Below are 55,895 nucleotides of genomic sequence, written 5' to 3'. Positions count from 1 at the left end.
TCCGTGAGCGATTACGTATTGAAAAAAACTAAGCGCAAGTAGGAGGCGATTTCTATGATGTTTGGAAGATTTACAGAAAGAGCACAGAAAGTATTAGCTTTATCTCAAGAGGAAGCGATTCGTATTGGGCATAACAATATTGGAACAGAACATATTTTACTTGGGCTTGTACGCGAAGGTGAAGGAATTGCAGCAAAAGCGTTGATTGCTCTTGGATTAAGCCCGGAGAAAGTTCAAAAAGAGGTAGAAGCGTTAATTGGGCGCGGAACAGAAGCTTCTCAAACTGTACATTATACACCGCGTGCTAAAAAGGTTATTGAGTTGTCTATGGATGAAGCTCGCAAATTAGGCCATTCTTATGTTGGAACAGAACATATCTTACTTGGTTTAATCCGCGAAGGTGAAGGGGTAGCAGCACGTGTTTTAAATAACTTAGGTGTTAGCTTAAATAAGGCAAGACAACAAGTATTGCAACTTCTTGGAAGTAATGAAGCAAGTTCAGGTCATCAAGGTGGTTCTTCAACAAATGCAAATACACCAACACTTGATAGCTTAGCACGTGATTTAACAGTTGTTGCACGTGAAAATCGTTTAGATCCTGTTATTGGACGTGGTAAAGAAATTCAACGTGTAATTGAAGTTTTAAGTCGTAGAACAAAAAACAACCCTGTATTAATTGGGGAGCCTGGTGTAGGTAAAACGGCAATTGCAGAAGGATTAGCACAACAAATCGTAAATAATGAAGTTCCTGAAACTTTAAGAGATAAGCGTGTTATGACACTAGATATGGGTACAGTGGTAGCCGGAACGAAATACCGTGGTGAATTTGAAGACCGTTTGAAGAAAGTAATGGATGAAATCCGCCAAGCAGGAAATATCATTCTATTTATTGATGAACTTCATACATTAATTGGTGCAGGTGGCGCAGAAGGTGCTATTGACGCATCGAATATTTTAAAACCATCTTTAGCTCGTGGGGAATTACAATGTATTGGGGCGACAACGTTAGATGAATATCGCAAATATATTGAAAAAGACGCAGCTTTAGAGAGACGTTTCCAACCAATTCACGTTGATGAGCCAAGTTTAGATGAATCAACTCAAATTTTGAAAGGTTTACGCGATCGTTATGAGGCACATCACCGCGTATCTATTACGGATGATGCAATTGATGCAGCTGTAAAGCTTTCAGATCGTTATATTACAGATCGTTTCTTACCAGATAAAGCAATTGATTTAATTGATGAAGCTGCTTCAAAGGTTCGCTTACGCTCTTATACAACACCACCAAATCTAAAAGAGCTTGAAGTGAAGCTTGAGGAAATTAGAAAAGAGAAAGATGCAGCTGTACAAAGTCAAGAATTTGAAAAAGCTGCTTCGTTACGTGATATGGAACAACGCTTACGTGAGAAGTTAGAAGATACGAAGCGTCAATGGAAAGAGCAACAAGGAAAAGAAAACTCAGAAGTGACAGTAGAAGATATTGCAAATGTCGTTTCTACGTGGACTCGTATCCCGGTTTCTAAACTTGCACAAACAGAGACTGATAAATTATTAAACTTAGAATCGATTCTTCACGATCGTGTTATTGGTCAAGATGAAGCAGTAGTAGCTGTAGCGAAAGCTGTTCGTCGTGCTAGAGCAGGCTTGAAAGATCCGAAACGTCCGATTGGTTCATTTATTTTCTTAGGACCAACAGGTGTAGGTAAAACGGAGCTAGCAAGAGCGTTGGCAGAATCTATGTTCGGTGATGAGGATGCAATGATTCGCATCGATATGTCTGAGTACATGGAGAAGCATTCTACTTCTCGTTTAGTTGGATCTCCTCCAGGATATGTTGGATATGAAGAAGGTGGACAATTAACAGAAAAGGTTCGCCGTAAGCCATATTCAGTTGTCTTATTAGATGAAGTAGAGAAAGCTCATCCTGATGTGTTTAACATTTTACTACAAGTATTAGAAGATGGTCGCTTAACAGATTCTAAAGGGCGTACAGTTGATTTCCGTAATACAATTGTTATTATGACATCTAACGTTGGTGCAGAAGCGTTAAAACGTAATAAACATCTTGGATTTAACGTACAAGATGAGAGCCGCGATTATTCAGATATGAAAGGTAAAGTAATGGATGAGCTGAAAAAGGCATTCCGTCCAGAATTCTTAAACCGTATTGATGAAATTATCGTGTTCCATATGCTTGAGAAAAAACATATTCAAGAGATTGTAACACTTATGGTAAATCAGTTAGTAAATCGCTTAAAAGAGCAAGAAATTGAATTGCATTTAACAGAAGGAGCGATTTCGGCTATTGCTGATAAAGGGTTTGACCGAGAGTACGGTGCTCGTCCGCTTCGTAGAGCAATTCAGAAACATGTAGAAGATAGACTATCGGAAGAACTTTTAAAAGGTGCTATTGAGAAAGGACAAAAAGTTATCTTTGATGTTGAAGGAGAATCATTTGTCATTCATAGTGCTGAAAAGGTAAAATAAGTATAGACAAACTAAGAGGGCTACGAGATAGCCCTCTTTCTTGTACGACAAGGATAAATTGTTTATAGATGAAAGTGAAGTGAGATATAAAACGATATGGCTAAAAAGAAAACAAAATTCACATGTCAAGAGTGTGGGTATCAGTCGCCAAAATATATGGGGAAATGCCCTGGATGTGGTCAATGGAATACGCTTGTTGAAGAGATGGAACCGGTTGTATCATCAAGGCGCCTTAATTATGCCAATGCAATTCAAACAGAAGTAACAAAACCAAGACGTCTAACAGAAGTGGAAACAAAGTCTGAGGCGCGTATTGAAACAAAATTTCAAGAATTTAACCGTGTACTTGGTGGCGGGATTGTAGATGGATCCTTAGTACTGATTGGTGGAGACCCCGGGATTGGAAAATCAACGTTACTGTTACAAATATCATCGCAATTAGCAGATTCTTCATATGATGTCCTATATATATCGGGTGAAGAATCAGCAAAACAGATTAAACTGCGTGCGGATCGTTTACATGTAAATGGTAGTAATCTATTTGTTGTATCAGAGACGGATTTACAGCGAATTGCAACACATATTGAAGAGGTGAACCCAGCCTTTGTTGTTATTGATTCTATTCAAACAATACATCTACCTGAAGTAACATCAGCGCCGGGAAGTGTGGCACAAGTTCGTGAATGTACAGCGGAATTAATGAAACTTGCAAAAACGAAAGGAATCCCTATTTTTATCGTTGGACATGTGACAAAAGAGGGAGCGATTGCAGGACCTCGTATGTTAGAACATATGGTCGATGCAGTTCTTTACTTTGAAGGAGACCGTCATCATACATACCGCATTTTGCGAGCAGTAAAGAATCGTTTTGGTTCTACGAATGAAATGGGTATTTTTGAAATGAAAGAGCTTGGCCTTGCAGAAGTATTAAACCCTTCTGAAATTTTTCTTGAGGAAAGACCAGTTGGGGTTGCAGGATCAACAGTGGTTGCCTCAATGGAAGGAACAAGACCAGTTTTAGTAGAAATACAAGCATTAATCTCCCCTACTAGTTTTGGAAACCCTCGAAGAATGGCAACGGGAATTGATCATAACCGTGTATCGCTTATTATGGCAGTGCTAGAAAAAAGAACAGGCTTATTATTGCAAAATCAGGATGCATATTTAAAAGTAGCAGGTGGTTTGAAGTTAGATGAACCAGCAATTGATTTAGCTGTCGCTTTAAGTATAGCTTCAAGTTTTAGAGATAAATCTACGGCACCAACCGATGCAGTAATAGGAGAAGTAGGATTAACTGGAGAAATAAGAAGAGTATCAAGAATTGAACAACGTGTACAAGAAGCAGCTAAATTAGGATTTCAACGCGCTATTATTCCTAGAAAAAATTTGGGAGGATGGACAATTCCAGATGGGATTGAGGTAGTTGGTGTATCTAATTTAGGAGAAGCGCTTCGTTTGACATTAGGAGGCTAGGCTATGGAAGAAAACAAGCAACGTGTCAAAAGTATGATTAATATTTTACAACTTGTGGCCCCGGGAACACCACTGCGCGAAGGGATAGATAATGTACTTCGCGCACAAACAGGGGGATTAATTGTTCTTGGATATAATGAGCAGATTAAAAGTATTGTTGATGGAGGTTTTCATATTAATTGTGCATTTTCTCCGGCTAGTTTATACGAATTAGCAAAAATGGATGGGGCACTTATTTTAAATGAAACTGGAAGTAAAATTTTGATTGCGAACGCACAGTTAGTTCCAGAGTCATCTATCGACTCTATTGAGACAGGTATGCGCCACCGAACAGCGGAGCGTGTAGCAAAGCAGACTGGTAGCCTTGTTGTGGCTATTTCACAAAGACGTAACGTAATTACACTATACCAAGGGAATTTACGTTATACACTAAAAGATATAGGTGTTATTTTAACAAAGGCAAACCAGGCTATTCAGACGTTAGAAAAATATAAGGCTGTATGGAATGATGGGATTACGAATTTGGGCATTCTAGAATTTGAAGAGGTTGTTACAATGTCCGAGGTGGTTCATGTTTTACATAGTGTTGAAATGGTACTACGTATTAAAAATGAAATATTGAGCTATATTCATGAATTGGGAACAGAAGGTAGGTTAATTCGTTTACAACTTACGGAACTACTAGCCGACTTAGAAGCAGAGGCAGCGCTATTAATTAAAGATTACTATCAAGAAAAAACACAAGACCATCATCAAATTTTGAAAAAGTTACAAGAGCTTGCGAATACACAACTTCTAGAGGATAGTGATTTAGTTAAATTGCTCGGATATCCGGGACAAACGAGCTTAGAAGAAAGTGTGACGCCGAGAGGATACCGAATCACAAGCAAAATTTCGCGTGTTCCACCACTTATCATTGAAAATTTAATTAATCGATTTAAAACCTTGCAGGGTGTTTGTCGTGCAACTATTAATGAATTAGATGATGTGGAAGGAATTGGAGAAGTCAGGGCGAAGAAAATACGAGAAGGCCTAAAAAGAATTCAAGAGCATCTCTATATGAGTAGACACAATTAAGAATATTACATTGATTCCATAATATAACGACACTAGAACATTTTTGGTATATGATATGATATATTGGTAAATAAAACTATTTATAAAAAAACACGTCCGCTTTTGCATTCGGCGTTTTGATTAGCGAAACAATGGTTAATAATGAGTAGGAGGTGGTTGGATGTTAAAACGGATTGTACAGCTCTTCTTTTTAGTAATCGGGGGAGCGTTAGGGATTTACTTAATCCCAAAAGTTATTAATGTATTAGACATCGGTGCCGTTCCTTTATTGGAAGGATCGTATGTTCGTGCAATTATTGGTGCAATTATTTTATTTTTAACAACATTTTGGCTTGTAGATTATATTGTTCAACTTATTAAGCATATTGAAGAGGCTCTTGTAAAGGCGCCTGTAGCAGATGTTTTATTTGGTACATTAGGGTTAATCTCTGGGCTTATTGTTGCGTATTTAATTTTAATACCAATTCGTGAATTTACAATTCCAGTTATTAGTACAGTGTTGCAAGTGTTCTTTACTCTTTTACTAGGATATTTAGGATTCCAAGTAGGGTTTAAAAAGAGGAATGAATTGCTAGGATTATTTACATTACCACAACGTGGGAAGAAGAAAAATAATAATAGTGAGAATGAAGAACCAGAAAATGAGGTAGAAGAATCTTTAGCGCATTGGAAAATTCTTGATACAAGTGTAATTATCGATGGACGTATTGCTGATATTTGCCAAACAAAGTTTTTAGAAGGAACAATTGTCATTCCACAATTCGTGTTAGAAGAACTTCAACATATTGCCGATTCTTCTGATGCTTTAAAACGTAATCGTGGTCGTAGAGGATTAGATATTTTAAATCGTATTCAAAAAGAGATGCCGATTCCGGTAGAAATTTATGAAGGCGATTTCGATGATATTCAAGAAGTGGATAGCAAACTTGTAAAGTTAGCGAAAATCACTGGTGGAACGGTAGTAACGAATGACTTCAACTTAAACAAGGTCTCTGAATTACAAGGGGTAACGGTGTTAAACATTAACGATTTAGCTAATGCAATTAAACCTGTTGTACTCCCAGGTGAAGAACTAAGTGTTTATGTTGTAAAAGATGGAAAAGAACAAAATCAAGGTGTGGCATATTTAGATGATGGCACAATGATTGTAGTAGAAGATGGTAGAGAATATGTAGGCTCACAACTCGATGTACTCGTTACGAGTGTGTTACAAACATCGGCGGGGCGTATGATTTTTGCCAAACGTAAATTATTAGAAAAAGCATTATAAGTAGAGGATTATTAATATGTATACATTAATTATTCCAGCAGCGGGTCAAGGAAAGCGGATGGGTGCTGGCAAAAATAAGTTGTTCTTACTTATTAATGAAGTACCGATTATTGTGCATACGTTACGTGCTTTTGAAAAGGATAGAGCATGTAAAAATATTATTATGGCAATTAATGAAGAAGAGCGTCCGTATTTTGAAGAGTTAATGCAGAAGTATCCGGTTAAAAAGCCAGTGCAATTTATTCAAGGTGGAGCTGAAAGACAAGATAGTGTATATAACGCGATTCAGCATACGAGTGATGTTGAGTATGTTCTTGTACATGACGGTGCGCGCCCGTTCGTAACGAATAAAGTGATTCAAGATGTATTAACTGCAGCAGAAAAATATGGAGCTTCCATTTGTGCGGTGCCAGTGAAAGATACTGTTAAGAAAGTAGAGCAGGGTGTTGTTGTAGAAACAGTAGAAAGATCTCAGCTTAAAGCTGTACAAACACCTCAAGGGTTCTCTGTTTCTCTTTTGTTAGAAGCTCATAGAAGTGCGAAACAGAGTTGTTTTCTTGGTACAGATGATGCAAGTCTGGTAGAACGTATCGGGAAGCAAGTAGGTGTAGTAGAGGGGAGTTACTATAATATTAAGGTGACGACTCCAGAGGATTTACTAATTGCTGAAAGTTTTCTTCACGTTCAAAAGAAATGATAGCAATGATTATAGCGAAGAAAAGCTCGGCAACAGCCGGGCTTTTCTTTATAAGGATAGCGATATAATATAGAATCATAAAGCTCAGTAGTTTAGCTCGAGGAGGATGTAAAAAATGTTTCGAATTGGACAAGGTTTTGATGTACATGAATTCGCAGAGGGTAGACCGTTAATTATTGGTGGGGTTACAATTCCTCATGAGAAAGGATTAATCGGTCACTCCGATGCAGATGTATTGTTACATACAATCGCGGACGCATGTTTAGGTGCAATTGCAGCAGGAGATATAGGAAAACATTTCCCTGATACAGACCCTGCCTTTAAAGATGCTGATTCAGCTGTATTGTTGCAAAAGGTTTGGGAATTTGTGCGTGAACAAGGTTATGAATTAGGGAATTTAGATTGTACAATTATTGCTCAAAAGCCAAAAATGGCACCACATATTGAAAGTATGCGTAAACGCATTAGTGAACTATTAGAAACGTCTATTGATAATATCAATGTAAAGGCAACAACAACAGAAAAATTAGGATTTACAGGTAGAGAAGAAGGAATTGCTTCTCAAGCAGTTGTTTTATTACAGAAAAAATAATGGTTTTTAATTCGTAAGATGGATAATCACATTTTTTTGGTGTACAATTATAGAATGTGTTGACATTAAGAATGGAAGGTGTACCAATTATGGAAAAGCAAGTGAGAGTGCGCTATGCGCCAAGTCCAACAGGACACTTACATATCGGAAATGCGCGTACGGCATTATTTAATTATTTATTTGCTCGTCATCAAGATGGTAAGTTTATTATTCGTATTGAAGATACTGATGTAAAACGTAATGTTGCTGGTGGAGAAGAAAGCCAATTAAAATACTTGAAATGGCTCGGTATGGACTGGGATGAAGGTGTTGATGTTGGTGGTGAATTTGGACCATATCGTCAAACAGAGCGTTTAGATATTTATAAAAAGTTATATGAAGATTTATTAGAGCGTGGTTTAGCTTACAAATGTTATATGACAGAAGAAGAACTAGAAGCAGAACGCGAAGGGCAAATTGCTCGTGGTGAAACACCTCGTTACGCAGGTAACCACCGTGATTTAACTGAAGCGCAAGTGAAAGAATTTGAAGCTGAGGGACGTATTCCAAGTATTCGTTTCCGTGTACCAGCTGACCGTGATTACACATTTAAAGATATTGTAAAAGATGAAGTTGCATTCCATTCAAATGATTTCGGTGATTTCGTTATCGTGAAAAAAGATGGGATTCCAACTTATAACTTTGCAGTAGCAGTAGATGATCACTTAATGGAAATTACACACGTGCTTCGTGGTGATGACCATATTTCAAACACGCCAAAACAAATGATGATTTATGAAGCTTTCGGTTGGGATATTCCACAATTCGGTCATATGACTTTAATTGTAAATGAAAGCCGTAAAAAATTAAGTAAGCGTGATGAATCTATTATTCAATTTATTGAGCAATATAAAGAGCTTGGATATCTTCCAGAAGCAATCTTTAACTTTATTGCATTACTAGGTTGGTCGCCAGTAGGAGAAGAAGAAATCTTCTCTCAAGAAGAGTTTATCAAAATGTTCGATGCAGCTCGTTTATCAAAATCACCTGCATTATTTGATTCTCAAAAACTAAAATGGATGAACAACCAATATATGAAAAAGCAAGATTTAGATACGGTGGTAGAATTAAGCTTACCGCATTTAGTGAAGGCTGGACGTATAGGTGAAACTTTAAGTGAACAAGAACAAGCTTGGATTCGTGATGTAATTGCGTTATATCATGAACAAATGAGCTTTGGAGCTGAAATTGTAGAGCTTTCTGAAATGTTCTTCAAAGATCATGTTGATTATGAAGAAGAAGGACAAGAAGTATTAAAAGGTGAACAAGTACCAGAAGTACTTCGTGCATTTGCTGGTCAAGTAGAAGCACTAGAAGCTATGGAACCGGCAGCAATTAAGGCGGCTATTAAAGCAGTTCAAAAGGAAACAGGTCATAAAGGTAAAAACCTATTTATGCCAATCCGTGTTGCAACTACTGGTCAAACACACGGCCCAGAGCTTCCTAATGCTATTGCACTTCTTGGAAAAGAAAAAGTTTTAAATCGTCTTCAAAAAGTAATTGGTTAACATTTTCTAGGTTTAGAAATATAATAAGTATACTTAAAACCTAATAAGGAAAAGCGACGAGAAGGAGAAGTAGAAAATCAGGCTTTTTACAGAGAGAACCACCTTAGGCTGGAAGTGGTTTATAAGCGGGTTTTTGAAATGCCCCTTCGAGTCTTCTGCTGAACAGCAAATGGTTTTGCGAAACGTCTTAGGACATAAAGTAAGCAGAAGCGGTGTACACCGTTATCAGAGATGAGTTTGAGGCTTTTTTAGCCTAAACAGAGTGGAACCGCGCTTATAAGGCGTCTCTGTCAATATGACAGAGGCGTCTTTTTTTATACCGTAAAATTGGGTATGAGTATAAGTTTTATCCACGTGTATAAAGATTTAGGGGGATAAGTAGGGAGTTAGTTCACTTGAAAAAGCAGCCCATAAAGGGGAGGGAACGTCGATGTTTAAGAGGCTTCGGGAAGATATTGAAGTCGTTTTTGAACAGGATCCAGCGGCAAGAAGTTATTTCGAAGTCATTTTGACTTACTCTGGATTACATGCAGTTTGGGCCCATCGAATTGCACATGCTTTTTATAAAAAGAATTTCTTCTTTATTGCACGTTGGATCTCACAAGTTAGTCGTTTCTTTACTGGCATTGAGATTCATCCAGGAGCAACAATTGGTCGTCGTTTTTTCATTGACCATGGAATGGGGGTTGTAATTGGAGAAACGTGCGAAATTGGTGACAATGTAACGATCTATCAAGGAGTTACATTAGGTGGTACGGGTAAAGAAAAGGGAAAGAGGCACCCTACAATTCAGGATAATGTATTAATTGCAACAGGTGCTAAAGTACTAGGTTCTATTACAGTTGGAGAGAATTCTAAAATTGGAGCAGGTTCTGTCGTATTAAAAGAAGTCCCTGCACATTCTACAGTTGTAGGTATACCTGGCCGAGTCGTTATTCAAAATGGAGTAAAGATCGGTCAAGAATTAAATCATTCCGACCTTCCAGACCCAATTTTTGATAAATTAAAGGTCATGGAAGTAGAACTTGATAAATTGAAAAAACAACTTGAAGTAAAGGTAGAAAGGAAGGATAAAAATGACTATTCACATTTATAATACGTTAACGCGTCAAAAGGAAGAATTTACTCCATTAGAAGAAAATAAGGTAAAGATGTATGTATGCGGACCTACAGTGTATAACTATATTCACATCGGGAATGCAAGACCACCTATGGTATTTGATACAGTGCGCCGTTATTTAGAATATAAAGGGTACGATGTGCAGTATGTATCTAACTTTACCGACGTAGATGATAAATTAATTAAAGCAGCAAATGAGTTAGGTGAAGATGTGCCGACAATTGCGGACCGTTTCGTGGAAGCGTACTTTGAAGATGTAACGGCATTAGGTTGCAAACATGCAACAGTTCATCCGCGTGTAACAGAAAATATGGATATTATTATTGAGTTTATTCAAGAACTTGTGAATAAAGGATATGCATATGAATCAGAAGGGGATGTGTACTTTAGAACGAAGGAATTCGAAGGGTACGGTAAGTTATCGCATCAACCGATCGCGGACTTACGTCACGGTGCGCGTATTGAAGTAGGAGAAAAGAAACAAGACCCTCTTGATTTTGCTCTATGGAAAGCTGCGAAAGAAGGAGAAATCTTCTGGGAAAGCCCTTGGGGTCAAGGTCGTCCAGGCTGGCATATCGAATGCTCGGCAATGGCGCGTAAATACTTAGGGGACACAATTGATATTCACGCTGGTGGTCAAGACTTGGCATTTCCTCATCATGAGAATGAAATCGCGCAGTCTGAGGCGTTAACAGGAAAAACTTTTGCACGTTATTGGATGCACAATGGATATATTAATATTAATAATGAGAAAATGTCTAAGTCACTTGGGAACTTCATTTTAGTTCACGATATCATTAAGCAATATGATCCGCAGTTAATTAGATTCTTTATGTTATCAGTACATTATCGTCACCCAATTAATTTCAGTGAAGAGTTATTACAAAGCACAAATAACGGACTGGAAAGAATTAAAACAGCTTACGGTAATTTAAAACACCGTATGGAAAGTAGTACGGATTTAACAGATCATAATGAGAAATGGTTAGCTGATCTGGAAAAATTCCAAACTGCATTTGAAGAAGCGATGAATGATGACTTCAATACTGCTAATGCAATCACTGAGTTATATAATGTAGCAAATCATGCAAATCAATATTTACTGGAAGAACATACGTCTACAGTGGTAATTCAAGCGTACGTAAAACAACTTGAAACATTATTTGATATTTTAGGGTTAGAATTAGCGCAAGAAGAGTTACTAGATGAAGAAATTGAGGCACTTATTCAAAAACGTATTGAAGCTCGTAAAAATCGTGATTTTGCATTATCAGATCAAATTCGCGATGATTTAAAAGATCGTAATATTATTTTAGAAGATACCGCTCAAGGTACAAGATGGAAAAGAGGATAAGAATGATTGATGCAAAGCAATTAAACAGCTTAGCGTTAGCATATATGGGTGATGCGGTATATGAACAATATATCCGCTATCACCTACTTCAAAAAGGGAAGGTTCGTCCTAATCAGTTGCATCGATTAGGGACAAGCTTTGTTTCGGCAAAAGCACAGGCGAAAGTTGTTTATCATTTATTAGAGACAGCATTTTTAACTGAGGAAGAAGAAGCAGTACTAAGAAGAGGGCGTAATGCAAATTCAGGTACTGTTCCGAAAAATACAGATGTACAAACATATCGACATAGTACAGCCTTTGAAGCGTTAATTGGCTATCATCACTTATTAAATAATCGTGAAAGATTAGACGAAATTGTATATAAGGCAATTGCTGTTCTAGAAGAAAAGGAAGGGGGCATATCATCATGAGTAGTGAATATATTATCGGACGTAACCCTGTAATTGAAGCGTTACGATCAGGGAGAGATATTAATAAAATTTGGATCGCAGAAGGTGCTGCCAAAGGACAAGTACAAATTGTACTAGCACTAGCGAAAGAAAATAAGATTATTTTACAACATGCACCAAAAAAGAAGTTAGATCAATTAGTTGAGGGCAACCATCAAGGTGTAATTGCTCAAGTGGCCGCATATCAATATGCTGAGTTAGAAGATTTATTCAAAGTAGCAGAGAAGCGTAATGAAGATCCGTTCTTCTTAATTCTAGATGAAATTGAAGACCCGCATAACCTAGGTTCTATTATGCGTACTGCGGACGCAACAGGAGCTCATGGAATTATAATTCCGAAAAGAAGAGCTGTGGGACTTACTGCATCAGTTGCGAAAGCGTCTACTGGGGCAATTGAATATATTCCTGTTGCACGCGTAACGAATTTATCTCGTACAATCGATGAATTAAAAGAACGTGGACTTTGGATTGCTGGTACAGATGCAAAAGGGAAAACGGATTACCGTAATTTAGATGGTAAAATGCCAATTGGATTAGTAATTGGAAGTGAAGGAAAAGGTATGAGTCGTATTATTGGTGAAAAATGTGATTTCTTAATTACTTTACCGATGGTTGGTAAAGTTACATCCTTAAATGCTTCAGTGGCCGCAAGTTTGTTAATGTATGAGGTATATCGTAAACGTAACGAAATTGGTAAATAGAAAATGAACGATATTTTAATCGTTGACGGTTACAACATTATTGGAGCTTGGGGAGACTTGAAGAAACTACGGGATGTAGATTTGCAGTCATCAAGAGATGCATTGATTGATAAGATGGCGGATTACCAAGGTTACACAGGGACAAAGGTAATGATAGTTTTTGATGCTTATACAGTCCACGGTATTGAAAAAAAGATGAAACAATCGCGTGTGGAAGTTATATTCACGAGGAAGAATCAAACGGCAGATGAAAAGATAGAGCAACTTGCAATTGAACTTAGAAATATAAATACACAAATATATGTTGCGACTTCTGATTATACGGAACAATGGGTTATATTTGCTCAAGGTGCGCTCCGGAAATCTGCGCGGGAATTAGAGTTGGAAGTACAAGCGATGGAGCAACAAGTAAGAAGACGTACACAAGACACAAAAGAAAAGCAACCCGCCATGCGAAAGATATTTAGTAAAGATATTACAGAAAAGTTAGAAAAATTAAGAAGAGGAGAGCGTTGAAGCATTGACGCTCTTTGTCTTTTTACTGTATAATATTTCTAAATAAATAGCGGTCGGAGGGATCAAGGTGGAAGCAGGCTTCGTAAGTGTAGGCGACGTTACATTTCGTGATTTAGAAGATGAGGCAATCGTTGAGTTAGTTCGAAAAGGTAATACTGACGCTCTAGAATATTTGATTCACAAATATAAGAACTTTGTTCGCGCGAAATCGAGATCTTATTTCTTAGTGGGTGCCGATCGAGAAGATATTGTTCAAGAAGGTATGATTGGATTGTTTAAAGCGATTCGTGATTATAAGGAGGACAAGCTGTCTTCATTCAAAGCATTTGCTGAACTGTGTATCACTCGACAAATTATTACCGCTATTAAAACAGCAACCAGGCAAAAGCATATTCCGTTAAATTCATATGTGTCTTTAGATAAACCGATTTATGACGAGGAATCTGATCGGACATTATTAGATGTTATTTCGGAAGCGAAGGTAACTGATCCTGAAGAAATGATTATAAGTCAGGAAGAATATACAGACATAGAATCTAAAATATCTGAATTATTAAGCGATTTAGAAAGAAAAGTGCTTTCTTTATATCTAGACGGCCGTTCTTATCAAGAGATTTCGGAACAGTTAAATAGACATGTGAAATCTATTGATAACGCTTTACAGAGAGTAAAGCGGAAATTGGAACGATATATGGAAATGAGAGAGAGTACCACTTTAAATTCATAACAAGTACTACAGGTGTAAAAAATCACCTGTTTTCTTTTTGTAGGGAGTACAAAAGGCATGACATTGACATTGTCTTTTATTGTATGATACATTTTTAGGGACATAATGTTACAAGGTTGGTGTAACTAATGAGGAAAAAAGTTGTACTCTCATGTGAAGAGTGTAAAAATCGAAACTACTCTACGATGAAAGATACGAGCTCAGTAGAGCGACTTGAAATAAAGAAATTTTGTAAAACATGCAATCAGCATACAGTTCACAAGGAAACAAAATAAATAATTGAAATAATACACTGGAGGTCCCGTAGATGCGTTTAACGAACTTTTTCGGCGATGTAGGTCGCGAAATGAAAAAAGTAAGTTGGCCTAAAAAAGATGAATTACTCCGTTCAACAGCGACTGTTATCGCTACAGTTGTCTTCTTTGCGATTTTCTTCGCAGTTGTTGATATGGGCATTTCTTCTTTAATTCGGTTAATTCTTGGTTAATTCTTGAATAAGAAGCACTTATCCATGATATAATGTTATTTATAAGAACTGTGTAAAAGCCCGGTGAACGGGTTTTTTCATTTGCGCAAAAAAATGTACGTCAGGGAGGGAAGGACGCTCGTCCTAAATGAATGGAAAAAAGTTGGTATGTTGTCCATACTTATTCTGGATATGAAAATAAAGTAAAAGCAAACCTAGAGAAACGTGTAGAATCAATGGGTATGCAAGATAAAATTTTCCGTGTTGTTGTCCCGGAAGAAGTAGAAGTAGAAATGAAAAACGGTAAAGAAAAATTAATGAAAAGAAAAGTGTTCCCAGGTTATGTATTAGTAGAATTAATCATGACTGATGACTCTTGGTATGTTGTACGTAACACACCAGGTGTAACTGGGTTCGTTGGTTCTTCTGGTTCTGGATCTAAACCATCACCTCTATTAGAAGAGGAAGTTGTTACCATTATGAAACATATGGGAATGGACAACGAAGTGGTTGATTTCGACTTTGAACTTCATGAGACAGTACGTGTAAATGAGGGACCATTCGCAGATTATACAGGTGCTATCGAAGAAATTGATGTGGAGAAGAAGAAGGTTAGCGTGCTTGTGGACATGTTTGGTCGCGAGACTCCAGTTGAACTTGACTTCCATCAAATTGAAAAATTATAAAATGAAACTTGAAATGAATTGTAAAAAGTGATAATATCTTTTAAGTCAGTACGTCTTCGTTATCGGAGACGTTTTTTGAAAGATTTTATCCTTAGAGATAAAATATGACGTGGGAGGGCAAATCACTGTCCAATTGACCACATCACGGACTTAAGGAGGTGTGTCTCGTGGCTAAAAAGGTAATTAAAATGGTAAAGCTTCAAATTCCTGCAGGTAAAGCTAACCCAGCTCCACCAGTTGGTCCAGCATTAGGACAAGCAGGTGTTAACATCATGGGCTTCTGTAAAGAGTTTAACGCTCGTACAGCAGATCAAGCTGGTCTTATCATCCCTGTTGAAATTACGGTATTTGAGGACCGTTCATTCACTTTCATTACTAAAACTCCTCCTGCTGCTGTTCTTCTTAAGAAAGTAGCTGGTATTGAGTCTGGTTCTGGTGAACCAAACCGTAATAAAGTGGCAACTGTTAAGCGTGATAAAGTACGCGAAATCGCTGAAACTAAAATGCCTGACCTAAACGCTGCTAGCGTAGAAGCTGCAATGCGTATGGTTGAAGGTACTGCACGCAGTATGGGCATCGTTATCGAAGACTAATTCGATTTGTTTTTTAAAAAAGGTTGCGGGTCTGGAATTCCAATTCGCAACCTTTATTATCGTAAATGATTATCGTTTTTAAATAAATGGGTGGCGCGCATCCTCAGGTTATACCTGAAAATAAGCGTAAACGTGGGAGGTTATTCCGCTAAAACCACATTCGAGGAGGAAATAAAAATGGCTAAAAGAGGTAAAAAGTACGTAGAAGCTGCAAAGCTTGTTGATCGTGCAGCTGCTTACTCTGCAACAGAAGCAGTAGAATTAGTAAAGAAAACAAACACAGCTAAATTTGATGCAACTGTAGAAGCTGCATTCCGTTTAGGTGTTGACCCTAAGAAAGCTGACCAACAAATCCGTGGTGCAGTTGTTCTTCCACACGGTACTGGTAAAGTACAACGTGTATTAGTATTCGCTAAAGGTGAAAAAGCTAAAGAAGCTGAAGCTGCTGGAGCTGACTTCGTAGGCGATGCTGATTACATCGGTAAAATCCAACAAGGTTGGTTCGATTTCGATGTAGTAGTAGCAACTCCTGACATGATGGGTGAAGTTGGTAAACTTGGTCGCGTATTAGGACCTAAAGGTTTAATGCCAAACCCTAAAACTGGAACAGTTACTTTCGATGTAACTAAAGCTGTTAACGAAATCAAAGCTGGTAAAGTTGAATACCGCGTTGATAAAGCTGGTAACATCCACGTTCCAATCGGTAAAGTATCTTTCGAAGATGCTAAATTAGTAGAAAACTTCAGAACAATCGCTGACACTTTACAAAAAGTTAAGCCAGCTGCTGCAAAAGGTACTTACATGAAGAACGTAACAGTTGCTTCTACAATGGGACCTGGCGTACGTGTAGACGTTTCTACATTAGCGTAAATTTTGGAAGTTGACTTCATAAAGAAGTTTTAATATAATCATTTATGTTGTGAATTTAATTAGTGTACCGTAGACAGTAGGTGTCAATAGACTTAATTCCCTACCTAGGTGTTAATATACGAAGCGGAATTTTTTTCTGTGACTATATGCCTCCATGTCTACAAGTTGGGCATGGAGGTTTTTAGTGCACTTTCGGTACATCTTCTATATAATCTACAGGAGGTGTAATAACATGAGCAAAGTAATCGAAACTAAACAACAAGTTGTAACTGAAATCGCGGACAAACTTCGCGCTAGTAAATCTACAATCGTTGTTGACTACCGTGGTTTAACAGTTTCTGAAGCAACAGAATTACGTAAGCAATTACGTGAAGCTGGCGTTGAGTTCAAAGTTTACAAAAACTCTCTAACTCGTCGTGCTGCAGAATCTGCTGAAATGGCTGAGTTAAATGAATTCTTAACAGGACCAAACGCAATCGCGTTCAGTAACGAGGATGTAGTTGCTCCTGCGAAAGTATTAAACGACTTCGCTAAAGATCATGAAGCTTTAGAAATTAAAGCGGGCGTAATCGAAGGTAAACTTGTAACACTTGATGAGGTTAAAGCTATCGCTACTCTTCCATCACGTGAAGGCTTACTTTCTATGCTTCTTAGCGTTCTTCAAGCTCCAATCCGTAACCTTGCACTTGCTACTAAAGCAGTTGCAGACCAAAAGGAAGAGCAAGGCGCTTAATTTTTTAAAAGATAATTACGTATTATCGATAAAACAATACAAACCTATTTAAGGGAGGATATTTACAATGACTAAAGAACAAATCATTGAAGCAGTTAAATCTATGACTGTATTAGAACTTAACGACTTAGTAAAAGCTATCGAGGAAGAATTCGGCGTAACTGCTGCTGCTCCTGTAGCTGTTGCTGGTGGCGCTGGAGAAGCTGCTGCTGAGAAAACTGAATTTGATGTGGAACTAACTAGCGCTGGTGCACAAAAAATCAAAGTTATCAAAGTTGTTCGTGAAATCACTGGTCTTGGCTTAAAAGAAGCTAAAGAATTAGTTGACAACACTCCAAAAGTAATCAAAGAAGCTGCTGCTAAAGAAGAAGCTGAAGAAATCAAAGCTAAACTTGAAGAAGTTGGCGCTGCTGTAGAAGTTAAGTAATTAACTTTTGATGCTTTAAAAAAAGCTCGCTCTCATGCGAGCTTTTTTTTTAACTGTAAAGAAAAGAGGTGGCCATATGGCAGACCATTATTTTTCTAACGACCCTTCTAGTAAAAGTGATCGTAAGCGATGGGAATTTGCGCTTCGTGGATCTCAATTTACTTTCTTATCTGACCGTGGGGTGTTCTCGAAAAACGAAGTGGACTTTGGTTCTCGTCTTTTAATTGAAGCGTTTCAAGTGCCAGATATTAAAGGTGATATATTAGACGTAGGTTGTGGATATGGACCAATTGGTTTATCGTTGGCGAAAGAGTTTCAAGACCGTAAAGTTCACATGGTGGATGTGAATGAAAGGGCACTTGAGCTTGCGAAAGAAAATGCCGCTAACAACAGAATTGGAAATGTGCACATTTTTCAAAGTAGCGTCTATGAAAATGTAGATGGTATGTATGCTGCTATTCTATCTAATCCTCCAATTCGTGCAGGTAAAGATATCGTGCATGAGATTTTAGAAAAAGCTGTAGAACATTTAGTTCCAGGCGGAGAGTTGTGGATTGTTATTCAAAAGAAACAAGGGGCACCATCTGCGCTGAAGAAACTAGAAGAAGTATTTTCTGAAGTCGAAGTTGTAGAAAAGAAAAAAGGATATTATATCATAAAATCAAAAAAACGTTGACGGTTATTTTTGGCTATGTTAACATTATACAATGCCAATATATGATTTTCTGCGTTGAGAAAGATGTATATTTTTGTTTCTCTTGGAAAAGATAGTAAAATCAGCAGATTATGAAACAGAATGATGGTTTTCTTATAGAAGCCATTTTTCTTTTTTGAACAGGTAGAAAGACTCAACGTATTTATCTTTAAGAGAAAAAAGACTACGCTAAATAGCAGTAGTTGTATTTATTTGTGATTTTGCACAAATTTTTTTGTGCATTTATAATACTCATGATTTGAGGGGTGAAGCAGTTGACAGGTCAACTAGTTCAATACGGACGCCACCGCCAACGAAGAAGTTATGCCCGTATTAGTGAAGTATTAGAGTTACCAAATCTTATCGAAATTCAAACCTCTTCTTATCAGTGGTTTCTTGATGAGGGTTTGCGAGAAATGTTCCAAGACATTTCTCCGATTGAAGACTTTACGGGAAATCTATCGCTTGAATTTATCGACTACAGCTTAGGTGAACCTAAATACTCTGTAGACGAATGCAAAGAGCGTGATGTGACGTATGCAGCACCACTTCGTGTAAAAGTGCGTCTAATCAACAAGGAAACTGGTGAAGTAAAAGAACAAGATGTGTTCATGGGAGATTTCCCACTCATGACAGAGACTGGAACATTCGTAATTAACGGTGCAGAACGTGTTATCGTTTCCCAGTTAGTTCGCTCTCCAAGCGTATACTATAGTGGCAAAGTGGATAAAAACGGAAAACGTGGTTTTACTGCTACTGTAATTCCAAACCGCGGAGCTTGGTTAGAGTATGAGACAGATGCTAAGGATGTTGTATATGTGCGTATTGACCGTACGCGTAAACTTCCTGTAACTGTTTTGTTACGCGCATTAGGGTTTGGCTCTGATCAAGAAATCACCGAGCTTTTAGGTGATAACGAATACTTAAGCAACACATTAGAAAAAGACAACACAGATAGCACAGAAAAAGCATTGCTTGAAATTTATGAGCGTCTACGTCCTGGTGAACCACCAACAGTAGAAAATGCTAAGAGCTTACTTGTGTCTCGTTTCTTTGATCCAAAGCGCTACGATTTAGCAAATGTAGGTCGCTACAAGATCAACAAAAAGTTACACATTAAAAACAGATTGTTTAATCAACGTTTAGCTGAAACATTAGTGGATCCAGAAACTGGTGAAATTTTAGCGGCAGAAGGAACAATCTTAGATCGTCGTACACTTGATCGCATTTTACCTTACTTAGAGAAAAACATTGGATTCAAAACAGCGAAACCAATGGGTGGAGTGGTAGAAGGCGATGTTGAGCTGCAATCTATTAAGATTTATGCTCCTGAGTCAGAAGGCGAGCGCGTAATTAATGTAATTGGTAATGCAAACATTACTCGTGATGTAAAACACATCACACCAGGTGATATCCTTGCTTCTATCAGTTACTTCTTCAACTTACTATACAAAGTAGGGGATACAGATGATATCGACCACTTAGGAAACCGTCGTCTGCGTTCTGTTGGAGAACTATTACAAAATCAATTCCGTATCGGTCTTTCTCGTATGGAACGTGTTGTTCGTGAGAGAATGTCGATTCAAGATACAAATGCAATTACACCACAGGCATTAATTAATATTCGTCCTGTTATTGCATCTATTAAAGAGTTCTTCGGAAGTTCTCAGTTATCTCAGTTCATGGACCAAACAAATCCATTAGCAGAGTTAACTCACAAACGAAGATTATCTGCATTAGGACCTGGTGGTTTAACGCGTGAGCGCGCAGGCTTTGAAGTACGTGACGTTCACTACTCTCACTATGGTCGTATGTGTCCGATTGAAACACCAGAGGGACCAAACATCGGTTTGATTAACTCATTATCTTCGTTCGCGAAAGTAAATGAGTTTGGTTTCATTGAAACACCATACCGTCGTGTTGACCCAGAAACTGGTCTTGTAACAGGGCATGTTGATTATTTAACAGCAGATGAAGAAGATAATTATGTTGTAGCCCAAGCGAATATGAAATTATCTGAAGAAGGAGAATTCCTTGATGAAGATATCGTAGCTCGTTTCCGTGGTGAAAACATTGTCACAAATAAAGAACGTATCGACTACATGGATGTATCACCAAAACAAGTAGTGTCGGCAGCGACAGCTTGTATTCCGTTCTTAGAAAACGATGACTCTAACCGCGCACTTATGGGAGCGAACATGCAACGTCAGGCGGTTCCGTTAATGAATCCGGAATCTCCGATTGTAGGTACAGGTATGGAGTACGTATCAGCAAAAGACTCAGGTGCTGCAGTAATCTGTAAACACCCTGGTGTTGTTGAACGCGTAGAAGCACGTGAAGTTTGGGTACGTCGCTATGTAGAAGTTGACGGTCAAACAGTAAAAGGCGACTTAGATCGCTACAAAATGCAAAAATTCATTCGTTCTAACCAAGGAACTTGCTACAACCAACGTCCAATCGTAAGTGTTGGAAATGAAGTTGTAAAAGGTGAAATCCTTGCGGATGGTCCTTCTATGGAATTAGGTGAACTAGCACTTGGACGTAACGTGCTTGTTGGCTTCATGACTTGGGACGGTTATAACTACGAGGATGCAATCATTATGAGTGAGCGCCTTGTAAAAGATGATGTGTACACTTCTATTCATATTGAAGAATATGAGTCAGAAGCTCGTGATACGAAGCTTGGACCAGAAGAAATTACACGTGACATTCCAAACGTTGGGGAAGATGCATTACGCAACCTTGACGAGCGCGGTATCATTCGCGTTGGTGCGGAAGTAAAAGATGGAGATTTACTTGTTGGTAAAGTAACACCTAAAGGTGTAACAGAATTAACAGCTGAAGAACGTCTATTACATGCTATCTTTGGAGAAAAAGCGCGTGAAGTACGTGATACATCACTACGTGTACCACACGGTGGTGGCGGTATTATCTTAGACGTAAAAGTATTCAACCGTGAAGATGGCGACGAATTGCCACCAGGCGTGAATCAACTTGTGCGTGCATATATCGTTCAAAAACGTAAAATTTCTGAAGGTGACAAAATGGCCGGACGTCACGGTAACAAAGGTGTTATCTCTCGTATTTTACCAGAAGAAGATATGCCTTACTTACCAGACGGTACGCCAATCGATATCATGTTAAACCCATTAGGGGTACCATCTCGTATGAATATCGGTCAGGTATTAGAGCTTCATCTTGGTATGGCAGCAAGATACCTTGGCATTCACATTGCAACACCAGTATTCGATGGTGCTCGTGAGGAAGATGTTTGGGGCACAATTGAAGAAGCTGGTATGGCAAATGACGCGAAAACAATCCTGTATGACGGACGTACTGGTGAACCATTCGATAACCGTGTATCTGTTGGTGTCATGTATATGATCAAACTTGCGCACATGGTTGACGATAAACTTCATGCTCGTTCTACTGGACCATACTCACTTGTAACGCAGCAGCCTCTTGGAGGTAAAGCTCAGTTCGGTGGACAGCGTTTCGGTGAGATGGAGGTTTGGGCACTTGAAGCTTATGGTGCTGCTTATACTCTTCAAGAAATCTTAACAGTGAAGTCTGATGATGTTGTTGGACGTGTTAAGACGTATGAAGCAATTGTTAAAGGCGAAAATGTTCCAGAACCAGGCGTTCCTGAATCATTCAAAGTATTGATTAAAGAGCTGCAAAGTTTAGGTATGGACGTTAAAATGATGTCTAGCGACGATACAGAAATTGAAATGCGTGATACGGAAGATGACGATGATCATCAATCAGCAGATAAATTGAATGTCGAAGTTGAGACAACTAAGGAATAATTGGGATAACCTGTAGACTAAAAGGGAGGTAGGCCCCTTGATAGATGTAAATAACTTTGAATATATGAAGATTGGACTTGCTTCACCTGACAAGATTCGTTCTTGGTCATACGGTGAAGTTAAGAAACCAGAAACAATTAACTATCGTACGTTAAAGCCTGAAAAAGATGGCTTGTTCTGTGAGCGTATTTTCGGACCACAAAAGGACTGGGAATGTCATTGCGGAAAATACAAACGTGTACGTTATAAAGGTGTAGTTTGTGATCGATGTGGTGTTGAAGTAACGCGTGCGAAAGTGCGTCGTGAACGTATGGGTCATATCGAATTAGCTGCTCCTGTATCTCATATTTGGTATTTCAAAGGTATCCCGAGCCGCATGGGACTTGTCTTAGACATGTCCCCTCGCGCGCTTGAAGAAGTAATTTATTTCGCTTCTTATGTTGTAACAGAAAGTGGAGATACACCACTTGATAAGAAGCAATTACTTTCTGAAAAAGAATACCGTGCATATCGTGATCGATATGGTAGCACATTCCAAGCTGCTATGGGTGCAGAAGCGATTAAAAAGCTATTACAAGACATCGATTTAGATAAAGAAGTAGACTTCTTAAAAGAAGAATTAAAAACAGCACAAGGACAACGCCGTACTCGTGCTATTAAACGTCTAGAAGTATTAGAAGCATTCCGTAACTCTGGAAATGAGCCATCTTGGATGATCTTAGATGTTCTACCAGTAATCCCACCAGAACTACGCCCAATGGTACAGTTAGATGGTGGACGTTTTGCTACTTCTGACTTAAACGACTTATACCGTCGTGTAATTAACCGTAACAACCGTTTAAAACGTCTATTGGACTTAGGTGCACCAAGCATTATCGTTCAAAACGAAAAACGTATGTTACAAGAAGCTGTAGACGCATTAATCGATAATGGTCGTCGTGGCCGTCCAGTTACTGGACCGGGTAACCGTCCATTAAAATCACTATCTCACATGCTTAAAGGTAAACAAGGACGTTTCCGTCAAAACTTATTAGGTAAACGTGTTGACTACTCTGGTCGTTCTGTAATCGTTGTAGGACCGAACTTAAAGATGTATCAATGTGGATTACCGAAAGAGATGGCGCTTGAACTGTTCAAACCTTTCGTAATGAAAGAGTTAGTTGAAAAAGGATTAGCACACAACATTAAGAGTGCGAAACGTAAAATCGAGCGTGTACAACCTGAAGTTTGGGACGTTTTAGAATCTGTGATTAAAGAACATCCAGTACTTCTAAACCGTGCACCAACACTTCACCGTCTTGGTATTCAGGCGTTTGAACCTACATTAGTAGAAGGTCGCGCAATCCGTCTTCACCCACTTGTATGTACTGCATACAACGCGGACTTTGACGGTGACCAAATGGCCGTTCACGTACCTTTATCATCAGAAGCACAAGCAGAAGCTCGTCTTCTTATGTTAGCGGCACAAAACATCTTGAACCCGAAAGACGGTAAACCAGTTGTTACTCCATCTCAGGATATGGTATTAGGTAACTACTACTTAACGCTTGAGCGTGAAGGCGCAATCGGTGAAGGTATGGTCTTCAAAGATGCGAACGAAGCATTACTTGCATACCAAAATGGATATGTACATCTTCATACACGTGTTGCAGTAGCTGCAAGCGCAGTAAACAACGCAACATTTACTGAAGAGCAAAAGAGTATGCTTCTATTAACAACAGTTGGTAAATTAATATTTAACGAAATCTTACCAGAGTCGTTCCCTTATATTAATGAACCAACAAATTCAAACCTTGAAAAAGAAACACCAGCGAAATATTTCGTTGAAAAAGGTGCGAACATTAAAGAGATTATTGCTAGTCGCGAAGAAGTGGCGCCATTCAGCAAGAAAATCCTTGGTAACATCATTGCGGAAGTGTTTAAACGTTTCAAAATTACAGAAACGTCTCGCATGCTTGACCGTATGAAAAACTTAGGATTCAAGTACTCTACAAAAGCTGGTATTACAGTTGGGGTATCTGACATTCTTGTATTAGGTGAAAAAGATGAAATTCTCCACGAAGCACAAGCAAAAGTAGATAATGTAATTAAACAATTCCGTCGCGGTTTAATCACGGAAGAAGAACGTTACGATCGCGTTATCTCTATTTGGAGTAATGCAAAAGATGTTATCCAAGGAAAACTGATGAAATCCTTGAATAAACGCAACCCAATCTTCATGATGAGTGATTCCGGTGCCCGTGGTAACGCATCGAACTTTACTCAGCTTGCTGGTATGCGTGGTCTGATGGCCAATCCATCTGGTCGTATCATCGAACTTCCAATCAAATCAAGTTTCCGTGAAGGTTTAACAGTACTTGAGTACTTCATCTCTACGCATGGTGCGCGTAAAGGTCTTGCCGATACAGCACTGAAAACTGCCGATTCTGGTTACTTAACACGTCGTCTTGTTGACGTTGCACAAGATGTAATCGTTCGTGAAGATGATTGTGGAACAGATCGCGGTTTATTAATTGGTGCGATTAAAGAGGGTAATGAAGTTATTGAGTCACTATATGATCGTCTTGTTGGACGTTTTGCAAGAAAAACTGTAAAACATCCTGAAACAGGTGAAGTATTAGTTGCTGAAAATCAATTAATTACTGAAGATATCGCTCATATCGTTGAAAATTCGGGTGTTGAAACTGTAAACATTCGTTCAGCGTTTACGTGTAACACTCGCCACGGTGTATGTAAGAAGTGTTACGGTCGTAACTTAGCAACTGGAACAGACGTAGAGGTAGGGGAAGCGGTAGGTATTATCGCAGCTCAATCTATCGGTGAGCCAGGTACACAGTTAACGATGCGTACGTTCCATACAGGTGGGGTTGCCGGAGATGATATCACTCAAGGTTTACCTCGTATCCAAGAGATCTTCGAAGCTCGTAATCCGAAAGGTCAGGCTGTTATCAGTGAAATCGACGGTGTTATCGCAGCGATCAACGATGTTAAAGATCGCCAAGAAGTGGTTGTACAGGGTGAAGTTGAAGCTCGTACGTATGCTATTCCTTACGGTGCTCGTCTGAAAGTAATTCCAGGACAGAAAATTAGCCACGGTAAAGAGTTAACAGAAGGTTCTATTGATCCGAAAGAATTACTAAAAGTAACGGACATTACGGCAGTTCAAGAATACTTATTACGTGAAGTTCAAAAAGTATACCGTATGCAAGGGGTAGAAATTGGTGACAAACACGTAGAAGTAATGGTACGCCAAATGTTACGTAAAGTACGTGTAAGTGATGCAGGTGAAACAGATGTATTACCAGGAACATTACTAGATATCCATCAGTTTACTGATGCGAATGCGAAGGTGTTACTACAAGGTAAACAACCAGCAACAGCTAGACCTGTTCTACTTGGTATTACAAAAGCTTCACTTGAAACAGATTCATTCTTATCTGCAGCATCGTTCCAAGAAACAACTCGTGTCTTAACTGATGCAGCGATTAAGGGTAAACGTGATGAGCTTCTAGGATTGAAAGAAAATGTTATTATCGGTAAACTTGTTCCTGCTGGAACAGGTATGAATCGTTATCGCAAAGTGGATCTTGTTAAAACAACACAAGATGACATGAATGTAGAAAACGATGAAGTTTATGTGGAACAGTAAAATTTTCCGTCGTAAATTTTGTATAAAAACAGTTAATCCTAGTTGACATTGTATGAGTCAAAATGTTACTATAAGCAAGGTTGCTCCTGAACGATGCTTTGGAGGATATTTATATGTCTTATCAAAAAGTGTCAAATGCTGAAAATGTGGTCGTTGGTCATAAACGCACATTGGAAGCAATCAAAAATGGTATAGTTAAAGAAGTTGTCATTGCAGAAGATGCTGATATGCGGTTAACCCATGTTATCATTCGTACTGCATTGCAACATAACATACCCATAATAAAAGTTGAATCAGTTCGTAAACTTGGAAAAGTTGCGGGGATTCAAGTGGGAGCTTCAGCAATAGGAATAATAAGTTAAAACTGTTTTTGTGAGGAGAGAGCATTTGCTCTCCCTTGCAAAAACTTTGTTTTCAACTAATAATGAACCACCTGGATATGTGGTCATACAAACATGCGAAGGGAGGATAATCAAATGCCTACTATTAACCAATTAGTGAGAAATGGTCGTACTGATAAAGTATGGAAATCTAAATCACCTGCGTTAAACAAAGGTTTTAACTCTTTAAAGAAAAAATCAACTGATATCTCTGCACCTCAAAAACGTGGTGTATGTACTCGTGTTGGTACAATGACTCCAAAGAAACCTAACTCAGCGTTACGTAAATATGCTCGTGTTCGTTTAACAAATGGTATTGAGGTAACAGCATACATCCCAGGTATCGGTCACAACTTACAAGAGCACAGCGTAGTATTAATTCGCGGTGGTCGTGTAAAAGACTTACCAGGGGTACGTTACCACATCGTTCGTGGTGCGCTTGATACAGCTGGTGTTGACAAGCGTATGCAAGGCCGTTCTAAATACGGTACTAAAAAGCCAAAAGCGGCTAAGAAATAATAACTTTTTAATGAAAGGAGGAACTCAATATGCCTCGTAAAGGACCTGTTGCAAAACGTGACGTGTTACCAGATCCAATGTACAATTCGAAACTAGTAACACGCCTTATCAACAAAATGATGGTTGACGGTAAAAAAGGTAAATCTCAAACAATTCTTTATAATGCGTTCGATATCGTAAGCGAACGTACTGGTAAAGAGCCAATGGAAGTATTCGAGCAAGCTCTTAAGAACATTATGCCTGTTCTTGAAGTACGCGCTCGTCGTGTTGGTGGTGCTAACTACCAAGTTCCAGTTGAGGTTCGTCCAGAACGCCGTACAACTTTAGGTCTTCGTTGGTTAGTAAACTACGCTCGTCTTCGTGGTGAAAAAACTATGGAAGAGCGTCTTGCTAACGAAATCTTAGATGCAGCTAACAACGCTGGTGCATCTGTTAAGAAACGTGAAGACACTCATAAAATGGCAGAAGCTAACAAAGCATTTGCTCATTACCGTTGGTAGGATTCAACGTAAAATAAATGTAAGCATAAACCGCTTTATTTGTCGCTTATGGAAGTGTGGAGAGGGAGAATGCCTCTCCCTTTCGTTGGGCGCTCGTTTTACATAATGAGAGTACTGGACATACTGACATGTGTAACAATATAAAGTGGCTTTTTTGCTACTTAAAATAAAAAATCCAATCCATATATGGAAGGAGCAAGACACCAAATGGCAAGAGAGTTCTCTTTAGAAAACACTCGTAATATTGGTATCATGGCTCACATCGATGCTGGTAAAACAACAGCTACTGAGCGTATTCTGTACTACACAGGACGTATTCACAAAATCGGTGAAACTCACGAAGGTGCATCTCAGATGGACTGGATGGAGCAAGAGCAAGAGCGTGGTATCACAATTACTTCTGCTGCAACTACAGCACAATGGAAAGGTCACCGTGTAAACATCATTGACACTCCAGGTCACGTAGATTTCACAGTAGAAGTAGAACGTTCTTTACGCGTACTTGATGGCGCGGTAGCAGTACTTGATGCACAATCTGGTGTAGAACCACAAACAGAAACTGTTTGGCGTCAGGCTACTACTTACGGCGTACCTCGTATCGTATTCGTTAACAAAATGGATAAAATCGGTGCAGACTTCTTATACTCTGTAGGAACAATCCACGATCGTTTACAAGCAAACGCACACCCAATTCAGTTACCAATCGGTGCTGAAGATGAGTTCAATGGTATCATTGACCTTGTTGAAGAATGTGCTTACATGTACGGTAACGATTTAGGAACAGACATTCAACGTGTTGAAATTCCTGAAGAGCATAAAGAACTAGCTGAAGAATACCGTGGAAAACTTATTGAAGCGGTAGCTGAGCTTGATGAAGAAATGATGATGAAGTACCTAGAAGGTGAAGAAATCACTGTAGAAGAGCTTAAAGCTGGTATCCGTAAGGCTACAACTTCTGTAGAATTCTTCCCAGTAATCTGTGGTTCTGCATTCAAAAACAAAGGTGTTCAAATTCTGTTAGACGCAGTTATCGACTACCTACCATCTCCATTAGATGTACCTGCAATCAAAGGTACTCTTCCGGATACAGATGAAGAAGTAGAACGTAAGTCTAGCGATGAAGAGCCTTTCTCAGCACTAGCATTCAAAATCATGACTGACCCTTATGTTGGTAAGTTAACGTTCTTCCGTGTGTACTCTGGTGTGTTAAACTCTGGATCATACGTGAAAAACTCAACTAAAGGTAAGCGTGAGCGTGTAGGTCGTATCCTACAAATGCACGCTAACAGCCGTGAAGAGATTTCAACAGTTTACGCTGGTGATATCGCTGCTGCTGTAGGTTTAAAAGATACTACTACTGGTGATACTCTTTGTGACGAGAAGAGTCTTGTTATCCTTGAGTCTATGGAATTCCCAGAGCCAGTTATCTCTGTAGCTATCGAACCAAAATCAAAAGCTGACCAAGATAAAATGGGTACAGCATTATCTAAGCTTTCTGAAGAAGATCCAACATTCCGTGCTCACACTGACCAAGAAACTGGCCAAACAATCATCGCTGGTATGGGTGAACTTCACCTTGATATCATCGTTGACCGTATGCGCCGTGAATTCAAAGTTGAAGCAAACGTTGGTGCTCCTCAGGTAGCATACCGTGAAACTTTCCGCGCTGCTGCGAAAGTTGAAGGTAAGTTCGCTCGTCAATCTGGTGGTCGTGGACAATTCGGTCACGTTTGGATTGAGTTTGAACCTAACGAAGAAGGTAAAGGATTCGAATTCGAAAACAAGATCGTCGGTGGTGTTGTTCCACGTGAATACATCCCAGCTGTAGGCGCAGGTCTTGAAGATGCACTTAAAAATGGTGTACTTGCTGGATATCCAGTAGTAGACATTAAAGCTGCATTAGTTGACGGATCTTACCATGATGTCGATTCATCTGAGATGGCGTTCAAAATCGCTGCATCTATGGCACTTAAAGCTGCGGTTTCTAAATGTAACCCAGTAATTCTTGAGCCAATGATGAAAGTTGAAGTTGTAATTCCTGAAGAGTACATGGGTGACATTATGGGTGACGTAACATCTCGTCGTGGACGTGTAGAAGGTATGGAAGCTCGCGGTAACGCTCAAGTTGTTCGCGCTATGGTTCCACTTTCTGAAATGTTCGGTTATGCAACGTCATTACGTTCTAACACTCAAGGACGCGGAACATTCTCTATGGTGTTTGACCACTATGAAGAAGTACCAAAGTCTGTTTCTGAAGAAATTATCAAAAAAAATAAAGGTGAATAATTGATTTTTATCGATTCTTCACGTATAACTACTTATGTAAGCTTAGAAAGTGGGACGCAAGTTTCACTTTCTAGCCTAAATATAAAATAACCTATATAAACTAAGGAGGAATTTAGAATGGCTAAAGCTAAATTCGAACGTTCTAAACCCCATGTTAACATCGGTACAATCGGCCACGTTGACCATGGTAAAACTACATTAACTGCTGCGATCACTACAGTACTTGCAAAAGCTGGTGGTGCTGAAGCACGCGGATACGATCAAATCGATGCTGCTCCAGAAGAAAGAGAGCGCGGTATCACAATCTCAACTGCACACGTTGAGTACGAAACTGAAACTCGTCACTATGCACACGTTGACTGCCCAGGTCACGCTGACTATGTTAAAAACATGATCACTGGTGCTGCTCAAATGGACGGCGGTATCTTAGTAGTATCTGCTGCTGATGGCCCAATGCCTCAAACTCGTGAGCACATCCTTCTTTCTCGTCAAGTAGGTGTACCTTACATCGTTGTATTCTTAAACAAATGCGACATGGTAGACGACGAAGAATTATTAGAATTAGTAGAAATGGAAGTTCGCGACCTATTATCTGAATACGGATTCCCAGGCGACGACATTCCTGTAATCAAAGGTTCTGCTCTTAAAGCTCTTCAAGGAGAAGCTGATTGGGAAGCAAAAATCATTGAATTAATGGCTGAAGTTGATGCTTACATCCCAACTCCAGAACGTGAAACTGACAAACCATTCTTAATGCCTGTAGAGGACGTATTCTCTATCACAGGTCGTGGTACAGTTGCTACTGGTCGTGTTGAGCGCGGTATCGTTAAAGTTGGTGACGTAGTAGAAATCATCGGTCTTGCTGAAGAAAATGCTTCTACAACTGTAACTGGTGTAGAGATGTTCCGTAAACTTCTTGACCAAGCTCAAGCTGGAGACAACATCGGTGCTTTACTTCGTGGGGTTGCTCGTGAAGACATCCAACGTGGACAAGTACTTGCAAAAAGCGGTTCTGTAAAAGCTCACGCTAAATTCAAAGCTGAAGTTTTCGTATTATCTAAAGAAGAAGGTGGACGTCACACTCCATTCTTCGCTAACTACCGTCCTCAGTTCTACTTCCGTACAACTGACGTAACTGGTATCATCCAATTACCAGAAGGTACTGAAATGGTAATGCCTGGTGACAACATCGAAATGACTATCGAACTTATCGCTCCAATCGCTATCGAAGAGGGAACTAAATTCTCTATTCGTGAAGGTGGACGTACAGTAGGTTACGGTGTAGTTGCTACTATCGTTGAGTAATCTTAACTGATATAAAAAACCCCGAGGGATTTTCCCTTGGGGTTTTTGTTTGCATTTATATAATAAACAAAATGATTATTTCATGTTTTGACGAGTTTCTTCTATAGTAATGTGAAATCACTAAAACCTAAACCCAGAAACTGTAAAATGAATTCTGCTAGATGAAAACTTGAAATTCTTTAAAGTGCCATGTATAATAGCAAAAGTAGAGAAAAGCAGATGCAAACAAAAAGATGCTTGCATCTAGACGAATAACATTGTATAATAGACAATGTTGGTCTTTGACTGCGATGAAGTGGAAGGTTGCTGACACACCCGGCCGCTTTGCCATGGCATGGTGTGGGGAAATTTCCATGGAGAAGGTCTATTTTAGAAATAGGCGAACGAAGGAGGGAAAATAATGGCAAAAGAAAAAATTCGTATCCGTTTAAAAGCTTACGATCACCGTATTCTTGATCAGTCAGCTGAGAAAATTGTAGAAACAGCTAAGCGTTCTGGGGCAACAGTTTCTGGTCCGATCCCATTACCAACTGAAAAAACTGTTTACACAATTCTTCGTGCTGTTCATAAGTACAAAGATTCTCGTGAGCAATTCGAAATGCGCACGCACAAACGTCTAATCGACATCGTGAGTCCTACTCCACAAACAGTAGATTCATTAATGCGTTTAGACTTACCATCTGGTGTAGATATCGAAATCAAACTATAATTTATATAACTTAAAAATGTAGGAGGTGTAACTCATGACCAAAGGAATCTTAGGAAGAAAGATCGGTATGACTCAAGTATTTGCTGAGAACGGTGAGTTAATCCCAGTAACAGTTATCGCTGCTAATCCAAACGTTGTTCTTCAAAAGAAAACAACTGAAACTGATGGCTACAACGCAATTCAGTTAGGATTTGAAGATAAGCGTGAAAAGTTAACTAACAAACCTGAACAAGGCCACACTGCTAAAGCATCTACAACTCCTAAGCGCTTCATTCGCGAAATCCGCGATGCAGACGTGGACGGATTAGAGGTTGGTCAAGAGGTAAAAGTTGACGTATTCGCTACAGGTGAAATCGTTGATGTAACAGGAATTTCTAAAGGTAAAGGTTTCCAAGGTGTTATCAAACGCCACGGACAATCTCGCGGACCTATGTCTCATGGTTCTCGCTATCACCGTCGTCCAGGTTCAATGGGCCCAGTTGCTCCGAACCGTGTATTCAAAGGCAAAAAACTTGCTGGACGTATGGGTGGAGACCAAGTTACTATCCAAAACTTAGAAATCGTTCAAGTTGACACTGAGCGCAACTTATTACTAGTAAAAGGTAACGTTCCAGGTGCTAAGAAATCTCTTGTAGTTGTTCAAGGCGCTGTGAAGGTTAGCAAATAATTCACAATAGGAAGGAGGAATTCCAATGCCAAAAGTTACTGTATATAACCAAACTGGTTCACAGGTTGGTGAAATCGAATTAGCTGAAGCTATTTTCGGTATCGAACCAAATGAAGCTGTACTTTTCGAAGCTGTAATGATGCAACGTGCATCTTTACGTCAAGGTACACACAAAGTAAAAACTCGCTCTGAAGTTCGCGGTGGTGGTCGTAAACCATGGCGTCAAAAAGGAACTGGACGTGCTCGTCAAGGGTCTATCCGCTCTCCTCAATGGCGTGGTGGTGGTACGGTATTCGGACCTACACCAAGAAGCTATGCGTACAAACTTCCTAAGAAAGTTCGTCGTTTAGCAATCAAATCTGCATTAGCTACTAAAGTAGTTGAGAACAACATTGTAGTTCTTGAAGACCTAGTGTTAAATGCACCAAAAACAAAAGATATGCTAGCAGTACTTAAAGGATTAACTGTTGAGAAGAAAGCTCTTATCGTAACTGCTGATGCAAACGAATCTGTAGAGTTATCTGCTCGCAATATCCCTGGAGTAACAGTAATCACTGCTGATGGCGTAAACGTTTTAGACGTGCTTCATCATGATAAGCTAATCATGACAAAAGCGGCAGTGGAAAAAGTAGAGGAGGTGCTTGCATAATGAGAGATCCTCGTGATATCATTAAGCGCCCAGTTATCACTGAACGTTCTATGGAAATGATGGCTGAAAAAAAATACACGTTCGATGTGGACGTTAAATCTAATAAAACAGAAGTTAAAGATGCTCTAGAAGCGATCTTTGGTGTTAAAGTAGAAAAAGTGAACATCATGAACTACAAGCCGAAAGCAAAACGCGTTGGTCGTCACGCTGGTTTTACTAGCCGTCGTCGTAAAGCAATCGTTAAGCTAACTGCTGACAGCAAAGAAATCGAAATCTTCCAAGGCGTTTAATTCTTACTAAAGAAGGAGGGAAATTGAGATGGGAATTAAAAAGTATAATCCAACTACTAACGGTCGTCGTAACATGACTACGAATGATTTCGCTGAAATCACGACTGACAGACCCGAAAAGTCTTTACTTGCTCCTTTAAGCAAAAAGGCTGGTCGTAATAACCAAGGTAAAATCACTGTACGTCATCAAGGTGGCGGACATAAGCGTCAATACCGTATCATCGACTTCAAACGTAACAAAGATGGAATTCCAGGACGCGTTGCTACGATCGAATACGATCCAAACCGCTCTGCGAATATCGCATTAATTAACTACGTTGACGGTGAAAAACGTTACATTCTTGCTCCTAAGAACTTAGAAGTAGGTATGGAAATTATGTCTGGCGCTGAAGCTGACATTAAAATCGGTAACGCATTACCATTAATCAACATTCCAGTAGGTACTGTTGTTCATAACATCGAGCTTAAACCAGGTCGTGGTGGACAATTAGTTCGTTCTGCTGGTACATCTGCACAAGTACTTGGTAAAGAAGGTAAATACGTTCTTGTACGTTTAACTTCTGGTGAAGTGCGTCTTGTATTATCTGCTTGTCGTGCAACTGTAGGTCAAGTTGGTAACGAGTCACACGAACTTATCAAGATCGGTAAAGCTGGTCGCTCTCGCTGGTTAGGTAAGCGCCCAACTGTTCGTGGTTCTGTAATGAACCCAGTTGATCACCCACACGGTGGTGGTGAAGGACGTTCACCAATCGGACGTAAGTCTCCAATGTCTCCATGGGGTAAACCAACTCTTGGATTCAAAACTCGTAAGAAAAATAAAGCGTCTGACAAATTCATCGTTCGTCGTCGTAAAAAATAATGGGATTGTAGTACGGTTCACTTTAAGAACCGTACGGCAATCACGAAGGGAGGCACCAAAATGGCTCGTAGCTTGAAAAAAGGACCATTTGTCGATGATCATTTAATGAGTAAAATTGCAAAGCTAAATGAAACTGAGCAAAAGCAAGTTGTTAAAACTTGGTCTCGTCGTTCAACGATCTTCCCTCAGTTCATCGGTCACACAATCGCTGTATATGACGGTCGTAAACATGTACCTGTATATGTTACTGAAGACATGGTAGGCCACAAGTTAGGTGAATTCGCACCAACTCGTACGTATAAAGGTCATGATGCTGACGATAAGAAAACTAGAAGATAATGAGAGGAGGCACTTCAATGCAAGCTAAAGCAGTAGCGAGAACAGTTCGTATTGCTCCTCGTAAAGTTCGTTTAGTTGTAGACTTAATCCGAGGTAAGCAAGTGGGTGAAGCGATTGCTATCCTTAACCACACACCAAAAACTGCTTCTCCAGTTGTAGAAAAAGTTTTAAAATCTGCAATCGCAAATGCAGAGCACAATTATGAAATGGACATCAACAGCCTAGTTGTTGAGAAAGTTTTCGTTGACGAAGGTCCAACGTTAAAACGTTTCCGTCCACGTGCAATGGGTCGTGCAAGCCAAATTAACAAACGCACAAGCCACATCACAGTTGTGGTATCAGAAAAGAAGGAGGGATAATCGATGGGTCAAAAGGTTAATCCAATTGGTCTTCGTGTCGGCGTTATCCGTGACTGGGAATCTCGTTGGTTCGCTGAGAAAGATTACGCTACATTATTACATGAAGACATCAAAATCCGTGAGTACATTAATGTACGCTTAAAAGATTCTGCTGTTGCTAAAGTAGAAATCGAACGTGCAGCAAATCGTGTAAATGTTACAATTCACACTGCAAAACCTGGTATGGTAATTGGTAAAGGTGGTACTGAAGTTGAAGCACTTCGTAAAGCTCTTAACCAATTAACAGGCAAGCGTGTACACATCAACATTTTAGAAGTTAAGAGAGCTGATCTTAACGCTAAATTAGTAGGCGAAAACATCGCTCGTCAATTAGAAAACCGTGTATCATTCCGTCGTGCACAAAAGCAAGTTATTCAACGTGCTATGCGTGCAGGTGCTAAAGGTATTAAAACACAGGTTTCTGGTCGTCTTGGCGGAGCTGATATCGCTCGTGCAGAATCTTACAGTGAAGGAACTGTTCCACTTCATACACTTCGCGCTGATATTGACTATGCAGCAGTTGAAGCTGATACAACATACGGTAAATTAGGCGTAAAAGTATGGATCTACCGTGGAGAAGTCCTTCCTACAAAAAAGAAAGCTTCTGAGGAAGGAGGAAAATAATATGTTAATGCCAAAACGCGTAAAATATCGTAGAGAGCATCGTGGTAAAATGCGTGGTCGTGCTAAAGGTGGAACTGAAGTAGCTTTCGGTGAATTCGGTTTACAAGCACAAGCTGCTTCATGGATTACAAACCGTCAAATCGAAGCTGCTCGTCGTGCAATGACTCGTTACATGAAACGTGGCGGTAAAGTATGGATTAAAATTTTCCCTTCTAAACCTTACACTGCAAAACCTCTAGAAGTACGTATGGGTTCCGGTAAAGGGGCACCAGAAGGCTGGGTAGCAGTAGTAAAACCTGGGAAAATTATGTTCGAAATCGCGGGTGTATCTGAAGAGGTAGCACGCGAAGCATTACGTCTTGCAGCTCACAAGTTACCTGTGAAATGTAAATTCGTAAAACGTGAAGAAAATGGTGGTGAATCTAATGAAAACTAATGATATTCGTGAATTAACCACTGCCGAAATCGAAACAAAAGTTAAAGCTTTAAAGGAAGAGTTGTTTAATCTTCGCTTCCAACTTGCTACAGGACAATTAGAGAATCCAACTCGCATTCGTGAAGTGCGTAAGGCAATTGCTCGTATGAAAACTGTAGTTCGTGAAAGAGAGATCGGAATTAATCGATAAATTGAGGGGAGGTTTGCATAGTGAGCGAACGTAACCAACGCAAAGTTTATACTGGTCGTGTAGTGTCTGACAAAATGGACAAAACGATTACAGTTTTAGTTGAAACTTACAAAACTCATTCCTTGTACGGAAAACGTGTTAAGTATTCTAAGAAGTACAAAGCCCATGATGAGCAAAACCAAGCGAAACTTGGCGATATCGTAAAAATCATGGAAACTCGCCCGCTTTCTGCTACTAAGCGTTTCCGTTTAGTTGAAATCGTTGAAGAAGCGGTTATTATCTAAATAGACGAATCGGAATTTTTAGTCCGAAGGGAGGTTTCATAACATGATCCAACAAGAATCTCGTTTGAAAGTTGCTGACAACTCTGGTGCACGTGAACTTTTAACAATTAAAGTATTAGGCGGCTCTGGTCGTAAATATGCTAACATTGGTGACATTATCGTTGCTACGGTAAAACAAGCAACACCAGGTGGCGTTGTTAAAAAAGGTGACGTTGTTAAAGCAGTAGTAGTACGTACGAAGAGCGGTGCTCGTCGTCCGGATGGTTCTTACATCAAATTTGATGAAAACGCAGCGGTTATCATTAAAGACGATAAGAGCCCACGTGGTACTCGTATCTTCGGACCAGTAGCTCGTGAATTACGTGATAGCAACTTCATGAAGATCGTTTCTTTAGCTCCAGAAGTTCTATAATTTAAGGTATTGCCTTGCTAAGGAGGTGCAGAATTAAGATGCATGTAAAAAAAGGTGATAAAGTACAGGTAATCACTGGTAAAGACAAAGGAAAACAAGGCGTTATCCTTGTGGCTTTCCCAAAGCAAAACCGTGTTATCGTTGAGGGTGTCAATATCGTTAAGAAGCACTCTAAGCCATCTCAATTAAATCCACAAGGTGGAATTATTACTAAAGAAGCACCTATTCACGTTTCTAACGTTATGATTTTAGATCCGAAAACAGGTGAACCTACTCGCGTAGGCTTCAAAGTAGAAGATGGTAAAAAAGTTCGTATTGCAAAAAAATCTGGTGAATTATTAGATAAATAATTTTCTTAAGAAAGGAGGTCACTTCATTGAATCGCCTTAAAGAGAAGTTCCAAAAGGAAATTACTCCTGCTCTAGTGAGCAAGTTTAACTATAAATCTGTAATGCAGGTACCAAAAATCGAAAAGATCGTAATCAACACTGGTGTTGGTGACGCGGTATCTAACTCAAAAGCGTTAGACAACGCAGTAGAAGAATTAACACAAATCACAGGTCAAAAACCTGTTGTAACTCGTGCTAAAAAATCAATCGCTGGTTTCCGTCTTCGTGAAGGTATGCCAATCGGTGCGAAAGTAACTTTACGCGGCGAGCAAATGTATGAGTTCTTCGACAAATTAGTATCAGTTTCTTTACCACGTGTACGTGATTTCCGTGGTGTTTCTAAGAAATCATTCGATGGTCGTGGAAACTATACATTAGGTGTTAAAGAGCAACTTATTTTCCCTGAGATTGATTATGATAAAGTAAGCAAAGTCCGCGGTATGGACATCGTAATCGTTACTACAGCGAAAACTGATGAAGAAGCTCGTGAACTTTTAACACAATTCGGTATGCCATTCCAAAAATAATGGAAGCCAACGCTAAGTAGAGGAGGCGAAAACGTGGCTAAAAAATCTATGATAGCGAAACAAAAGCGTACTCCTAAGTTTAAAGTACAAGAGTATACACGTTGCGAACGCTGCGGTCGTCCGCATTCTGTATACCGCAAATTTAAACTTTGCCGTATTTGTTTCCGTGAACTTGCATATAAAGGTCAAATTCCTGGTGTTAAAAAAGCTAGTTGGTAAAACCCACAAATGGGAAGGAGGTAAAACACATGGTGATGACAGATCCAATTGCAGACATGCTTACTCGCATCCGTAATGCGAACATGGTACGTCATGAGAAATTAGAGGTTCCTGCTTCTAAAATCAAAAAAGAGATCGCTGAACTTTTAAAACGTGAAGGTTTCATTCGTGATGTAGAATACATCGAGGATAACAAACAAGGTATCCTTCGTATTTTCCTGAAATATGGTGCAAACAATGAACGTGTAATCACTGGATTAAAACGTATCAGTAAACCTGGCTTACGCGTTTACGCTAAAGCTGACGAAGTACCACGTGTACTTAACGGATTAGGTATCGCTCTTGTTTCTACATCTAAGGGAGTAATGACAGACAAAGACGCTCGTCAATTACAAACTGGTGGAGAAGTAGTAGCATACGTTTGGTAATATATATTTAAAACGAACGGAGGTGTGACCACATGTCTCGTATTGGTAAAAAGATTCTTGAAATCCCTGCAGGTGTTACTATTACAGTTGCAGAAGACAATACTGTAACAGTAAAAGGCCCTAAAGGTGAATTAACTCGTACTTTCAATGCTGATATGCTTATCAAAATTGAAGAGAATACATTAACAGTTGAGCGTCCATCTGAACAGAAGGAACACCGTGCATTACACGGTACAACTCGTGCTTTAATCGGAAACATGGTTGAAGGTGTAACTGAAGGTTTCGCACGCGGACTTGAATTAGTCGGTGTTGGTTACCGTGCTCAAAAACAAGGTGATAAACTTGTATTAAGCGTAGGTTATTCTCATCCAGTAGAAATGACTCCGGAAGCAGGTCTTGAAGTTGAAGTACCTGCACCAACTAAGATCGTAATCAAAGGTATCGACAAGCAACGTGTTGGCGAATTTGCTGCTAACATCCGTGCTGTACGTGCTCCTGAACCTTACAAAGGTAAAGGTATTCGTTACGAAGGCGAAGTTGTTCGTCGTAAAGAAGGTAAAACTGCTAAGTAAACCCGTTAGGTGAGAGAAAGGAGTGACAAGAATGATCACTAAAGCTGATAAAAATGCGACTCGTAAGAAAAGACATGCGCGTGTACGTGCTAAGCTTACTGGTACTGCAGAACGTCCACGTTTAAACGTGTTCCGTTCTAACCAACATATTTACGCTCAAGTTATTGATGATGTAAATGGTGTAACGTTAGTAAGTGCATCTACTCTTGATAAAGACCTTGCTCTTAACGGTACTAGCAATATTGAAGCTGCTACGAAAGTTGGAGAATCAGTTGCTAAGCGTGCTGTAGAGAAAGGCGTTAAAGAAGTAGTATTTGATCGCGGTGGTTACTTATACCATGGCCGTGTTAAAGCTCTAGCTGAAGCTGCTCGTGAGGCTGGATTACAATTTTAATGGTCAAAGGAGGGAAAATTGATGCATCGCATTGACCCAAGTAAATTAGAACTTGAAGAACGTGTAGTTACGATAAATCGTGTCGCGAAAGTTGTTAAGGGTGGTCGTCGTTTCCGCTTTGCTGCACTAGTTGTAGTTGGCGATAAAAACGGTCATGTTGGATTCGGTACTGGTAAAGCACAAGAGGTACCAGACGCAATCCGCAAAGCTATCGAAGACGCTAAGAAAAACTTAATCGCTGTACCATTAGTTGGTACAACAATTCCACACACAATCAACGGTCATTTTGGCGCTGGTGAAGTATTCTTAAAGCCTGCTGCTGAGGGTACTGGTGTTATTGCTGGTGGACCTGTTCGTGCGGTCCTTGAATTAGCAGGTGTACAAGATATTCTTTCGAAATCTCTTGGTTCTAACACACCAATCAACATGATTCGCGCTACTGTGAACGGATTAAGCGAACTTAAGCGCGCTGAAGATGTTGCAAAATTACGCGGTAAATCTGTAGAAGAGCTACTAGGTTAAGGAGGGAAAACAAATGGCGAAAAAGTTAGAAATTACCCTCACTCGTAGTGTAATTGGTCGTCCACAAGATCAACGTGCGACGGTAGAAGCTTTAGGTCTTAAAAAGTTGAATTCAACTGTAGTTAAGGAAGAAACTCCTGCTATTCTTGGTATGATCAACAAAGTTTCTCACCTTGTAACTGTAAAAGAAGCTTAAGGATAACTCATTAATATAAGGAGGTGCCTGGGAATGAAACTTCATGAATTAAAACCTGCAGAAGGTTCTCGTAAAGTACGTAACCGTGTCGGTCGTGGTATCGGTTCTGGTAACGGTAAAACTGCTGGTAAAGGTCATAAAGGACAAAACGCACGTTCTGGCGGCGGTGTTCGTCTTGGCTTCGAAGGTGGTCAAACTCCATTATTCCGTCGTTTACCAAAACGCGGCTTCACAAACATTAACCGTAAAGAGTTTACTATTGTAAACTTATCAACGTTAAATCGTTTTGAAGATGGTACAGAAGTAACACCTGAATTATTGCTGGAAACTGGCGTTATCAGCAAATTAAACGACGGTGTTAAAATTCTTGCAAGCGGCGCAGTAGAGAAAAAACTAACTGTTAAAGCGCACAAGTTCTCTTCAAGTGCTAAAGAAGCAATTGAAGCAGCTGGCGGATCAGTTGAGGTGATCTAATGTTTCGTACAATCTCCAACTTTATGCGCGTTGCTGAGATAAGACGTAAAATATTATTCACTTTAGCGATGTTAATCGTATTCAGGATTGGCACGTTTATCCCCGTGCCATTTACAAATGGAGACGTACTGAAGGCACAAGATCAATTAAATGCTTTAGGTATTCTAAATACATTTGGCGGTGGAGCCTTGAAAAACTTCTCCATCTTTGCGATGGGAATCATGCCGTATATTACAGCATCCATCATCGTGCAATTATTGCAGATGGATGTTGTTCCTAAATTTTCGGAATGGGCGAAGCAAGGTGAAATGGGCCGTCGTAAATTAACGCAATTCACGCGTTATTTTACAATTGTTCTTGCGTTTATTCAGGGGTTTGGTATGTCAATCGGTTTTAACGGTATGGTAGGTGGACAATTAATTTTGAATCCTGGTTGGAGCACTTATTTATACATTGCTACGGTACTGACTGCTGGTACTGCATTTTTAATGTGGTTAGGTGAACAGATTACAGCTAAAGGTGTAGGTAATGGTATTTCCATCCTAATCTTCGGTGGTATTGCCGCAGCGATCCCAAGTGTTATATCTCAAGTGTATCAGCAACAGTTTCAAAATATCGGAGATCAATTGTTCATGAGTATCGTTAAAGTTGCATTGATCTTACTAGCTGTGCTAGCAGTTATTGTGGGTGTTATTTTCATTCAACAGGCTGTTAGAAAGATCCCAATTCAATATGCGAAGCGTGTAACAGGAGGAAATGGTGGTTATGCTGGAGCACAAAACACACATTTACCGCTTAAGGTAAATAGTGCTGGTGTTATTCCAGTAATTTTTGCTGTTTCATTCTTAATTACGCCTCCGACTATTGCACAGTTCTTCCCGAAACATGATGTATCGCAGTGGATTATTGCAAACTTTAACTATTCTCACCCAGTGGGAATGATCATATATGTTGCGCTCATTGTAGCCTTCACATATTTCTATGCGTTTGTTCAGGTTAATCCAGAGCAAATGTCAGAGAATCTAAACAAACAAGGTGGATATGTTCCAGGTATTCGTCCGGGTAAGAATACAGAACAATATCTAACAAAAATCTTGTATCGTTTGACCTTTGTAGGATCAATTTTCCTAGCAGCGATTGCAATCTTACCAGTTATCTTTACGAAGCTGGGAAATCTTCCTCCATCTGCACAGATCGGTGGAACGAGTATGTTAATCGTTGTCGGCGTTGCTTTAGAAACAATGAAGCAACTAGAAAGCCAACTGGTAAAACGCCATTACAAAGGGTTTATCAAGCAGTGAGTAAGTGGGAAGTATTGTCTTCCCTACATGCTCATGTACTCTGAGGGGGAACAAGGATGAACTTAATTTTAATGGGGCTTCCTGGTGCTGGTAAAGGTACACAAGCCGAACAGATTGTTGCCAAGTATAACATCCCTCACATCTCAACAGGAGATATGTTCCGTGCAGCTATGAAGGCTGAAACTGAAATGGGTTTACAAGCAAAATCCTTTATTGATAAAGGTGCACTTGTTCCAGATGAAGTTACAATCGGAATCGTTCGTGAACGTTTAAGCCAAGAAGACTGCGTAAGAGGCTTCTTATTAGATGGTTTCCCACGAACAGTTGCACAAGCATCAGCTCTTGAAGAGATTATGAAAGATCTTGGCAAAAAAATCGACTATGTTTTAAACATTAATGTGGATTCAGGGTTGTTATTAAAGCGCCTTACAGGCCGTCGCATTTGTAAAGAGTGCGGTGCGACTTACCACTTAGAATTCAATCCGCCAGCAAAAGCTGACGTGTGCGATAAATGTGGTGGCGAATTATATCAACGCTCTGATGACAATGAAGAAACTGTAGCAAATCGCTTAGATGTAAATATTAAGCAAACTAAACCTTTGCTTGATTTCTACGAGGAGCTTGGTTACTTACAAAGCATTAATGGTGAGCAAGATATCAATAAAGTATTTGCTGATATCGATGTTCTCATCGGAGGCTTAGCGTAATGATAATCTGCAAAACTCCTCGCGAGATAGAAATCATGCGAGAAGCTGGCAGGATCGTTGCTTTAACTCATCAAGAGTTAAAACAGCACATTACTCCAGGAATTACAACGAAAGAGCTCGATCAAATAGCGGAAAAGACGATTCAAAAATATGGTGCTACGCCATCTTTTAAAGGATACAACGGATTTCCGGGGAGCATATGTGCTTCTGTAAATGAAGAGCTTGTACACGGAATTCCAGGGAAGCGCAAGCTCAAAGAGGGCGATATCATCAGTATCGATATTGGTGCGAAATACAATGGGTACCATGGAGATTCTGCATGGACGTATCCAGTTGGAAACATTTCTGAATCTGTTCAAAAGCTACTTGATGTCACAGAAAAATCGTTGTATCTTGGTCTAGAACAAGTAAAACCAGGCGAGAGATTATCAAATATCTCACATGCGGTTCAAACCCATGCTGAAGAGAATGGATTCTCGATCGTTAGGGAGTATGTTGGTCACGGAATCGGGCAAGACTTACATGAGGACCCTCAAATCCCGCACTATGGTCCACCAAATAGAGGCCCTAGATTAAAGCCGGGAATGGTCATCTGTGTTGAGCCGATGGTGAATCAAGGAAGACGATATGTAAAAACACTATCTGATGACTGGACAGTGGTAACGGTAGATGGTAAATGGTGTGCCCATTTTGAGCACACGATTGCTCTTACAGAAGCAGGATACGAAATCCTTACCACTTTATAAGTAGCTGGCTCTCCGGGATTTCAGAGCAGTGTAAAATGTTACTGATTTGATGAAGGGAGAACTATTGAATGGCTAAAGATGATGTAATTGAAGTCGAAGGTACCGTTCTTGAAACGTTGCCAAATGCTATGTTCAAAGTAGAATTAGAGAATGGGCATGTCGTATTGGCTCACGTTTCTGGTAAAATCCGTATGAACTTCATTCGTATTTTACCAGGAGACAAAGTTACGGTAGAATTATCTCCGTACGATTTAAATCGTGGTCGTATTACGTACCGTTTTAAATAATATAGCACTCCGTAATCTTTAAGGAGGTTCGAGACATGAAAGTAAGACCGTCAGTTAAACCAATCTGCGAAAAATGTAAAGTTATTCGTAGACGTGGAAAAGTAATGGTTATTTGTGAAAACCCTAAACATAAACAAAAACAAGGTTAATCAGAAGGAGGTGCATTCGTAATGGCACGTATCGCAGGTGTAGATATTCCTCGAGACAAACGCGTTGTTATTTCTTTAACTTACGTATTCGGCATTGGTCGCACAACTGCTGAAAAAATTCTTGCAGAAGCAGGTATTTCTGAAGAAACACGAGTTCGTGATTTAACGGAAGACGAATTAGGACGTATCCGTGATATCATCGATCGTATTAAAGTTGAGGGAGACCTTCGTCGTGAAGTATCTCTTAACATCAAACGTCTAATGGAGATCGGTTCTTACCGTGGTCTTCGTCACCGTCGTGGTTTACCAGTTCGTGGTCAAAACTCTAAAAACAATGCTCGTACACGTAAAGGTCCACGTCGTACAGTAGCAAATAAAAAGAAATAATAAGTAAAGGAGGTTGAACTAACAATGGCACGTAAAACAAACACTCGTAAAAAACGTGTGAAAAAGAATATTGAAGCTGGTGTAGCTCATATTCGTTCTACTTTCAACAACACAATCGTAACACTTACAGATACTCACGGTAACGCACTTTCTTGGTCTAGTGCTGGTGCACTTGGTTTCCGTGGATCTCGTAAATCTACTCCATTCGCTGCGCAAATGGCTGCTGAAACTGCTGCTAAAGCTGCAATGGAACACGGTTTAAAAACTTTAGAGGTTACTGTTAAAGGTCCTGGTGCTGGTCGTGAAGCTGCAATTCGTGCTCTTCAAGCTGCAGGTCTAGAAGTAACAGCAATTAGAGATGTTACTCCAGTTCCTCATAATGGATGTCGTCCACCAAAACGTCGTCGTGTGTAATTTTTCTGTATAGAATTTTCCCTTTTGTCTATAATGGATATGATGCATTATCGAGAAATTTCGTACAGAAACATCGCTTGTTGTGCACAATCGGGAACTGCCTAAGGGGGACTTTCGGTTAGACAGGGGTTATACCTTTGTTTAACCGGGGTTTCGACGTTTTGAAGGAGGGTTTAGTTAATGATTGAAATCGAAAAGCCGAAAATCGAAACGGTTGAACTTAACGAAGATGCTAAATATGGTAAATTCGTAATTGAACCGCTTGAGCGTGGATATGGTACTACGTTGGGTAACTCCTTACGTCGTATTCTTTTATCTTCACTCCCTGGTGCCGCTGTTACTGCTATCCAAATCGATGGCGTATTACATGAATTTTCAACAGTTGAGGGCGTAGTAGAAGACGTTACAACGATCATCTTAAACTTGAAAAAGTTAGCTCTTAAAATCTACTCTGAAGAAGAGAAGACGTTGGAAATTGATGTGCAGGGCGAAGGTATTGTCACAGCTGCTGATATTACTCACGATAGTGATGTAGAAATCTTAAATCCAGATTTACACATTGCAACGTTAGCAAAAGATGCGCATTTCCGCGTGCGTTTAACTGCAAAGCGTGGCCGTGGGTATACGCCAGCTGATGCAAATAAAAGCGAAGATCAACCAATAGGAGTAATTCCTATTGATTCTATTTATACTCCAGTATCACGTGTGACTTACCAAGTGGAAAAGACACGTGTCGGACAAGTGGCTAATTATGATAAGCTTACGCTTGATGTATGGACGGATGGAAGCATCGGGCCAAAAGAAGCTATCTCTTTAGGTGCCAAAATCTTAACTGAGCATTTAAATATCTTTGTTGGTTTAACTGATGAAGCACAAAATGCTGAGATTATGGTCGAGAAGGAAGAAGATCAAAAAGAGAAAGTTCTTGAGATGACTATCGAAGAACTAGACCTTTCTGTTCGTTCTTATAATTGCCTAAAACGTGCAGGAATTAATACTGTACAAGAGCTTGCGAACAAAACAGAAGAAGATATGATGAAAGTTCGTAACTTAGGACGTAAATCCTTAGAAGAAGTTAAACATAAACTTGAGGAATTAGGTTTAGGTTTACGTAAAGACGACTGAGGATTTAAACCCATCAACAAAGGAGGGAACTACGAATGGCATACAGAAAATTAGGCCGTACAAGTGCGCAACGTAAAGCTATGTTACGTGACTTAGCTACTGATTTAATTATCAACGAGCGCATCCAAACGACAGAAACTCGTGCAAAAGAACTTCGTTCTGTAGTGGAAAAAATGATCACTTTAGGTAAACGCGGAGATCTTCATGCTCGTCGTCAAGCAGCAGCTTTCATTCGCAATGAAGTAGCTAACGCTGAGACTGGTCAAGATGCACTTCAAAAACTATTCGCTGATGTAGCTCCACGCTATGCTGAGCGCCAAGGCGGATACACTCGTATTGCAAAAATTGGTCCACGTCGCGGAGACGCAGCACCAATGGTAATTATCGAGTTAGTATAATGATAATTAAAAGGGCAGGACAGTTCTTTTCAAGAAACTGGTCATGGCCCTTTTTTTTAAATATAAAAATAGGCTTACTTGGCGAAGGAAAGGGTGCCTTGTATTGAAAAAAGAGAAACTTCGGACAGAAAATATATCATTTCAATATCCTGGTGCAGCCACTTATGCATTAAAAGATGTTTCATTCTCCTTATATGAAGGAGAATGGGTATCTGTTATTGGACAAAACGGTTCTGGGAAGTCTACACTTGCAAAATTATTGAATGGTTTGTTTTTGCCGGAAGCAGGGACAATTACAGTAAATGATGCAATGGTTTTGTCAGAGGAAACGGTATGGGATGTTCGAAAACAAATTGGGATGGTATTTCAAAATCCGGATAATCAATTTGTTGGAACAACAGTGCAAGATGACGTTGTCTTCGGTTTAGAGAATATCGGAATGCCAAGAGAGCAGATGGTAGAAAGATTAGATCAGGCCTTACGACTAGTCCGTATGGAAGATTTTCTTAATGATGAGCCTCATTCTTTATCTGGTGGGCAAAAGCAGCGAGTAGCAATAGCAGGCGTTTTAGCACTTCAGCCATCTATTTTGATATTAGATGAAGCAACGTCAATGCTAGACCCTCAAGGGAGACGTGAAGTGGTAGAAACGGTTAGACAACTTGTTAATGAAAAAGGTATTACCGTGTTATCAATTACGCACGATTTAGAAGAAGCGGCACAATCAGACCGTGTTATTATTTTAAATAAGGGAGAGATATTAGAGGAAGGGACTCCAGAACAAATTTTTAAGTCCTCTCATATGCTCCAAGAAATTGGATTAGATGTACCATTTTCAGTGAAAATAGCAGAATTATTAAAAAGAAATGAAATTCTCTTGCAAAATACGCATCTTACAATGGAAAGCTTGGTGAACGAACTTTGGAGATTACATTCCAAAAAGTAGAACATCGTTATCAATATAAAACTCCATTTGAAAGACGCGCACTTTATGATGTAGACGTGTCGTTTCCAAGTGGGGGCTATTATGCCATTATCGGTCATACTGGTTCAGGTAAGTCGACGATGATTCAACATTTAAATGGTTTATTGCAGCCGACAAATGGCACAGTTCAAATTGGTGAACATTTCATTTCGGCAGGAAAGAAAGAAAAAAAGCTAAAGCCACTACGTAAAAAGGTAGGGGTTGTCTTTCAATTCCCAGAACATCAGTTGTTTGAAGAGACTGTGGAGAAAGATATTTGCTTCGGCCCTACTAATTTTGGTGTATCTGTAGAAGAAGCGAAGCAAAAAGCAAGAGAGGCAATTGAACTTGTAGGGTTAGAACCAGAACTGTTAGCACGTTCACCATTTGAGTTAAGTGGTGGGCAAATGAGGCGTGTTGCGATAGCAGGCGTATTAGCGATGGAACCCGAAGTGCTTGTATTAGATGAACCTACAGCAGGACTAGATCCAAAAGGGCAAAATGAACTTATGGAGATGTTTTATAAGCTACATAAGGAGAAAGGCCTTACAGTTATCCTTGTAACGCATAATATGGAGGATGCTGCTAAATATGCCGAGCAGATTGTAGTCATGCATAAAGGAACGGTCTTTTTGCAAGGAAGTGCAGAGGAAGTATTTTCACATGCTGATGAACTAGAGAAAATTGGCGTGGATCTTCCTATGTCTTTAAAGTATAAACGTGCAATTGAAGAGAAGTTTGGCATTTCAATCCCAAAGGCTACCTTATCTTTAGAGGATCTTACTCATGAAGTTGTGCAGGTGTTACGAAAAGGTGGTCATGAATCATGCAGCAGTTGATTATTGGAAGGTATATTCCAGGGAATTCTCTTATTCATCAACTTGATCCACGTACGAAGCTGCTGATTGTCTTTTTATATGTATTTGTTGTTTTCTTAGCAAATAATGCGATTTCATATGGATTTTTATTTTTATATGCACTCATTGCTTTATTTTTTGCAAAAGTGCCGATTCGTTATGTACTTTCGGGCTTAAAACCAATTCTATGGATTTTTCTTTTTACATTTTTCCTGCATATTTTTACAAATAAAGAAGGGGAAGTACTATTCCAGCTTGGTTGGTTTTCGATACATGAAAAAGGATTAGAGCAAGGAATATACATTTCTATACGATTCTTCGTTATTATTTTAATGACGACATTATTAACGTTAACGACGACACCCATTGAGATTACAGATGGTTTGGAGACGTTATTAAAGCCGTTGAAGCGTATAAAAGTTCCTGTTCATGAAATCGCATTAATGATGTCAATTTCTCTTCGTTTTATTCCGACATTAATGGATGAAACGAGTAAAATAATGAAGGCACAATCGTCACGTGGTATTGATTTTGCAGGGGGACCGATAAAAGATAGGATGAAAGCTATCATTTCACTACTCGTTCCTCTATTTATCAGTGCTTTTAAGCGTGCAGAGGACCTAGCAATTGCTATGGAAGCCCGTGGATATCAAAGTGGCGAAGGACGTACTAAATTCAGGCAACTACGCTGGAAAACAAGCGATACAGTAACGATTATAAGCTTACTTTGTTTAGCTTGTATTTTGGCATGGGTGCGATCGTAATGGAGAATAAAGAAATGGATAGAATAAAATGTACGGTTGCATATGATGGCATGCACTTTTGTGGTTATCAAATTCAACCGCAGCATCGTACTGTTCAACAAGAAATAGAGAAAGCTTTACAGAAATTGCATAAAGGGGAACTTGTCCGTGTTCAGGCATCGGGCAGAACAGATTCTACTGTTCATGCTAAAGGACAAGTCATACACTTTGATACACCGTTGTCTCTTGAAGAGTGGCAATGGAACAATGCATTAAACACAATGTTACCAGATGATATTGTTATCACACAGGTAGAGAAAAAAACAGAAGAATTTCATGCACGTTACGGTGTCGAGAGAAAAGAATATCGTTATCGTGTATTATTATCAAAGACTGCGGATGTATTCCGTAGAAATTACGTATATCAATATCCATATCCGCTCGAAATAAACGCTATAAGAAAAGCGATTCCTTATTTTATTGGAACGCATGATTTCACTTCTTTTTGTTCGGCAAAAACTGACAAAAAAGATAAAGTGAGAACAATTTATGAAATCGAGCTAATTGAGCAAGATGATGAATTAATTTTTCGTTTTGTAGGTAATGGATTTTTATATAATATGGTCAGGATTATTGTTGGTACGTTACTGAGCGTAGGGCAAGGAAAGCTTGATCCGGATAGCATTCCAGAGATTTTAGCGAAACAAAATCGTCAGTTTGCTGGAAAGATGGCTCCTGGTCATGGGCTTTATTTATGGCAGGTAAACTATAACAACTAATCCTGGTGTAACATTTGCTTGACATTAGAAACTCAAAAGTATATCATAACATATGGTATTGTTTCTAAAACCACGATTAGCCCCGGAAGGAAATCGTGTTTAAGATAAACAATAGATTTTTTCTATGGAAAAGATAACGAGGAGGGAAACACATGCGTACGACTTTTATGGCAAAAGCTAACGAAGTTGAGCGTAAATGGTATGTGGTTGATGCTGAAGGTCAAACTTTAGGTCGCCTTGCTAGTGAAGTAGCATCCATTTTACGTGGTAAAAACAAACCTACATTTACACCACACGTTGACACGGGTGATCATGTAATTATTATTAACGCTGAGAAAATTCATTTAACAGGTAATAAATTAAACGATAAAATTTACTACCGTCACACTAACCACCCAGGTGGACTTAAACAAAGAACAGCTCTTGAAATGCGTACAAACTACCCTGTACAAATGTTAGAGCTTGCAATTAAAGGCATGCTTCCAAAAGGACGCTTAGGCCGTCAAGTTTCTAAGAAACTAAACGTGTATGCTGGAGCAGAGCATCCACACCAAGCACAAAAACCAGAAGTTTACGAACTTCGCGGATAATCAATTAAAGGAGGGCTTACTTTGGCACAGGTTCAATACTATGGCACTGGACGTCGTAAGAGTTCAGTAGCGCGCGTACGCCTAGTTCCAGGCGAAGGACGCGTTATCATTAACGGTCGTGATTTTGAAAACTATATCCCATTTGCTGCATTACGTGAAGTAGTGAAACAACCTCTAGTTGCAACAGAAACTTTAGGTAACTACGATGTACTTGTAAACGTAAATGGTGGTGGATACACTGGTCAAGCTGGTGCTATTCGTCACGGTATTTCTCGCGCTTTATTAAAAGCTGATCCAGAATACCGTCTAACACTAAAACGTGCAGGTCTATTAACTCGTGACGCACGTATGAAAGAGCGTAAAAAATACGGTCTTAAAGGCGCACGTCGTGCACCTCAGTTCTCAAAACGTTAATTTTTGCGAACTACAAACCCCAACCATTTTGGTTGGGGTTTTTTTATGTTTCATTCCTCTTTTGTAATTTTTGTAGTTTGGAATATTTTAGTGCTATCCTCTTGCGTATGCTTCTTCTTTAGAAGTTTAGACTAATACGTATTAGGGAGGTTTATAAGTACTATGAATGTCATTGTCAGCTTACAAGAAAAACAAAAAGAAAAGCAGTTGAAATATGAGCGGAAGATGCTGCGGGAATTATCATTAAAAACATTACGTTCAAATATTAGAGATGCCTTTCAGATGCAGGAACTTCATCGTCAGTATGAAGATTACTGCATTGAATTAGGGATAGAATCGTATTTATTAGGAGCGAGATATAGTAAATTTGGCTATTATGGCGAATCGTTCTTTGATGTGAAATATAGGGCCTTAGAAGAAGAGCAACAATTAACGGAAACACTATTTCAATTTTTAACGAGCATGACTATGCGAGAAATTAAGTTACAAGATGAGGAATTACTCTTTGAATCTTGCCAGCAGTTTATCGGCTTATGGTGGCAGGAAGGATATGAAAAAGGTGAAAGAAGATATCGATTAAAGCTTCATTAAGACAAGCATAAACTTTCCTCTTGTCCCATATAAGTAATTAGAGGGACTAGCTGGAGGAGGAAAGGTATGAAGAGAATTCGAATTATCTCTTTTGCACTCGCTGCGGTTATTTTGTTTTTTTTAGTCAAACAAGAATTTCAAATTACAAAATCGTGGCGGGCTTGGAATTTACCCTTATCAGGGAAAGTAATCGTATTAGATGCTGGGCATGGTGGACCAGACGGAGGGGCTGTTGGTGGCAAGGATATTGTAGAAAAAGATATTACGCTTGAGATTACAAAGAAGGTGCAAGATTATTTACAAGAGCAAGGTGCGCTAGTTATTTTAACACGTGAGGGAGATTATGATTTAGCACAGAAAGATACAAAGTCATATAGTAGACGTAAAGCAGAAGATTTAAAAAAACGTGTAGAGATTATTAATAAACCCGATGTAGACTTTTTTGCAAGTATCCATTTAAATGCTTTAACTAGTAGTGGATCAAAGGGCGCACAAACGTTCTATTACCGTTCTTCAATTGAAAATGAACGTGCTGCGAAATTTATACAAGCTGAGTTGAGAACGAGTTTAGAGAATACAAATCGTTCTGCTAAAACAATTTCTCATGTGTATTTATTAAAGTATGCGAAAACACCAGGCGCTTTAATTGAAGCTGGCTTTTTATCGAATGTAAATGAAAGGTATATGTTAAATTCGGAGAAATATCAGCAAAAGGTAGCGGCTGCAGTATATCGTGGTATATTACGTTATTTCACGGAAAAAGGAAATCCTCCAGAATAAGGAGGATTTTTTTGCGTTTCTCTCGTTAACGAAGTTTTCCGAAAATATGTTATACTGGAAATGTAAACGCATTTATTTCAAAAGTAAAGAGAGATATATTTAATTAACATTATGTTATTTTTCATACAGGGGGCTGGGCTAATTATGGTAACGAAAGAGCAAGTAGTGGAAGCGTTAGAAGGGATTGTAGATCCGTTTTTACATAAAACGTTAAAAGAAACAGGGGCAATTAAAGAGGTGACAGTCAAGCCTGAGAAGGAACATGTAAGTGTTAAAATTGCAATCGTAAAAACCGGTACAGCGGAACAAATGCAATTGCAATCTGGAATTGTAAAGTTAGTGAAAGAACTAGGAGCAGCAACAGTAGGACTTCGCTTTGCAGAATTTACAGAAGAGGAATTAGCTCAGTTTGCACCAGAACAAGAAGAAGAGCAAACTGAATCTTTATTGTCACCAAATTCGAAAACGACATTTTTAGCAGTGGCTAGTGGAAAAGGTGGAGTAGGGAAATCAACAGTTTCTGTTAATCTTGCTATTGCTCTAGCTCGTCTAGGGAAAAAAGTTGGTATCATTGATGCCGATATTTATGGTTTTAGCGTACCTGATATGATGGGGATAGAAAAACGCCCTGTAGTAAGAGGAGATAAAATCATTCCAGTGGAGCGTCTAGGTGTAAAGGTAATCTCAATGGGGTTCTTTGTAGAAGATAATGCACCGGTTATTTGGAGAGGACCTATGCTTGGGAAAATGTTAAATCATTTCTTCACAGAAGTAGAATGGGGCGATTTAGATTATTTAGTTTTAGATTTACCACCAGGTACAGGTGATGTTGCGCTAGACTTACATTCGATGCTACCAGCTTGTAAAGAGATTATTGTCACAACACCGCATCCAACAGCGGCATTTGTAGCAGCACGTGCTGGAGCAATGGCTTTACGTACAGAACATAGTATTCTTGGTGTTGTTGAGAATATGGCTTATTTTGAAAGTAAAACAACTGGCGAAAAAGAATATGTGTTTGGAAGAGGTGGAGGAGATAAATTAGCTACAGAACTTCAAACAGAAGTACTTGGCCGAATCCCGCTTCAACAACCTGATTGGAATAAAGAAGATTTTGCGCCGTCAGTATATGAAGATACGCATACGACAGGTCTTATTTACCGCACAATAGCTGAAACGGTAATTGATAAAACAACTGTTGCGCAAAAATAAAATAATAATGAGTGGATGATACATATATTGTCCACTCATTATTATCGTTATTATTTTTACTGCTGTTCCTTTTTACCTTCTTGGGAACCACCTTCACCGCCGGCTTCCTTTTTATCAGAACCACTTTTTTCGGCTTTTTGGACACCTTTACTAATAATATCAATCATCTTAGCTTGGAAGAGTGGGCTTTCAGCAGTTTCTGTTAGTACTTGTTGTAAATATTGACGGTATTCTTTGCTCTTCATCGTTTGTAACATCATTTTTTCTACTTCAGGGTTTTTCATAATTTCCATGACGCCTGCTTGGTATTCAGGGTCTTTTAGTAATGTTTTCATTAAGGCTGTTTGTTCTTTTCCCATACTTTTAGCGAATTTCGATGAGAACTCAGGGTCTTTAAAGAGCTTTTCCCAGAATTGTTGCCCTTTATCGGATACCATTGCATCTTCAATTGTTTTCTTTACTACTGTTTCATCTAGTATGAGTGCTTGTTTCATTTTTTCATCAGTTAACACATCTTGAATGGCTTTCTTACCTTGATCGGTTTTTAAAATATCAACAATCATTTTCTTCGTTTGATCATAATCAAGTTCGGACTTTGCTTCTTTTTCTTGTGCACATGCTACAAGTACAAGAAATAGAAAAGAAGAAGTCAAAACGAGCAGCATCCGTTTCATAAGTTGGAACTCCTTTCAGCACAGTTCTCTCTTTTTAATATAAATATCTTTAAGGAATTTATACATGAACATGGCTAGCTTTTTGAAATTGTCATTGATACAATTTAATTAGAAATATAAGGATAATGGGGGATGTGTTGTGAATAGCCGCAAGTGGGTACGACTATTTTTTACGACGTTGTTTCTTGGTGGGGTTAGTACAGTCATTATTGGATTTGTTTTAGAGTGGGACAAGTACGCTAAATTTTTTCAAAATTTCGACGGAAAGGAAATTTTGGCAGTTTCCTTCTGGTTGATGGGTGTAGGATTTATTTTTAGTGTGATAAGTCAAATGGGGTTCTTTGCTTATTTAACAATCCACCGTTTTGGACTAGGAATGTTCCGATCGTCTTCTTTATGGAATATAGTCCAGCTCTTCTTTATTGCATTCGTTTTATTTGATTTTGTGTATTTAAGATCGGTATTGATTGCAAATGGGGAAGTTTCATTAGGGAATAACATACTTGTTGCTGGTGTGTTATTTATGTTTGGTGCCATCGTTGCTTATATAAAAAGTAAGGAAACGAATAAAAAGGCATTTGTACCAGCTTTGTTTTTTATGGTCGTTGTAACAATTCTTGAGTGGGTACCAGCACTTCGAATTAATGATACAGATTGGTTATATTTAATGGTGATACCACTTTTATTATGTAATGCATATCAGTTACTTATATTACATCGTTTAATTGGAAAGACGAGTAAGTCGGCCTAATTAAGTGAGTTTTACGCAGGGTAGTTGTACGAATGAAAATAGCGGGTTAAAAAAGCTCTATTACCTGAATGAAAGGTAGTAGAGCTTTTTATGTGTAAAAAATTATTGAACATCTTTACTTTTTGTACTTGTGTTGGAAATAAGTTGTGATACGGATATTTGCTCATAGCCGTCACTCTTTAATTTCTGTAGAAGCAGTGGTAAAGCTTTATTTGTTTGAAGAGCAGAATCGGATGCATGTAATAAGACGATATCTCCACCTTTTAAATTATTAGAGACGGTGGAAACGATATTGTTTACGCCCGGGTTTTTCCAATCGTTTGAGTTATTACTCCAATGAACGACAGTGTATCCGAGTGATTCTGCTATTTTAAGTGTTGCCTTGTTAAAGTCTCCACTAGGTGGACGCAATAGTTTAATTTGTTTCACACCGAGTTTTGTAAAAACATCTTGTGCTCGCAGAAGATCTTTTCGTATTTCATTTGCCTCTAGAGAAGTGTAGGACGTGTAATTATAACCCATACTACCGATTTCATGTCCATCTTTTATGATGCGTTCAACAACATCAGGGTGTCTTTCTGCCCATGCAGCAGAAAGGAAGAAGGTTGCATTCTTAATATCTCTTTCTTTAAGTGTATCAAGGATTGGAATTGCTTTTTTGTCTCCCCAACTAATATCAAACGTGAATGCAACTTGTTTTTTAGAGGTGTCGCCTTTGTAAATAACTTTAGGTCCTGTAGCGGTTGAGAAAGCAGACTCGTGTGAATATGTTTTCAAAAAGAGTAGCCATGCTGTAAATAAGGAAAGTATCACTATTAAGCTAATGTGTTTAAAGTTTCTTTTACTCGTAATAAAAAAGAAAAACATAATATTACGCCCCTTTGTCCAATCCTTTTCAGTTACATATATGCTGTAAATATAAAAAAGAGAACAAGGGATTAATATCGTAAGTAGTGGATATAATGGATGGTAGGATTTTGTTAAATGAAAATGGGCTTAAGGTTTATTGCTCTGGAAGAAATGATTGAGGTGATGATTTGCTTGGGTTTATGTTAACGAAAGAAGAGAAAAAAGAAATGGAATATATATTGAAGAGAGAGTTAGAAGAACTTTTATTTGATTTTGAAGATGAACGTATTCATGACGTTGTAAAAAAGGCAATGGAAGAAAGATATAAAATCATTTTTTGTTTGTTTCGAAGAGTCGCTAATGCAGAGGAATGTATTCGTTATGTAAGAAAAAGAACTTTTTATTAAAAAGTGTTGACGTTGATAGATATTATATGATAAATTAATAACCGTCGCTGATGCGGAAATGCAAAAAACGACAAAAAAGAAATTGAAAAACTTAGTTGACATTGAAAAACGAAGATGTTAACATAAGGAAGTCGCAAATGAGCGACCAAGTAGTTCTTTGAAAACTGAACGAAACAAACAACGTGAAACGTCAATTTTTATTTTAGATGCTAGACAAACTAACTTTATTGGAGAGTTTGATCCTGGCTCAGGATGAACGCTG

The 55,895-nt window shown here is 39.1% G+C and carries 72 protein-coding genes and 2 other annotated features (1 of these 74 running past the window's edge); of the genes, 70 read left to right on the top strand and 2 right to left on the bottom strand.

Going from position 1 to position 55,895, the window contains the following annotated elements; translation table 11 throughout:
- The 68 genes from ACTFRS_RS27865 to ACTFRS_RS27530 all read left to right on the top strand — a co-directional run.
- Positions 1-32 carry the final stretch of a protein arginine kinase gene (locus ACTFRS_RS27865; protein WP_000050822.1) on the top strand. The gene continues 1,033 nt to the left of window position 1, outside the view, so only the last 32 of its 1,065 coding nucleotides appear in the window; the start codon falls outside the window, past its left edge; its stop codon occupies positions 30-32.
- A 22-nt stretch (positions 33-54) separates the two neighbouring features.
- On the top strand, positions 55-2,490 hold the full coding sequence (gene clpC / locus ACTFRS_RS27860) for an ATP-dependent protease ATP-binding subunit ClpC (protein WP_000971179.1): 2,436 nt from the start codon (positions 55-57) through the stop codon (positions 2,488-2,490).
- Positions 2,491-2,586: 96 nt separating this feature from the next.
- Complete coding sequence (gene radA / locus ACTFRS_RS27855) at positions 2,587-3,963, top strand: DNA repair protein RadA (RefSeq protein WP_001085212.1); 1,377 nt, start codon at positions 2,587-2,589, stop codon at positions 3,961-3,963.
- 3 nt (positions 3,964-3,966) lie between these two features.
- On the top strand, positions 3,967-5,040 hold the full coding sequence (disA, locus tag ACTFRS_RS27850; protein WP_000392168.1) for a DNA integrity scanning diadenylate cyclase DisA: 1,074 nt from the start codon (positions 3,967-3,969) through the stop codon (positions 5,038-5,040).
- A 160-nt stretch (positions 5,041-5,200) separates the two neighbouring features.
- The gene (locus ACTFRS_RS27845) at positions 5,201-6,310 is read left to right on the top strand and encodes a PIN/TRAM domain-containing protein (RefSeq protein WP_000919684.1); all 1,110 of its coding nucleotides are present in this window, start codon (positions 5,201-5,203) and stop codon (positions 6,308-6,310) included.
- A gap of 16 nt (positions 6,311-6,326) precedes the next feature.
- Entirely contained in the window at positions 6,327-7,007 is a 681-nt protein-coding gene (ispD, locus tag ACTFRS_RS27840; RefSeq protein ID WP_242293993.1) for a 2-C-methyl-D-erythritol 4-phosphate cytidylyltransferase, read from the top strand.
- A 115-nt stretch (positions 7,008-7,122) separates the two neighbouring features.
- Complete coding sequence (gene ispF / locus ACTFRS_RS27835; protein WP_000488396.1) at positions 7,123-7,599, top strand: 2-C-methyl-D-erythritol 2,4-cyclodiphosphate synthase; 477 nt, start codon at positions 7,123-7,125, stop codon at positions 7,597-7,599.
- Positions 7,600-7,688: 89 nt separating this feature from the next.
- Entirely contained in the window at positions 7,689-9,146 is a 1,458-nt protein-coding gene (gene gltX, locus ACTFRS_RS27830; protein ID WP_000415154.1) for a glutamate--tRNA ligase, read from the top strand.
- 47 nt (positions 9,147-9,193) lie between these two features.
- Positions 9,194-9,438, top strand: a binding site (T-box leader).
- 138 nt (positions 9,439-9,576) lie between these two features.
- A complete protein-coding gene (cysE, locus tag ACTFRS_RS27825) occupies positions 9,577-10,242 on the top strand; it encodes a serine O-acetyltransferase (RefSeq protein ID WP_000476500.1) in 666 nt (221 codons plus the stop codon).
- Positions 10,223-11,620, top strand: a complete 1,398-nt coding sequence (gene cysS, locus ACTFRS_RS27820; protein ID WP_048553561.1) for a cysteine--tRNA ligase — start codon at positions 10,223-10,225, stop codon at positions 11,618-11,620. Before cysE ends, cysS begins: the two co-directional genes overlap by 20 nt.
- Positions 11,621-11,622: 2 nt before the next feature.
- Positions 11,623-12,030 carry a Mini-ribonuclease 3 gene (locus ACTFRS_RS27815; protein WP_242293991.1) on the top strand — a complete coding sequence of 136 codons (408 nt, stop codon included), beginning with the start codon at positions 11,623-11,625 and terminating at the stop codon, positions 12,028-12,030.
- Positions 12,027-12,770, top strand: coding sequence for a 23S rRNA (guanosine(2251)-2'-O)-methyltransferase RlmB (gene rlmB, locus ACTFRS_RS27810; RefSeq protein ID WP_000093759.1), 744 nt, complete (start codon positions 12,027-12,029; stop codon positions 12,768-12,770). Before ACTFRS_RS27815 ends, rlmB begins: the two co-directional genes overlap by 4 nt.
- A 3-nt stretch (positions 12,771-12,773) precedes the next feature.
- Positions 12,774-13,286: an NYN domain-containing protein gene (locus ACTFRS_RS27805; protein WP_000997883.1), complete on the top strand. Its 513-nt coding sequence runs from the start codon at positions 12,774-12,776 to the stop codon at positions 13,284-13,286.
- Positions 13,287-13,353: 67 nt separating this feature from the next.
- A complete protein-coding gene (locus ACTFRS_RS27800; RefSeq protein WP_000387198.1) occupies positions 13,354-14,013 on the top strand; it encodes an RNA polymerase sporulation sigma factor SigH in 660 nt (219 codons plus the stop codon).
- 128 nt (positions 14,014-14,141) lie between these two features.
- Positions 14,142-14,288: a 50S ribosomal protein L33 gene (gene rpmG / locus ACTFRS_RS27795; protein WP_002070160.1), complete on the top strand. Its 147-nt coding sequence runs from the start codon at positions 14,142-14,144 to the stop codon at positions 14,286-14,288.
- A gap of 32 nt (positions 14,289-14,320) precedes the next feature.
- Positions 14,321-14,500 (top strand): preprotein translocase subunit SecE, encoded by a 180-nt coding sequence (gene secE / locus ACTFRS_RS27790; protein ID WP_001241321.1) that lies wholly within the window; start codon positions 14,321-14,323, stop codon positions 14,498-14,500.
- Positions 14,501-14,631: 131 nt separating this feature from the next.
- Positions 14,632-15,165 carry a transcription termination/antitermination protein NusG gene (nusG, locus tag ACTFRS_RS27785; protein WP_000415794.1) on the top strand — a complete coding sequence of 178 codons (534 nt, stop codon included), beginning with the start codon at positions 14,632-14,634 and terminating at the stop codon, positions 15,163-15,165.
- 167 nt (positions 15,166-15,332) lie between these two features.
- Positions 15,333-15,758, top strand: coding sequence for a 50S ribosomal protein L11 (rplK, locus tag ACTFRS_RS27780; RefSeq protein ID WP_001085872.1), 426 nt, complete (start codon positions 15,333-15,335; stop codon positions 15,756-15,758).
- A gap of 177 nt (positions 15,759-15,935) precedes the next feature.
- Positions 15,936-16,628 (top strand): 50S ribosomal protein L1, encoded by a 693-nt coding sequence (rplA, locus tag ACTFRS_RS27775; RefSeq protein ID WP_002020168.1) that lies wholly within the window; start codon positions 15,936-15,938, stop codon positions 16,626-16,628.
- 49 nt (positions 16,629-16,677) lie between these two features.
- Positions 16,678-16,821: a sequence feature (ribosomal protein L10 leader region), on the top strand.
- Positions 16,822-16,860: 39 nt separating this feature from the next.
- Positions 16,861-17,361, top strand: a complete 501-nt coding sequence (gene rplJ / locus ACTFRS_RS27770; protein ID WP_000048716.1) for a 50S ribosomal protein L10 — start codon at positions 16,861-16,863, stop codon at positions 17,359-17,361.
- 67 nt (positions 17,362-17,428) lie between these two features.
- Positions 17,429-17,788, top strand: coding sequence for a 50S ribosomal protein L7/L12 (gene rplL, locus ACTFRS_RS27765; RefSeq protein ID WP_000159736.1), 360 nt, complete (start codon positions 17,429-17,431; stop codon positions 17,786-17,788).
- A 76-nt stretch (positions 17,789-17,864) separates the two neighbouring features.
- Positions 17,865-18,464, top strand: a complete 600-nt coding sequence (locus ACTFRS_RS27760; RefSeq protein WP_029439121.1) for a class I SAM-dependent methyltransferase — start codon at positions 17,865-17,867, stop codon at positions 18,462-18,464.
- Positions 18,465-18,757: 293 nt separating this feature from the next.
- Positions 18,758-22,291: a DNA-directed RNA polymerase subunit beta gene (rpoB, locus tag ACTFRS_RS27755; protein WP_000147555.1), complete on the top strand. Its 3,534-nt coding sequence runs from the start codon at positions 18,758-18,760 to the stop codon at positions 22,289-22,291.
- A 37-nt stretch (positions 22,292-22,328) separates the two neighbouring features.
- Positions 22,329-25,940, top strand: coding sequence for a DNA-directed RNA polymerase subunit beta' (rpoC, locus tag ACTFRS_RS27750; protein WP_000567937.1), 3,612 nt, complete (start codon positions 22,329-22,331; stop codon positions 25,938-25,940).
- A gap of 113 nt (positions 25,941-26,053) precedes the next feature.
- Positions 26,054-26,302 carry a ribosomal L7Ae/L30e/S12e/Gadd45 family protein gene (locus ACTFRS_RS27745; RefSeq protein WP_087951330.1) on the top strand — a complete coding sequence of 83 codons (249 nt, stop codon included), beginning with the start codon at positions 26,054-26,056 and terminating at the stop codon, positions 26,300-26,302.
- Positions 26,303-26,416: 114 nt separating this feature from the next.
- Positions 26,417-26,839: a 30S ribosomal protein S12 gene (rpsL, locus tag ACTFRS_RS27740; protein WP_001142340.1), complete on the top strand. Its 423-nt coding sequence runs from the start codon at positions 26,417-26,419 to the stop codon at positions 26,837-26,839.
- Positions 26,840-26,868: 29 nt separating this feature from the next.
- The gene (gene rpsG, locus ACTFRS_RS27735; protein WP_001137493.1) at positions 26,869-27,339 is read left to right on the top strand and encodes a 30S ribosomal protein S7; all 471 of its coding nucleotides are present in this window, start codon (positions 26,869-26,871) and stop codon (positions 27,337-27,339) included.
- Positions 27,340-27,546: 207 nt separating this feature from the next.
- Entirely contained in the window at positions 27,547-29,625 is a 2,079-nt protein-coding gene (gene fusA, locus ACTFRS_RS27730; RefSeq protein WP_000090372.1) for an elongation factor G, read from the top strand.
- Positions 29,626-29,742: 117 nt separating this feature from the next.
- Entirely contained in the window at positions 29,743-30,930 is a 1,188-nt protein-coding gene (gene tuf / locus ACTFRS_RS27725; RefSeq protein WP_001029614.1) for an elongation factor Tu, read from the top strand.
- A gap of 400 nt (positions 30,931-31,330) precedes the next feature.
- On the top strand, positions 31,331-31,639 hold the full coding sequence (gene rpsJ, locus ACTFRS_RS27720) for a 30S ribosomal protein S10 (RefSeq protein ID WP_001040596.1): 309 nt from the start codon (positions 31,331-31,333) through the stop codon (positions 31,637-31,639).
- 34 nt (positions 31,640-31,673) lie between these two features.
- Complete coding sequence (gene rplC / locus ACTFRS_RS27715; RefSeq protein ID WP_000160207.1) at positions 31,674-32,306, top strand: 50S ribosomal protein L3; 633 nt, start codon at positions 31,674-31,676, stop codon at positions 32,304-32,306.
- A 25-nt stretch (positions 32,307-32,331) separates the two neighbouring features.
- Complete coding sequence (gene rplD / locus ACTFRS_RS27710; protein ID WP_001127258.1) at positions 32,332-32,955, top strand: 50S ribosomal protein L4; 624 nt, start codon at positions 32,332-32,334, stop codon at positions 32,953-32,955.
- Positions 32,955-33,245 (top strand): 50S ribosomal protein L23, encoded by a 291-nt coding sequence (gene rplW, locus ACTFRS_RS27705; RefSeq protein WP_001205558.1) that lies wholly within the window; start codon positions 32,955-32,957, stop codon positions 33,243-33,245. The genes rplD and rplW overlap by 1 nt, the downstream gene beginning before the upstream one ends.
- 28 nt (positions 33,246-33,273) lie before the next feature.
- Positions 33,274-34,104 carry a 50S ribosomal protein L2 gene (rplB, locus tag ACTFRS_RS27700; protein WP_000511580.1) on the top strand — a complete coding sequence of 277 codons (831 nt, stop codon included), beginning with the start codon at positions 33,274-33,276 and terminating at the stop codon, positions 34,102-34,104.
- Positions 34,105-34,164: 60 nt separating this feature from the next.
- Entirely contained in the window at positions 34,165-34,443 is a 279-nt protein-coding gene (gene rpsS / locus ACTFRS_RS27695) for a 30S ribosomal protein S19 (protein WP_000124453.1), read from the top strand.
- 17 nt (positions 34,444-34,460) lie between these two features.
- The gene (rplV, locus tag ACTFRS_RS27690; RefSeq protein WP_001148025.1) at positions 34,461-34,802 is read left to right on the top strand and encodes a 50S ribosomal protein L22; all 342 of its coding nucleotides are present in this window, start codon (positions 34,461-34,463) and stop codon (positions 34,800-34,802) included.
- Positions 34,803-34,805: 3 nt separating this feature from the next.
- The gene (gene rpsC, locus ACTFRS_RS27685; RefSeq protein WP_000529956.1) at positions 34,806-35,465 is read left to right on the top strand and encodes a 30S ribosomal protein S3; all 660 of its coding nucleotides are present in this window, start codon (positions 34,806-34,808) and stop codon (positions 35,463-35,465) included.
- A 1-nt stretch (position 35,466) separates the two neighbouring features.
- On the top strand, positions 35,467-35,901 hold the full coding sequence (gene rplP, locus ACTFRS_RS27680; RefSeq protein WP_000928971.1) for a 50S ribosomal protein L16: 435 nt from the start codon (positions 35,467-35,469) through the stop codon (positions 35,899-35,901).
- Complete coding sequence (gene rpmC, locus ACTFRS_RS27675) at positions 35,891-36,091, top strand: 50S ribosomal protein L29 (protein ID WP_000855718.1); 201 nt, start codon at positions 35,891-35,893, stop codon at positions 36,089-36,091. Before rplP ends, rpmC begins: the two co-directional genes overlap by 11 nt.
- 20 nt (positions 36,092-36,111) lie before the next feature.
- The gene (rpsQ, locus tag ACTFRS_RS27670; RefSeq protein WP_000004106.1) at positions 36,112-36,375 is read left to right on the top strand and encodes a 30S ribosomal protein S17; all 264 of its coding nucleotides are present in this window, start codon (positions 36,112-36,114) and stop codon (positions 36,373-36,375) included.
- 43 nt (positions 36,376-36,418) lie between these two features.
- The gene (rplN, locus tag ACTFRS_RS27665; RefSeq protein WP_000615912.1) at positions 36,419-36,787 is read left to right on the top strand and encodes a 50S ribosomal protein L14; all 369 of its coding nucleotides are present in this window, start codon (positions 36,419-36,421) and stop codon (positions 36,785-36,787) included.
- Between the two features lie 38 nt (positions 36,788-36,825).
- On the top strand, positions 36,826-37,137 hold the full coding sequence (rplX, locus tag ACTFRS_RS27660) for a 50S ribosomal protein L24 (RefSeq protein ID WP_000558200.1): 312 nt from the start codon (positions 36,826-36,828) through the stop codon (positions 37,135-37,137).
- A gap of 26 nt (positions 37,138-37,163) precedes the next feature.
- A complete protein-coding gene (rplE, locus tag ACTFRS_RS27655) occupies positions 37,164-37,703 on the top strand; it encodes a 50S ribosomal protein L5 (protein ID WP_001080831.1) in 540 nt (179 codons plus the stop codon).
- A gap of 33 nt (positions 37,704-37,736) precedes the next feature.
- The gene (gene rpsN, locus ACTFRS_RS27650; protein WP_001085700.1) at positions 37,737-37,922 is read left to right on the top strand and encodes a 30S ribosomal protein S14; all 186 of its coding nucleotides are present in this window, start codon (positions 37,737-37,739) and stop codon (positions 37,920-37,922) included.
- Between the two features lie 29 nt (positions 37,923-37,951).
- Positions 37,952-38,350, top strand: a complete 399-nt coding sequence (gene rpsH, locus ACTFRS_RS27645) for a 30S ribosomal protein S8 (RefSeq protein ID WP_000245511.1) — start codon at positions 37,952-37,954, stop codon at positions 38,348-38,350.
- A gap of 32 nt (positions 38,351-38,382) precedes the next feature.
- Entirely contained in the window at positions 38,383-38,922 is a 540-nt protein-coding gene (gene rplF / locus ACTFRS_RS27640; RefSeq protein WP_000086558.1) for a 50S ribosomal protein L6, read from the top strand.
- A gap of 31 nt (positions 38,923-38,953) precedes the next feature.
- Positions 38,954-39,316, top strand: coding sequence for a 50S ribosomal protein L18 (rplR, locus tag ACTFRS_RS27635; protein WP_000628816.1), 363 nt, complete (start codon positions 38,954-38,956; stop codon positions 39,314-39,316).
- A 21-nt stretch (positions 39,317-39,337) separates the two neighbouring features.
- Positions 39,338-39,838 (top strand): 30S ribosomal protein S5, encoded by a 501-nt coding sequence (rpsE, locus tag ACTFRS_RS27630; protein ID WP_000554646.1) that lies wholly within the window; start codon positions 39,338-39,340, stop codon positions 39,836-39,838.
- Positions 39,839-39,851: 13 nt separating this feature from the next.
- On the top strand, positions 39,852-40,034 hold the full coding sequence (rpmD, locus tag ACTFRS_RS27625) for a 50S ribosomal protein L30 (protein WP_001085234.1): 183 nt from the start codon (positions 39,852-39,854) through the stop codon (positions 40,032-40,034).
- 33 nt (positions 40,035-40,067) lie between these two features.
- Complete coding sequence (gene rplO / locus ACTFRS_RS27620) at positions 40,068-40,508, top strand: 50S ribosomal protein L15 (protein WP_000766083.1); 441 nt, start codon at positions 40,068-40,070, stop codon at positions 40,506-40,508.
- Positions 40,508-41,809, top strand: a complete 1,302-nt coding sequence (gene secY, locus ACTFRS_RS27615; protein WP_000490114.1) for a preprotein translocase subunit SecY — start codon at positions 40,508-40,510, stop codon at positions 41,807-41,809. Before rplO ends, secY begins: the two co-directional genes overlap by 1 nt.
- A gap of 56 nt (positions 41,810-41,865) precedes the next feature.
- Entirely contained in the window at positions 41,866-42,516 is a 651-nt protein-coding gene (locus tag ACTFRS_RS27610) for an adenylate kinase (RefSeq protein ID WP_001048996.1), read from the top strand.
- Positions 42,516-43,262, top strand: coding sequence for a type I methionyl aminopeptidase (gene map, locus ACTFRS_RS27605; protein ID WP_000582539.1), 747 nt, complete (start codon positions 42,516-42,518; stop codon positions 43,260-43,262). The genes ACTFRS_RS27610 and map overlap by 1 nt, the downstream gene beginning before the upstream one ends.
- A 68-nt stretch (positions 43,263-43,330) precedes the next feature.
- Complete coding sequence (infA, locus tag ACTFRS_RS27600) at positions 43,331-43,549, top strand: translation initiation factor IF-1 (protein ID WP_001029884.1); 219 nt, start codon at positions 43,331-43,333, stop codon at positions 43,547-43,549.
- Positions 43,550-43,584: 35 nt separating this feature from the next.
- Complete coding sequence (gene rpmJ, locus ACTFRS_RS27595; protein WP_000868344.1) at positions 43,585-43,698, top strand: 50S ribosomal protein L36; 114 nt, start codon at positions 43,585-43,587, stop codon at positions 43,696-43,698.
- A 21-nt stretch (positions 43,699-43,719) separates the two neighbouring features.
- The gene (gene rpsM, locus ACTFRS_RS27590; RefSeq protein ID WP_000090788.1) at positions 43,720-44,085 is read left to right on the top strand and encodes a 30S ribosomal protein S13; all 366 of its coding nucleotides are present in this window, start codon (positions 43,720-43,722) and stop codon (positions 44,083-44,085) included.
- Positions 44,086-44,109: 24 nt separating this feature from the next.
- Positions 44,110-44,499 carry a 30S ribosomal protein S11 gene (gene rpsK, locus ACTFRS_RS27585; protein WP_000101799.1) on the top strand — a complete coding sequence of 130 codons (390 nt, stop codon included), beginning with the start codon at positions 44,110-44,112 and terminating at the stop codon, positions 44,497-44,499.
- Positions 44,500-44,679: 180 nt separating this feature from the next.
- A complete protein-coding gene (locus tag ACTFRS_RS27580; RefSeq protein WP_000569643.1) occupies positions 44,680-45,624 on the top strand; it encodes a DNA-directed RNA polymerase subunit alpha in 945 nt (314 codons plus the stop codon).
- Between the two features lie 35 nt (positions 45,625-45,659).
- Positions 45,660-46,022, top strand: coding sequence for a 50S ribosomal protein L17 (rplQ, locus tag ACTFRS_RS27575; protein ID WP_000331490.1), 363 nt, complete (start codon positions 45,660-45,662; stop codon positions 46,020-46,022).
- A 103-nt stretch (positions 46,023-46,125) separates the two neighbouring features.
- Positions 46,126-46,968, top strand: coding sequence for an energy-coupling factor ABC transporter ATP-binding protein (locus ACTFRS_RS27570; RefSeq protein WP_139869733.1), 843 nt, complete (start codon positions 46,126-46,128; stop codon positions 46,966-46,968).
- On the top strand, positions 46,944-47,825 hold the full coding sequence (locus ACTFRS_RS27565; protein WP_098669537.1) for an energy-coupling factor ABC transporter ATP-binding protein: 882 nt from the start codon (positions 46,944-46,946) through the stop codon (positions 47,823-47,825). The genes ACTFRS_RS27570 and ACTFRS_RS27565 overlap by 25 nt, the downstream gene beginning before the upstream one ends.
- Positions 47,813-48,607 (top strand): energy-coupling factor transporter transmembrane component T family protein, encoded by a 795-nt coding sequence (locus ACTFRS_RS27560; RefSeq protein WP_001186532.1) that lies wholly within the window; start codon positions 47,813-47,815, stop codon positions 48,605-48,607. Before ACTFRS_RS27565 ends, ACTFRS_RS27560 begins: the two co-directional genes overlap by 13 nt.
- Positions 48,608-48,621: 14 nt before the next feature.
- Positions 48,622-49,365 (top strand): tRNA pseudouridine(38-40) synthase TruA, encoded by a 744-nt coding sequence (gene truA / locus ACTFRS_RS27555; protein WP_011039908.1) that lies wholly within the window; start codon positions 48,622-48,624, stop codon positions 49,363-49,365.
- 152 nt (positions 49,366-49,517) lie between these two features.
- Positions 49,518-49,955 (top strand): 50S ribosomal protein L13, encoded by a 438-nt coding sequence (gene rplM / locus ACTFRS_RS27550; RefSeq protein ID WP_001260793.1) that lies wholly within the window; start codon positions 49,518-49,520, stop codon positions 49,953-49,955.
- A gap of 21 nt (positions 49,956-49,976) precedes the next feature.
- Positions 49,977-50,369, top strand: coding sequence for a 30S ribosomal protein S9 (rpsI, locus tag ACTFRS_RS27545; RefSeq protein WP_000079986.1), 393 nt, complete (start codon positions 49,977-49,979; stop codon positions 50,367-50,369).
- Between the two features lie 162 nt (positions 50,370-50,531).
- Positions 50,532-50,960 carry a YbaK family protein gene (locus ACTFRS_RS27540; RefSeq protein ID WP_001101006.1) on the top strand — a complete coding sequence of 143 codons (429 nt, stop codon included), beginning with the start codon at positions 50,532-50,534 and terminating at the stop codon, positions 50,958-50,960.
- A gap of 66 nt (positions 50,961-51,026) precedes the next feature.
- Positions 51,027-51,740, top strand: a complete 714-nt coding sequence (gene cwlD / locus ACTFRS_RS27535; protein ID WP_000822436.1) for an N-acetylmuramoyl-L-alanine amidase CwlD — start codon at positions 51,027-51,029, stop codon at positions 51,738-51,740.
- Between the two features lie 144 nt (positions 51,741-51,884).
- On the top strand, positions 51,885-52,952 hold the full coding sequence (locus ACTFRS_RS27530; RefSeq protein ID WP_000256608.1) for an Mrp/NBP35 family ATP-binding protein: 1,068 nt from the start codon (positions 51,885-51,887) through the stop codon (positions 52,950-52,952).
- Between the two features lie 56 nt (positions 52,953-53,008).
- Here the strand turns inward: ACTFRS_RS27530 and gerD are convergent, their stop codons facing one another.
- Positions 53,009-53,626: a spore germination protein GerD gene (gene gerD / locus ACTFRS_RS27525; protein WP_000827521.1), complete on the bottom strand. Its 618-nt coding sequence runs from the start codon at positions 53,624-53,626 to the stop codon at positions 53,009-53,011.
- A 139-nt stretch (positions 53,627-53,765) separates the two neighbouring features.
- Between gerD and kbaA the strand changes: the two genes are divergently transcribed.
- The gene (gene kbaA, locus ACTFRS_RS27520; protein WP_001088517.1) at positions 53,766-54,377 is read left to right on the top strand and encodes a KinB signaling pathway activation protein KbaA; all 612 of its coding nucleotides are present in this window, start codon (positions 53,766-53,768) and stop codon (positions 54,375-54,377) included.
- 102 nt (positions 54,378-54,479) lie between these two features.
- Here kbaA and pdaB read toward each other — a convergent pair whose 3' ends face one another.
- On the bottom strand, positions 54,480-55,244 hold the full coding sequence (gene pdaB / locus ACTFRS_RS27515; RefSeq protein ID WP_242293988.1) for a polysaccharide deacetylase family sporulation protein PdaB: 765 nt from the start codon (positions 55,242-55,244) through the stop codon (positions 54,480-54,482).
- 170 nt (positions 55,245-55,414) lie between these two features.
- On the opposite strand from pdaB, the gene ACTFRS_RS27510 reads away from it, so the two are divergent.
- Complete coding sequence (locus tag ACTFRS_RS27510; protein ID WP_000900296.1) at positions 55,415-55,633, top strand: hypothetical protein; 219 nt, start codon at positions 55,415-55,417, stop codon at positions 55,631-55,633.
- Positions 55,634-55,895 lie beyond the last annotated feature (262 nt).

Source organism: Bacillus cereus group sp. MYBK139-1, assembly GCF_051916915.1.
GTDB lineage: Bacteria > Bacillota > Bacilli > Bacillales > Bacillaceae_G > Bacillus_A > Bacillus_A pacificus.
The sequence above is the reverse complement of the archived record's forward strand: the minus strand, read 5'-3'. Positions and strand labels throughout refer to the sequence as shown.

Bases quoted from the DNA above. Each gene is read 5' to 3' on its own strand.
- clpC (WP_000971179.1), top strand. From the start codon at position 55: ATGATGTTTGGAAGATTTACAGAAAGAGCACAGAAAGTATTAGCTTTA.
- radA (WP_001085212.1), top strand. From the start codon at position 2,587: ATGGCTAAAAAGAAAACAAAATTCACATGTCAAGAGTGTGGGTATCAG.
- disA (WP_000392168.1), top strand. From the start codon at position 3,967: ATGGAAGAAAACAAGCAACGTGTCAAAAGTATGATTAATATTTTACAA.
- ACTFRS_RS27845 (WP_000919684.1), top strand. From the start codon at position 5,201: ATGTTAAAACGGATTGTACAGCTCTTCTTTTTAGTAATCGGGGGAGCG.
- ispD (WP_242293993.1), top strand. From the start codon at position 6,327: ATGTATACATTAATTATTCCAGCAGCGGGTCAAGGAAAGCGGATGGGT.
- ispF (WP_000488396.1), top strand. From the start codon at position 7,123: ATGTTTCGAATTGGACAAGGTTTTGATGTACATGAATTCGCAGAGGGT.
- gltX (WP_000415154.1), top strand. From the start codon at position 7,689: ATGGAAAAGCAAGTGAGAGTGCGCTATGCGCCAAGTCCAACAGGACAC.
- cysE (WP_000476500.1), top strand. From the start codon at position 9,577: ATGTTTAAGAGGCTTCGGGAAGATATTGAAGTCGTTTTTGAACAGGAT.
- cysS (WP_048553561.1), top strand. From the start codon at position 10,223: ATGACTATTCACATTTATAATACGTTAACGCGTCAAAAGGAAGAATTT.
- ACTFRS_RS27815 (WP_242293991.1), top strand. From the start codon at position 11,623: ATGATTGATGCAAAGCAATTAAACAGCTTAGCGTTAGCATATATGGGT.
- rlmB (WP_000093759.1), top strand. From the start codon at position 12,027: ATGAGTAGTGAATATATTATCGGACGTAACCCTGTAATTGAAGCGTTA.
- ACTFRS_RS27805 (WP_000997883.1), top strand. From the start codon at position 12,774: ATGAACGATATTTTAATCGTTGACGGTTACAACATTATTGGAGCTTGG.
- rpmG (WP_002070160.1), top strand. From the start codon at position 14,142: ATGAGGAAAAAAGTTGTACTCTCATGTGAAGAGTGTAAAAATCGAAAC.
- secE (WP_001241321.1), top strand. From the start codon at position 14,321: ATGCGTTTAACGAACTTTTTCGGCGATGTAGGTCGCGAAATGAAAAAA.
- nusG (WP_000415794.1), top strand. From the start codon at position 14,632: ATGGAAAAAAGTTGGTATGTTGTCCATACTTATTCTGGATATGAAAAT.
- rplA (WP_002020168.1), top strand. From the start codon at position 15,936: ATGGCTAAAAGAGGTAAAAAGTACGTAGAAGCTGCAAAGCTTGTTGAT.
- rplJ (WP_000048716.1), top strand. From the start codon at position 16,861: ATGAGCAAAGTAATCGAAACTAAACAACAAGTTGTAACTGAAATCGCG.
- rplL (WP_000159736.1), top strand. From the start codon at position 17,429: ATGACTAAAGAACAAATCATTGAAGCAGTTAAATCTATGACTGTATTA.
- ACTFRS_RS27760 (WP_029439121.1), top strand. From the start codon at position 17,865: ATGGCAGACCATTATTTTTCTAACGACCCTTCTAGTAAAAGTGATCGT.
- ACTFRS_RS27745 (WP_087951330.1), top strand. From the start codon at position 26,054: ATGTCTTATCAAAAAGTGTCAAATGCTGAAAATGTGGTCGTTGGTCAT.
- rpsL (WP_001142340.1), top strand. From the start codon at position 26,417: ATGCCTACTATTAACCAATTAGTGAGAAATGGTCGTACTGATAAAGTA.
- rpsG (WP_001137493.1), top strand. From the start codon at position 26,869: ATGCCTCGTAAAGGACCTGTTGCAAAACGTGACGTGTTACCAGATCCA.
- fusA (WP_000090372.1), top strand. From the start codon at position 27,547: ATGGCAAGAGAGTTCTCTTTAGAAAACACTCGTAATATTGGTATCATG.
- tuf (WP_001029614.1), top strand. From the start codon at position 29,743: ATGGCTAAAGCTAAATTCGAACGTTCTAAACCCCATGTTAACATCGGT.
- rpsJ (WP_001040596.1), top strand. From the start codon at position 31,331: ATGGCAAAAGAAAAAATTCGTATCCGTTTAAAAGCTTACGATCACCGT.
- rplC (WP_000160207.1), top strand. From the start codon at position 31,674: ATGACCAAAGGAATCTTAGGAAGAAAGATCGGTATGACTCAAGTATTT.
- rplD (WP_001127258.1), top strand. From the start codon at position 32,332: ATGCCAAAAGTTACTGTATATAACCAAACTGGTTCACAGGTTGGTGAA.
- rplW (WP_001205558.1), top strand. From the start codon at position 32,955: ATGAGAGATCCTCGTGATATCATTAAGCGCCCAGTTATCACTGAACGT.
- rplB (WP_000511580.1), top strand. From the start codon at position 33,274: ATGGGAATTAAAAAGTATAATCCAACTACTAACGGTCGTCGTAACATG.
- rpsS (WP_000124453.1), top strand. From the start codon at position 34,165: ATGGCTCGTAGCTTGAAAAAAGGACCATTTGTCGATGATCATTTAATG.
- rplV (WP_001148025.1), top strand. From the start codon at position 34,461: ATGCAAGCTAAAGCAGTAGCGAGAACAGTTCGTATTGCTCCTCGTAAA.
- rpsC (WP_000529956.1), top strand. From the start codon at position 34,806: ATGGGTCAAAAGGTTAATCCAATTGGTCTTCGTGTCGGCGTTATCCGT.
- rplP (WP_000928971.1), top strand. From the start codon at position 35,467: ATGTTAATGCCAAAACGCGTAAAATATCGTAGAGAGCATCGTGGTAAA.
- rpmC (WP_000855718.1), top strand. From the start codon at position 35,891: ATGAAAACTAATGATATTCGTGAATTAACCACTGCCGAAATCGAAACA.
- rplN (WP_000615912.1), top strand. From the start codon at position 36,419: ATGATCCAACAAGAATCTCGTTTGAAAGTTGCTGACAACTCTGGTGCA.
- rplX (WP_000558200.1), top strand. From the start codon at position 36,826: ATGCATGTAAAAAAAGGTGATAAAGTACAGGTAATCACTGGTAAAGAC.
- rpsH (WP_000245511.1), top strand. From the start codon at position 37,952: ATGGTGATGACAGATCCAATTGCAGACATGCTTACTCGCATCCGTAAT.
- rplF (WP_000086558.1), top strand. From the start codon at position 38,383: ATGTCTCGTATTGGTAAAAAGATTCTTGAAATCCCTGCAGGTGTTACT.
- rplR (WP_000628816.1), top strand. From the start codon at position 38,954: ATGATCACTAAAGCTGATAAAAATGCGACTCGTAAGAAAAGACATGCG.
- rpsE (WP_000554646.1), top strand. From the start codon at position 39,338: ATGCATCGCATTGACCCAAGTAAATTAGAACTTGAAGAACGTGTAGTT.
- rpmD (WP_001085234.1), top strand. From the start codon at position 39,852: ATGGCGAAAAAGTTAGAAATTACCCTCACTCGTAGTGTAATTGGTCGT.
- rplO (WP_000766083.1), top strand. From the start codon at position 40,068: ATGAAACTTCATGAATTAAAACCTGCAGAAGGTTCTCGTAAAGTACGT.
- secY (WP_000490114.1), top strand. From the start codon at position 40,508: ATGTTTCGTACAATCTCCAACTTTATGCGCGTTGCTGAGATAAGACGT.
- ACTFRS_RS27610 (WP_001048996.1), top strand. From the start codon at position 41,866: ATGAACTTAATTTTAATGGGGCTTCCTGGTGCTGGTAAAGGTACACAA.
- map (WP_000582539.1), top strand. From the start codon at position 42,516: ATGATAATCTGCAAAACTCCTCGCGAGATAGAAATCATGCGAGAAGCT.
- infA (WP_001029884.1), top strand. From the start codon at position 43,331: ATGGCTAAAGATGATGTAATTGAAGTCGAAGGTACCGTTCTTGAAACG.
- rpmJ (WP_000868344.1), top strand. From the start codon at position 43,585: ATGAAAGTAAGACCGTCAGTTAAACCAATCTGCGAAAAATGTAAAGTT.
- rpsM (WP_000090788.1), top strand. From the start codon at position 43,720: ATGGCACGTATCGCAGGTGTAGATATTCCTCGAGACAAACGCGTTGTT.
- rpsK (WP_000101799.1), top strand. From the start codon at position 44,110: ATGGCACGTAAAACAAACACTCGTAAAAAACGTGTGAAAAAGAATATT.
- ACTFRS_RS27580 (WP_000569643.1), top strand. From the start codon at position 44,680: ATGATTGAAATCGAAAAGCCGAAAATCGAAACGGTTGAACTTAACGAA.
- rplQ (WP_000331490.1), top strand. From the start codon at position 45,660: ATGGCATACAGAAAATTAGGCCGTACAAGTGCGCAACGTAAAGCTATG.
- ACTFRS_RS27560 (WP_001186532.1), top strand. From the start codon at position 47,813: ATGCAGCAGTTGATTATTGGAAGGTATATTCCAGGGAATTCTCTTATT.
- truA (WP_011039908.1), top strand. From the start codon at position 48,622: ATGGATAGAATAAAATGTACGGTTGCATATGATGGCATGCACTTTTGT.
- rplM (WP_001260793.1), top strand. From the start codon at position 49,518: ATGCGTACGACTTTTATGGCAAAAGCTAACGAAGTTGAGCGTAAATGG.
- ACTFRS_RS27540 (WP_001101006.1), top strand. From the start codon at position 50,532: ATGAATGTCATTGTCAGCTTACAAGAAAAACAAAAAGAAAAGCAGTTG.
- cwlD (WP_000822436.1), top strand. From the start codon at position 51,027: ATGAAGAGAATTCGAATTATCTCTTTTGCACTCGCTGCGGTTATTTTG.
- ACTFRS_RS27530 (WP_000256608.1), top strand. From the start codon at position 51,885: ATGGTAACGAAAGAGCAAGTAGTGGAAGCGTTAGAAGGGATTGTAGAT.
- gerD (WP_000827521.1), bottom strand. From the start codon at position 53,626: ATGAAACGGATGCTGCTCGTTTTGACTTCTTCTTTTCTATTTCTTGTA.
- pdaB (WP_242293988.1), bottom strand. From the start codon at position 55,244: ATGTTTTTCTTTTTTATTACGAGTAAAAGAAACTTTAAACACATTAGC.